52 protein-coding genes and 2 riboswitches (1 of these 54 running past the window's edge) are annotated in these 57,671 nt (G+C 44.2%); of the genes, 7 read left to right on the top strand and 45 right to left on the bottom strand.

Annotated elements, in window-relative coordinates:
* Together Q7J41_RS05035 and Q7J41_RS05030 are read right to left on the bottom strand one after the other, a co-directional pair.
* On the bottom strand, positions 1-476 hold the 5' portion of the coding sequence (locus tag Q7J41_RS05035) for an ABC transporter permease (protein ID WP_304885834.1). It extends 277 nt beyond the left edge of the window; only the first 476 of its 753 coding nucleotides appear in the window; the start codon lies at positions 474-476; its stop codon lies beyond the left edge, outside the window.
* Positions 473-1,387: an ABC transporter ATP-binding protein gene (locus Q7J41_RS05030; protein WP_304885832.1), complete on the bottom strand. Its 915-nt coding sequence runs from the start codon at positions 1,385-1,387 to the stop codon at positions 473-475. Before Q7J41_RS05030 ends, Q7J41_RS05035 begins: the two co-directional genes overlap by 4 nt.
* Positions 1,388-1,535: 148 nt before the next feature.
* Here Q7J41_RS05030 and Q7J41_RS05025 point away from each other — a divergent pair, with 148 nt between their 5' ends.
* Complete coding sequence (locus Q7J41_RS05025; RefSeq protein WP_304885831.1) at positions 1,536-2,255, top strand: response regulator transcription factor; 720 nt, start codon at positions 1,536-1,538, stop codon at positions 2,253-2,255.
* Positions 2,252-3,610: a sensor histidine kinase KdpD gene (locus Q7J41_RS05020; protein WP_304885830.1), complete on the top strand. Its 1,359-nt coding sequence runs from the start codon at positions 2,252-2,254 to the stop codon at positions 3,608-3,610. The genes Q7J41_RS05025 and Q7J41_RS05020 overlap by 4 nt, the downstream gene beginning before the upstream one ends.
* A 52-nt stretch (positions 3,611-3,662) precedes the next feature.
* On the opposite strand, the gene Q7J41_RS05015 is transcribed toward Q7J41_RS05020, so the two are convergent.
* The 13 genes from Q7J41_RS05015 to Q7J41_RS04955 form a co-directional block, all read right to left on the bottom strand.
* Entirely contained in the window at positions 3,663-4,247 is a 585-nt protein-coding gene (locus Q7J41_RS05015) for a biotin transporter BioY (protein ID WP_304885829.1), read from the bottom strand.
* 10 nt (positions 4,248-4,257) lie between these two features.
* Positions 4,258-5,238, bottom strand: a complete 981-nt coding sequence (locus tag Q7J41_RS05010) for a biotin--[acetyl-CoA-carboxylase] ligase (protein WP_304885827.1) — start codon at positions 5,236-5,238, stop codon at positions 4,258-4,260.
* A 116-nt stretch (positions 5,239-5,354) separates the two neighbouring features.
* A complete protein-coding gene (locus tag Q7J41_RS05005) occupies positions 5,355-6,842 on the bottom strand; it encodes a hypothetical protein (RefSeq protein WP_304885825.1) in 1,488 nt (495 codons plus the stop codon).
* Positions 6,843-7,781 (bottom strand): glycosyltransferase family 2 protein, encoded by a 939-nt coding sequence (locus Q7J41_RS05000; RefSeq protein WP_304885824.1) that lies wholly within the window; start codon positions 7,779-7,781, stop codon positions 6,843-6,845. It lies immediately after the preceding gene.
* 337 nt (positions 7,782-8,118) lie between these two features.
* Entirely contained in the window at positions 8,119-9,042 is a 924-nt protein-coding gene (locus tag Q7J41_RS04995; protein ID WP_304885822.1) for an ATP-binding cassette domain-containing protein, read from the bottom strand.
* Complete coding sequence (locus tag Q7J41_RS04990) at positions 9,039-10,058, bottom strand: ABC transporter ATP-binding protein (protein ID WP_304885819.1); 1,020 nt, start codon at positions 10,056-10,058, stop codon at positions 9,039-9,041. The genes Q7J41_RS04995 and Q7J41_RS04990 overlap by 4 nt, the downstream gene beginning before the upstream one ends.
* 93 nt (positions 10,059-10,151) lie before the next feature.
* Positions 10,152-11,738: an ABC transporter substrate-binding protein gene (locus Q7J41_RS04985; RefSeq protein WP_304885818.1), complete on the bottom strand. Its 1,587-nt coding sequence runs from the start codon at positions 11,736-11,738 to the stop codon at positions 10,152-10,154.
* 42 nt (positions 11,739-11,780) lie between these two features.
* Entirely contained in the window at positions 11,781-12,686 is a 906-nt protein-coding gene (locus tag Q7J41_RS04980; protein ID WP_304885816.1) for an ABC transporter permease, read from the bottom strand.
* Entirely contained in the window at positions 12,653-13,672 is a 1,020-nt protein-coding gene (locus tag Q7J41_RS04975; protein ID WP_304885815.1) for an ABC transporter permease, read from the bottom strand. The genes Q7J41_RS04980 and Q7J41_RS04975 overlap by 34 nt, the downstream gene beginning before the upstream one ends.
* A 37-nt stretch (positions 13,673-13,709) precedes the next feature.
* Positions 13,710-14,396, bottom strand: a complete 687-nt coding sequence (locus Q7J41_RS04970; RefSeq protein ID WP_304885812.1) for a class I SAM-dependent methyltransferase — start codon at positions 14,394-14,396, stop codon at positions 13,710-13,712.
* Between the two features lie 315 nt (positions 14,397-14,711).
* On the bottom strand, positions 14,712-16,016 hold the full coding sequence (locus Q7J41_RS04965) for a Sapep family Mn(2+)-dependent dipeptidase (RefSeq protein WP_304885811.1): 1,305 nt from the start codon (positions 16,014-16,016) through the stop codon (positions 14,712-14,714).
* Between the two features lie 16 nt (positions 16,017-16,032).
* Positions 16,033-17,298 (bottom strand): Sapep family Mn(2+)-dependent dipeptidase, encoded by a 1,266-nt coding sequence (locus Q7J41_RS04960; RefSeq protein ID WP_304885809.1) that lies wholly within the window; start codon positions 17,296-17,298, stop codon positions 16,033-16,035.
* Positions 17,288-17,533 carry a DUF1653 domain-containing protein gene (locus Q7J41_RS04955; RefSeq protein WP_304885808.1) on the bottom strand — a complete coding sequence of 82 codons (246 nt, stop codon included), beginning with the start codon at positions 17,531-17,533 and terminating at the stop codon, positions 17,288-17,290. Before Q7J41_RS04955 ends, Q7J41_RS04960 begins: the two co-directional genes overlap by 11 nt.
* Before the next feature lie 137 nt (positions 17,534-17,670).
* Here Q7J41_RS04955 and Q7J41_RS04950 point away from each other — a divergent pair, with 137 nt between their 5' ends.
* Positions 17,671-18,045, top strand: coding sequence for an LIM domain-containing protein (locus tag Q7J41_RS04950; RefSeq protein WP_304885806.1), 375 nt, complete (start codon positions 17,671-17,673; stop codon positions 18,043-18,045).
* Positions 18,046-18,129: 84 nt separating this feature from the next.
* On the top strand, positions 18,130-18,759 hold the full coding sequence (locus tag Q7J41_RS04945) for a DUF975 family protein (RefSeq protein WP_304885805.1): 630 nt from the start codon (positions 18,130-18,132) through the stop codon (positions 18,757-18,759).
* A 46-nt stretch (positions 18,760-18,805) separates the two neighbouring features.
* On the opposite strand, the gene ribE is transcribed toward Q7J41_RS04945, so the two are convergent.
* The 4 genes from ribE to ribD are packed head-to-tail and all read right to left on the bottom strand — an operon-like array spanning position 18,806 to position 22,313.
* Positions 18,806-19,273, bottom strand: coding sequence for a 6,7-dimethyl-8-ribityllumazine synthase (gene ribE, locus Q7J41_RS04940; protein WP_304885804.1), 468 nt, complete (start codon positions 19,271-19,273; stop codon positions 18,806-18,808).
* A 13-nt stretch (positions 19,274-19,286) separates the two neighbouring features.
* Positions 19,287-20,489, bottom strand: coding sequence for a bifunctional 3,4-dihydroxy-2-butanone-4-phosphate synthase/GTP cyclohydrolase II (locus Q7J41_RS04935; protein WP_304885802.1), 1,203 nt, complete (start codon positions 20,487-20,489; stop codon positions 19,287-19,289).
* Positions 20,490-20,515: 26 nt separating this feature from the next.
* Complete coding sequence (locus Q7J41_RS04930; RefSeq protein ID WP_304885800.1) at positions 20,516-21,178, bottom strand: riboflavin synthase; 663 nt, start codon at positions 21,176-21,178, stop codon at positions 20,516-20,518.
* Positions 21,179-21,182: 4 nt separating this feature from the next.
* On the bottom strand, positions 21,183-22,313 hold the full coding sequence (ribD, locus tag Q7J41_RS04925) for a bifunctional diaminohydroxyphosphoribosylaminopyrimidine deaminase/5-amino-6-(5-phosphoribosylamino)uracil reductase RibD (protein WP_370650982.1): 1,131 nt from the start codon (positions 22,311-22,313) through the stop codon (positions 21,183-21,185).
* Between the two features lie 136 nt (positions 22,314-22,449).
* Positions 22,450-22,565, bottom strand: a riboswitch (FMN riboswitch).
* A 163-nt stretch (positions 22,566-22,728) separates the two neighbouring features.
* Here ribD and Q7J41_RS04920 point away from each other — a divergent pair.
* Both Q7J41_RS04920 and Q7J41_RS04915 read left to right on the top strand, forming a co-directional pair.
* Positions 22,729-25,569 carry an EAL domain-containing protein gene (locus Q7J41_RS04920; RefSeq protein ID WP_304885798.1) on the top strand — a complete coding sequence of 947 codons (2,841 nt, stop codon included), beginning with the start codon at positions 22,729-22,731 and terminating at the stop codon, positions 25,567-25,569.
* Between the two features lie 127 nt (positions 25,570-25,696).
* A complete protein-coding gene (locus Q7J41_RS04915) occupies positions 25,697-28,537 on the top strand; it encodes an EAL domain-containing protein (protein ID WP_304885796.1) in 2,841 nt (946 codons plus the stop codon).
* On the opposite strand, the gene Q7J41_RS04910 is transcribed toward Q7J41_RS04915, so the two are convergent.
* The 5 genes from Q7J41_RS04910 to Q7J41_RS04890 all read right to left on the bottom strand — a co-directional run bounded on the left by Q7J41_RS04910 (position 28,534) and on the right by Q7J41_RS04890 (position 31,851).
* A complete protein-coding gene (locus Q7J41_RS04910; RefSeq protein ID WP_304885795.1) occupies positions 28,534-29,130 on the bottom strand; it encodes a thiamine phosphate synthase in 597 nt (198 codons plus the stop codon). The two genes, Q7J41_RS04915 and Q7J41_RS04910, sit on opposite strands and share 4 nt — an antisense overlap.
* Positions 29,131-29,202: 72 nt before the next feature.
* The gene (gene thiH, locus Q7J41_RS04905; RefSeq protein ID WP_304885793.1) at positions 29,203-30,357 is read right to left on the bottom strand and encodes a 2-iminoacetate synthase ThiH; all 1,155 of its coding nucleotides are present in this window, start codon (positions 30,355-30,357) and stop codon (positions 29,203-29,205) included.
* 1 nt (position 30,358) lies between these two features.
* Positions 30,359-31,123 (bottom strand): thiazole synthase, encoded by a 765-nt coding sequence (locus Q7J41_RS04900; RefSeq protein ID WP_304885792.1) that lies wholly within the window; start codon positions 31,121-31,123, stop codon positions 30,359-30,361.
* A gap of 86 nt (positions 31,124-31,209) precedes the next feature.
* Positions 31,210-31,404 carry a sulfur carrier protein ThiS gene (thiS, locus tag Q7J41_RS04895; protein ID WP_304885790.1) on the bottom strand — a complete coding sequence of 65 codons (195 nt, stop codon included), beginning with the start codon at positions 31,402-31,404 and terminating at the stop codon, positions 31,210-31,212.
* Positions 31,405-31,566: 162 nt separating this feature from the next.
* On the bottom strand, positions 31,567-31,851 hold the full coding sequence (locus Q7J41_RS04890; protein WP_304885788.1) for a hypothetical protein: 285 nt from the start codon (positions 31,849-31,851) through the stop codon (positions 31,567-31,569).
* A 231-nt stretch (positions 31,852-32,082) separates the two neighbouring features.
* Between Q7J41_RS04890 and Q7J41_RS04885 the strand changes: the two genes are divergently transcribed.
* On the top strand, positions 32,083-32,886 hold the full coding sequence (locus Q7J41_RS04885) for an HAD-IIA family hydrolase (protein ID WP_304885786.1): 804 nt from the start codon (positions 32,083-32,085) through the stop codon (positions 32,884-32,886).
* Between the two features lie 66 nt (positions 32,887-32,952).
* Here the strand turns inward: Q7J41_RS04885 and Q7J41_RS04880 are convergent, their stop codons facing one another.
* From Q7J41_RS04880 to Q7J41_RS04780, 21 genes are all read right to left on the bottom strand, one after another.
* On the bottom strand, positions 32,953-33,708 hold the full coding sequence (locus Q7J41_RS04880) for a TMEM165/GDT1 family protein (RefSeq protein WP_304885784.1): 756 nt from the start codon (positions 33,706-33,708) through the stop codon (positions 32,953-32,955).
* 287 nt (positions 33,709-33,995) lie between these two features.
* Positions 33,996-34,769, bottom strand: a complete 774-nt coding sequence (locus Q7J41_RS04875; RefSeq protein ID WP_304885782.1) for an ABC transporter ATP-binding protein — start codon at positions 34,767-34,769, stop codon at positions 33,996-33,998.
* 1 nt (position 34,770) lies between these two features.
* Positions 34,771-35,862 (bottom strand): iron ABC transporter permease, encoded by a 1,092-nt coding sequence (locus Q7J41_RS04870; protein ID WP_304885779.1) that lies wholly within the window; start codon positions 35,860-35,862, stop codon positions 34,771-34,773.
* A 46-nt stretch (positions 35,863-35,908) separates the two neighbouring features.
* Positions 35,909-36,988, bottom strand: coding sequence for an ABC transporter substrate-binding protein (locus tag Q7J41_RS04865; RefSeq protein ID WP_304885776.1), 1,080 nt, complete (start codon positions 36,986-36,988; stop codon positions 35,909-35,911).
* Positions 36,989-37,007: 19 nt separating this feature from the next.
* Positions 37,008-40,844: a cobaltochelatase subunit CobN gene (gene cobN / locus Q7J41_RS04860; protein WP_304885774.1), complete on the bottom strand. Its 3,837-nt coding sequence runs from the start codon at positions 40,842-40,844 to the stop codon at positions 37,008-37,010.
* A 2-nt stretch (positions 40,845-40,846) separates the two neighbouring features.
* Complete coding sequence (locus Q7J41_RS04855; protein ID WP_304885772.1) at positions 40,847-41,920, bottom strand: ATP-binding protein; 1,074 nt, start codon at positions 41,918-41,920, stop codon at positions 40,847-40,849.
* Positions 41,917-43,812 (bottom strand): VWA domain-containing protein, encoded by a 1,896-nt coding sequence (locus Q7J41_RS04850; RefSeq protein WP_304885771.1) that lies wholly within the window; start codon positions 43,810-43,812, stop codon positions 41,917-41,919. Before Q7J41_RS04850 ends, Q7J41_RS04855 begins: the two co-directional genes overlap by 4 nt.
* A 19-nt stretch (positions 43,813-43,831) precedes the next feature.
* Complete coding sequence (locus Q7J41_RS04845; RefSeq protein WP_304885769.1) at positions 43,832-44,569, bottom strand: ABC transporter permease; 738 nt, start codon at positions 44,567-44,569, stop codon at positions 43,832-43,834.
* Positions 44,570-45,406 (bottom strand): ABC transporter ATP-binding protein, encoded by an 837-nt coding sequence (locus Q7J41_RS04840; RefSeq protein ID WP_304885767.1) that lies wholly within the window; start codon positions 45,404-45,406, stop codon positions 44,570-44,572.
* A 259-nt stretch (positions 45,407-45,665) separates the two neighbouring features.
* Entirely contained in the window at positions 45,666-46,421 is a 756-nt protein-coding gene (locus tag Q7J41_RS04835) for an ABC transporter ATP-binding protein (protein WP_304885764.1), read from the bottom strand.
* A 4-nt stretch (positions 46,422-46,425) separates the two neighbouring features.
* Complete coding sequence (locus Q7J41_RS04830) at positions 46,426-47,208, bottom strand: ABC transporter ATP-binding protein (RefSeq protein ID WP_304885762.1); 783 nt, start codon at positions 47,206-47,208, stop codon at positions 46,426-46,428.
* A 71-nt stretch (positions 47,209-47,279) separates the two neighbouring features.
* Positions 47,280-48,833 (bottom strand): ABC transporter substrate-binding protein, encoded by a 1,554-nt coding sequence (locus Q7J41_RS04825; RefSeq protein WP_304885760.1) that lies wholly within the window; start codon positions 48,831-48,833, stop codon positions 47,280-47,282.
* Entirely contained in the window at positions 48,830-49,723 is an 894-nt protein-coding gene (gene nikC, locus Q7J41_RS04820) for a nickel transporter permease (protein WP_304885758.1), read from the bottom strand. The genes Q7J41_RS04825 and nikC overlap by 4 nt, the downstream gene beginning before the upstream one ends.
* Before the next feature lie 2 nt (positions 49,724-49,725).
* Positions 49,726-50,661, bottom strand: coding sequence for a nickel ABC transporter permease (gene nikB, locus Q7J41_RS04815; RefSeq protein WP_304885756.1), 936 nt, complete (start codon positions 50,659-50,661; stop codon positions 49,726-49,728).
* 215 nt (positions 50,662-50,876) lie between these two features.
* Positions 50,877-51,076: riboswitch (cobalamin riboswitch) on the bottom strand.
* 199 nt (positions 51,077-51,275) lie between these two features.
* Positions 51,276-52,190, bottom strand: coding sequence for a LysR family transcriptional regulator (locus Q7J41_RS04810; protein WP_304885754.1), 915 nt, complete (start codon positions 52,188-52,190; stop codon positions 51,276-51,278).
* A 153-nt stretch (positions 52,191-52,343) separates the two neighbouring features.
* Positions 52,344-53,300 (bottom strand): M14 family metallopeptidase, encoded by a 957-nt coding sequence (locus tag Q7J41_RS04805; RefSeq protein ID WP_304885753.1) that lies wholly within the window; start codon positions 53,298-53,300, stop codon positions 52,344-52,346.
* Positions 53,301-53,330: 30 nt separating this feature from the next.
* Positions 53,331-53,672 carry a metal-sensing transcriptional repressor gene (locus Q7J41_RS04800; protein WP_304885751.1) on the bottom strand — a complete coding sequence of 114 codons (342 nt, stop codon included), beginning with the start codon at positions 53,670-53,672 and terminating at the stop codon, positions 53,331-53,333.
* Between the two features lie 234 nt (positions 53,673-53,906).
* On the bottom strand, positions 53,907-55,283 hold the full coding sequence (locus tag Q7J41_RS04795) for a hypothetical protein (protein WP_304885749.1): 1,377 nt from the start codon (positions 55,281-55,283) through the stop codon (positions 53,907-53,909).
* A 144-nt stretch (positions 55,284-55,427) separates the two neighbouring features.
* Complete coding sequence (locus tag Q7J41_RS04790) at positions 55,428-56,186, bottom strand: class I SAM-dependent methyltransferase (RefSeq protein ID WP_304885747.1); 759 nt, start codon at positions 56,184-56,186, stop codon at positions 55,428-55,430.
* 229 nt (positions 56,187-56,415) lie between these two features.
* Positions 56,416-57,165 (bottom strand): class I SAM-dependent methyltransferase, encoded by a 750-nt coding sequence (locus tag Q7J41_RS04785; RefSeq protein ID WP_304885744.1) that lies wholly within the window; start codon positions 57,163-57,165, stop codon positions 56,416-56,418.
* A gap of 2 nt (positions 57,166-57,167) precedes the next feature.
* Positions 57,168-57,671, bottom strand: a 504-nt coding sequence (locus Q7J41_RS04780) for an ABC transporter ATP-binding protein (RefSeq protein ID WP_304885742.1), incomplete at its 5' end; no start/stop codon positions are given.

The following is a 57,671-nucleotide window of genomic DNA, read 5'->3' as shown; positions in this document are numbered from 1 at the left end:
GAGACCCCCTGCTGGAAGATATATATGGTCAGACTCACCACCAGGGTAAAAAACAGATAACTCGCCAGCGCGCCCCAGGGCACCGGTCCACCAAAATGCAGAACAAAACCCATGCCGATCATAATGGCCAGCTGTCCCAGGGCGGCGCCAAGCATATAGATACTGCCCCAGATAAACTTGGCAGCAAAGATCCGCTGCGCCGGAATAATGGTTTCCAGCAACTTAAAGGTTTGACCCTTATGCTCCACATCACTCAGACGCGAAGCGACTACTGCGGCGATTACCGGCATGATGATGCAATTGAGCATCGGAAACTGGTAGAGAAAAAACATCCAGCCCTGGACCAGATCATTGGCATCCTTGTTGGAAATAGCCCAACCGGCCCAGAGCAGCTGAACCGCCATCATCACCGCCACCACCAGCCAGATCTTGCGACCCTTTGTTTTTAAGACCTCCATCCCGATTGCGGCGCTCATAAACTCACCGCCGTTCCCGTCAGCTCCAGGAAAATATCCTCCAGGCTTTTTTTTCGTTCTTCAATCCGAACCAGGCCAATATTATTCTGTCCCAGCGCCTTACTGATTTCGGCTATCATCGTATCTTTCATCTGCGGGATAATCAGATAATCATCCTCAGCTTCCCAGGCCACGCCGTTTCGACTAAGGAATGATTTGGTCACCTCATTATTCATGGTTCGCACCGCCAGATGCTGTTTACTGTACTGATGCAGCTTGGTCAGGCTGTCCTGGTAAACCAGTTCTCCTTCGCGAATGATCCCCACCCGAGTGGCCAGCTGATCAATTTCGCTTAAGAGGTGGCTGGAGACCACCACGGTCATGCCAAATTTTTGCGGCAGCGACTGAATCAGTTCCCTCATTTCCGAAATCCCGGCCGGATCCAGCCCATTGGTGGGTTCATCCAAAATCAGCAGCTTGGGATAGCCCAACAACGCACTGGCCAGCCCCAACCGCTGTTTCATCCCCAGCGAATACTGGCTGACTTTTTTGTTCTGCTGATTCTCCAGCCGGACAATTTTTAGAACTTCGGCAATGTTTTGTTTGGATACCCCCCGCAGCGTTTGAAAGATCCGCAGATTTTCCTCTCCGGTTAGATGCCCGTAATAGCTGGGAGACTCAATCAGAGAACCAACATTTTTAAGATTTTCCAGACGGTTTTTGCTGTTGACCCGTTTTCCAAAAACCGTGATCTCCCCTTCTGTGGGCTTTGCCAACCCCAGAATCATCTTCAGTGTCGTCGATTTTCCGGCGCCGTTGGGCCCCAGAAATCCATAAATCGCCCCTTCCGGCACCGACAGATCGACATCCTTGACCCGATAAACATTTCCATATTGTTTGCTGAGACCCTCAGTCTCGATAATATTGCTCATAATCATGCACTCCTTCTTTTTTCGATACCTTTATGATAGCCGACGAACCTTACGGCGGGTTGTCACCGGCCTTACTTTTACCTTAATTTTGATCGCTTATGCTAACACCAACAATTTTTTCGGGTATAATAACTTGGGGGTGATTCGAATGAAAACAATTTTCGAAGCAAAGCTTCTGGTTGTCGATGACGAACCGGAAATTATCAATTTATTAAAAACAATCCTTCACCAGGCAGGTTTTGCTCAGATTATAAGCGCCGAAAACTGTCGGCAGGCGCGGGCGCTTTTTGCTTTAGAAAAGCCCGATGGGGTAATTTTTGATGTAACGCTGCCGGATGGCGACGGGTTTTCGCTGATGCAGGAACTGCGGCAGCAGTCAAATGTGCCAATGCTGTTTTTGTCGGCTCGGGATGAGGATGAGAACCGGCTCCTGGGACTGGGGCTGGGTGCCGATGACTACATTACCAAACCCTTTCTGCCCCGGGAGCTGGTGCTGCGTTTAAGCGGAATCCTGCGGCGGGTTTACCAGCCGCTGCTGACTCAGCCGCTACCTGACGAAACGCTGGTGCTGGGGGCGGTGACCGTCAATTTTAAAAGCGGCATCGTTAAGACTGGTGATGGTGAAAAAAACCTGACTGCCAAGGAGCACGCCCTGCTGAAAAAGCTCTGGGAAAACCAAGGCAATATCGTCACCGCCGACAGCCTCTGTCGCAGCGCCTGGGATGATGATCTCTATGGCTATGAAAACACCCTGATGGTCCACATCCGGCGGCTCCGAGAAAAAATCGAGGTGGATCCCTCCCAACCCCAATATCTGCTGACCATCCGGGGTATGGGTTATAAACTGGCCAAGGAAACCAAGCAATGAAAAGTCTGCGAAAAATCATCACCCGTTCGATTCTGCTGACAGCCGCAATTGCACTCTTGTTAGTCACCATCAATATGGCGTTCACCACCAACTGGATGTTTAAATATTCTGGAAGTCAGCCCCTTAAATATGCCATTGCCGATATTTCCGATGGACTAACCAACACCGAGGGGACTTATGCACTTAATCCCTCTGCCGCTGCGATGATGGAAGAACAATATGTTTGGGCGATGCTGATTGACCGGGATGGTCAGGTGATCTGGAACAAAAACCTGCCTGGGGATATTCCCCGGCAATACACCCTTACTGATGTGGCCTCCTTCAGCCGTTGGTATCTCAACGACTATCCGGTCTCGGTTTGGGAACATCCCGACGGTTTACTGGTTCTAGGCGACCCTAAAAGTAGCATCTGGAAATACAATATTACCTCCACCGAAGATACCATTTCCCATGTCCCCGGTTTACTGCTCGGTTTTTTGATCTTGAACGTACTGTCGGCTCTGGTGCTGGCCTTGTTTCTGGGACTCTGGCTCTACCGCAAGCTGAAGCCCCTGTATAACGGCATTACCACGCTACCCAAAAAAGAACCCCTGGCACTGCCCACCGGAGGTGTTACCGGGGAAGTGGCAAGGATTCTTAATGAAACATCGGTGATTCTTTTCCAGCAGGAACAACAACTGGCTCACCGGGATCAGGCTCGGACGGAATGGATTGCCGGGGTTTCCCACGATATCCGTACCCCGCTATCGATGGTGATGGGTTACGCCAGCGAACTGGAAAACAACCCTAGACTGCCCGCCACCGAACAAAATCAGGCTCGGATTATCCGTCAACAGAGTCAACGAATCAAGTCCCTGATCAGCGATTTAAACCTGGCTTCCAAACTGGAGTACAATGCCCAACCGATGGAGCTGGCTCGGGTTTCGCCCGCCGCCTTAATCCGGGGCGTAGCGGTCGATTTTATCAATGATGGTCTCACTACCCCCTATTCACTCGCTGTCGATGTGACCGAAGAAACCAACAGCCCCATTTTACTTTGCGACCAGGCCTTGCTTCGTCGGGCACTGACCAACCTGATTGAAAACAGCATCCGGCACAATCCCCGGGGCTGTGATATTAAACTATCGGTAACTAAATCGACGGTCGGCCTGGAGATTAAAGTCAGTGATGATGGCAAAGGCTATCCCCCTGAACTGCTAGAAAATTCAGGGGGACTGGATGAATCGCTATTACTCGGAAACCACGGCTTGGGACTGATTATTGTTCGTCGGATCATGAAAATCCATGGCGGGAGCGTTGTTTTTGAAAATCTGCCCCACCAGGGCTGTGCGGCTGCACTTGTTTTTAACGCTTAATACGTATCCTATCTTTATAGCTATACTACTTCATCCAGCGGCTTTCACAAAATTATTTTGCGAGCATCCCTCGCCCGATCATCGGTGCCAGTCGTTTGGCCAACAGTACGCTGAGGGCAATCTTGATTATCCCCCCCGGTAGAGTCATCACAAATCCCGACATCATTACCGTTGCCGCTCCCACTGGCGTATTCAGATAATAATTGAGGATCACATAATACCAAGGTAATCCCACGGCGTAGATGACGGCGGTTCCAGCCACCGCTGCGATAATCATCTGCCTAGTTGAGTTATTAGGGTTTCTTTCCGCCAACCATCCGGTGACATAGGCGCCCAGTGCAAAACCAATAATATAGCCGAAGGTTGGTTTAAAGACATACATTAATCCGCCGCCACCGGTAAACACCGGCAAACCCACCAGACCCATAAAGATATACACTAAGACCGCAATCAGACCGCCTCGGGAACCCAGCAACAGCCCTGCCAGAAGTACAAACATCGTCTGGAGGGTTAAAGGTATTCCCGGTAGCGGCACTTTAATCATCGCCCCCACCACGATCAATGCGGAAAACAGACCGCACAGCACCAGCATTCTTATATTGAGGGTATTTTTATTGATTCTGTTTTTTTCGATCATTTCTTCCATCCTATTCTAATTTTCTAATACTGATTTCTCCTGAATTCAGGGTTTCCGTCTGTCCAAATTGATTTTTGATAATTAAACCACCTTCGTCACTGATGTCCAGGGCGGTTGCCACTTCCCATTCATTGTTCCGAAAAACCTTAATCTGTTTTCCTAAAACCATCGAGTGGGTTTTGTATTCCTCTAAAAAATTCCGATTAGTCAGATCGTCACAGATAGTTAAGACCTCGTTGATAATTTCTGCCGCCAGCCGATTACGGGTCAGGGCATCCGGTTTTTCATCAAATAGCGTCCCGACAATGTCTTCCAGCTCTTTCGGTAAAGCCGCTTCCGACTGTTTAAAATTCACCCCGATGCCGATGATCACAAACTCGAACTGTCCGTTCTCAAAGTTAGTCACCGCCTCGGTGAGAATCCCGACAATTTTCCGGTCGCCCCGATAAATATCATTGACCCATTTGATCTGGGTATCAATACCCGTCACTTTTTTGATGGCCCGGCAAACCCCCACCGATGCGCCGGTGGTTAACAGCACCGCATCCCGGGCGGCCACATCGGGTCGCAGCACCAGACTTAAATAAATCCCGCTTTTGGGCGGTGAATAAAAGGAACGGCCCATTCGGCCCCGTCCCTGGGTTTGCTCTTCAGCGATAATAACAGTTCCCGTTTTTGCCCCTTCCAGTGCCAATTTCTTGGCTTCCTGATTAGTAGAGCCAACGGTTTGATAGACAATCAGTTCAAGCTCCTGATTGGTCGGGGACAGCCAGGGATGTATTCCTTCCGCCGACATCAGATCCGATTCGCTTTTTAACCGGTAGCCTTTGTTGGTGGTGGACTCTATTTCATAACCTGCTTCTTTTAGTGTTTTGATGGCCTTCCAGATGGCTGACCGCGAGACAGCCATGGTGCTGGCCAGCACTTCTCCGGAGAGATAGGTATCGCGATTTTCTTCCAAGGTTTGTAATAATTTTTGTTTTGTCGACATTTCATCACCTCTTGTTGCTATTCTAACCAAAAGAAAAGCGATTGTCAACCATTTTAGTTTAAATGGTCGACAATCGCTTTTCATCCCGGTTACCGGGTTTTATTTACTCATTTTATTTATTCACTTTTGAGATGGTATAAAGAAATGACCGTATCCTTGGTGATTAATTCATATTTCTTCCCCAGAACAGCATAGAGCGTCTGGTTTTGTTGGGGATCATTATTTAAAACGATCCATTTAGGCGGATCATTTTCCAGTAGCTTATTGGTATCAATAAGCACCTGCGGATCGTAGCGACCCCACCATTCCTGCATCGTAAAATATTTATAACAGGGTGTGATATCCGCCTTTAGAAACCATCCGGCGGGAACCGAATAACCCAAAACGCTGTCTAAATCGTCAGCCGGGATTAAATTTTTGATGGTCTGGGCATCTTCATAATAGCTGTTATTCGGTTGTTCGGCAACAATTTCCCGAACCGTCTGATCTGCAAAGTTCAGGTAGCTGCCCACCGTTATCAGCAGCAGTGCCAATACTCCGACTAGCACCACGCGATAATTTTCTTGGATCAGCATTTTCCCATTTATTACATAGAGCTCAATCAGTAAAATAATGGCCAAAACAAAGCATGGCGTCGTTAAGATAAAATAATGGTAGAAAACCCCGCCGAGTAGCAGCGAAAAAAAGGTTGTCAGGGATCCGGTGATTAATAACCAGCCGATTTCTTTACTTACTTTTTTCAGCAAATAATAAACGCCCATACTAAAAGAAAAAATCACTGGAGTAATGCCATAACCAAATTTCACAAACTCCTCTGGTGTTGATATCCCTGACATCCCCCCAGCATATTTGAGATTAAACAGAAAGGTTCCATAAATCATATCACCCAAAGCATGATTTGCCAAAAAATAAATAGCTACCAGTAAACAGACAAAAATCGAACCACTAAGAAATGTCAGGACATTATCAAAAAAATTGCGAAACGACTGATTGGCCAGCAATTGGATCATCACGACTAAGACGATCGCACCAATAAACACGCTGTTGTTTAAGCGGATAAAGATGATCAGCGTAAAGCAGATCCCATACACCAGCGCATAGAGTGGCGGATGCTTGGCCTTTCCCAGCGGCTCTAACTTAAAATATTTTGTGGCCAGGTATAGCGGTAAAAATAGAAACGGCAAACTATATTCCTCGGTTAAGTTTCCGCCTTCAAAGGTGGCGGCCAGAATCAACAAAAAGAAAACAACCGGAATCCAACACCACTTTTTTGCTAAAAACAATCGCCCCATTTTAAAAATCAGCACCAGGTTTGCGGCCATAAAAAGCCATTGCACCAAAAAGTTGCCAAAACGATTGGGACTGATCCACCAGCCAAAGGCTTCGATAAAAAACATGACTGGCCCCTTATGATCAAATAAGTCCACATAGGGAATGTAACCAGCGGTTAGGCCCTTACCAATCAGTAAAAATATCGCCGAATCGGAGATACCAAAATTATCGATAAACAGGGGGCTGGTTCCATAAGCAAATACCAGTAGAAAAAGAACCGCGATTAACGCCAGAATTCCATAGTCCAGAAGCGAATTTTTGGATGTCTTCATTTAATTGCGTTCCTTAACAATGAAAATCGGTCGTTTTTTTGTTTCCAGATAAGTTTTGGCCAGGTATTGACCCAAAATCCCGATGCTGAATAACTGAATCCCACTGATCAGAAAAATCAAACACACCAGCGAAGCCCACCCATAGGCGGAACCATGCCATAATATTTCCCGAATAATGATCACGACAATGGCCACAAAGGATAGTCCACAAAAAAGCAGCCCCGTGGCGGAGGCAAAGGCCAACGGTGCGGTTGAAAAACCGATGATCCCTTCCATTGAATAAAGGCATAATTCCCAAAAAGACCACTTTGTTTTTCCGGCTGCTCGCTTAGCATCCTGATAGGGCAGCCATTTTGTCTTGAAACCAACCCATTCAAAAATACCCTTTGAAAAGCGATTATACTCACCGACCGCCAAAACAGCTTCGACCACAAAACGCTTCATCAGTCTAAAATCTCGTGCCCCTTCGACAATTTCCATGCCCGTCATCCGATTGATCAGCTTGTAAAAGCGTTTTGCAAAAAAAGAACGAATGCGCGATTCTTTGGCGCGGCTTTCACGACAGGCTGCCACACAGTCAACATCCTCATTAATTAGAGCCTCATACATGGGCATGATTAAGGCCGGCGGATCCTGCAAATCAACATCCATAATCCCGATGTAGTTCCCGGTGGCATAGTTTAACCCGGCATAAATGGCCGCTTCTTTACCAAAATTCCGGGAAAAGGATATGTACTTGATGCGACGATCTTTTTTATTGAGATCTTTTATGATCGTCAGGGTCTTATCTTTAGAACCATCATCAATAAACAGAATCTCAAAATCTACCGTTGGCATCTGAGAAATAACCTCATTCACCAGTGTATCATAAAAAAGGGGAATGACCTCTTCTTCACAATAACAAGGAATCACCATACTTATTGTTTGTTTCTCCATCATTCTTCACCTTAAACATTATTTTAATCCGCCTCAAAAACACAACAAATCTCTTAAAACATAAAAATCTCTAAAACACAAAATACCTTTGTAAAAAAATAAATCCTGTCTTTGATTTTCCATTGGGTTTCAAGACAGGATTTTACTGCTAATATTTTTTATTATACCACGTATCGTCTTATCGAATCAAAAAAGCCCGCAGTTTCTAGATTTTCTTCTAAAGTCTTAATAATTGTTTTGGCGAGATTTCTTAGCACTGTCCGGATTCTAACTAAAAAAATGATTATCGGCCTTTTAAAAATAACGGTCGATAATCGTTTTTGAAACTGACCCTAGTCAGTTAATATAATTTTTGGAACACCAGGCTGGGAAAATTATTAAAAACACGGTGTTTTGGTGATAATTCCACCATTTCAGCTTCTTCTATCGCACTTCTTGCATCATAATCAATTAATATTTTATTTCGTTCATAAATTGGATCTGGCACCGGCACTGCTGATAATAAGGACTGCGTATAGGGATGAGCCGGTCTTGTGAAAATTTCTTCGGTTGGCCCAATTTCCATAATCTTTCCATGGAGCATCACTGCCACCTTGTCACAGATAAATTTAATTATTGAAAGATCATGGGCAATCAAAAGAAACGAAAACCCATGCTCCCGTTGCAACCGCTGAAATAAGGTGATTATTTGAGCCTGTATGGAAACATCCAGTGATGCAATCGGTTCGTCAGCAATGATTAAATCCGGACTTGTGCTCAAACACCGGGCAATCGCAACACGTTGTCGCTGACCACCCGATATTTCGGTTGGGTATTTCTTTTTAAAGGTGTGATCTAGTCCCACTTCCATTAAAAGGGTGTCCAATTTTTCCTGAATTTTATTTTTGTCTTGCAGCAATTTATTTACAACAATTGGCTCCGTTATAATTTCTTCAATTGTCATTCTGGGGTTAAGTGCTGCTGCTGAATCCTGAAAGATAATCTGCATATTTTTGTTAATATCGCCTTTGTTTTTTCGATACACCCCCTTGTCCGAAATCAGATTTCCTTTAAAATAGACTTCGCCCGCTGTTGCCGGATAAATACCCATGATGGTTCGGGCAACTGTCGATTTACCCGATCCCGTTTCACCAACTAAACCAACCACTTCGCCTTTTTTAACCTCAAAATCGACGCCATTGACGGCTTTAATTGTTAAATCTTTATTGATTTTAAAATGCTGCTGCAGATTTGACACACTTAAAATTGGCTCTGAGTTCATCATTCTTTTTCCATCCTTTTCAATGAAATTGGTGGTTTAATTTTGGGTGCTTTTTCATCCATCAGCCATGTTGCCGCATAATGGGTGGGTGAGACTTCATACATCGGGGGCATTTCTTCATAATCAATGGCGAGAGCATATCGATTTCGTATCGCAAACGCATCGCCTGGGGGTGGGTTTAGCATAATCGGTGGGGTTCCGGGAATGGTGGCCAACGACTCACCCGCCTTAGTCAGTGCCGGCAAAGCCGACATCAGTCCCCATACATAGGGATGTCTGGGGTTATAAAATATATCTTCTGCGGTTCCAATCTCCACAATTTTTCCGGCATACATTACTGCCACGCGATCGGCAATTCTGGCAACAACACCCAGATCATGCGAAATAAACACAATGGAAATCCCGGTTTTATTACGGATATCTAACAGTAAGTCTAATATTTTTGCCTGAACCGTTACATCAAGCGCGGTGGTCGCTTCATCAGCAAACAAAATTTGGGGATTTGATGCCAGGGCGATTGCCAGTACACAACGCTGTCTCATTCCGCCGGAAAAAAAGTGTGGCTGCAACGAAAACATCTCTTCCTCTCTGTTAATCCCCACCAAATTGAGCATTTCGATTCCCCGTTTCTTTGCCTCGTCCTTACTGACTTTATTGTGTTTAACAATAGCCTCTGTTATCTGTTTACCAATCGGAATTGTCGGGTTGAGGGTGGTCATTGGATCCTGAAAAACCATCGACATAACACCACCTCGCAGTTTTCTCATTTCCTTTTCCTTATAGTCGGTAATGTCTTCGCCATCGACAATGATTTGCCCTTGTTTGATTCTTGAAGTTTTCGGTAGCAGTTTTAGAACGGCTTGGCTCATCACCGTTTTTCCACAGCCGGATTCCCCGACAATGGCTAATATTTCACCTTTTTTCAGTGTCAGACTGACATCTCTGACCGCTTCAACCTCACCATTTTTAGTATCAAAACTCACTGATAAGTTTTTCAATTGCAAAATCGGTTCCACCATCTATTGCCCTCCCTATTCTATCGATAGATGCCGGATGCTCAACTGAACATCCGGCAAACAAAGAATGCTTACAGCCTTTTATTTTGCGCTTAATTATTTATTAAGCGTCCAATCTTCAATATTCCACATAACACCAACGGCATGATGTCCAAGAACACGATCGGTATTGAGTCCTTCAAGCCCACTGATACCGACATAATTTCCATCCAGATAGGCAATCAGTACTGAAGCTGGCTGTTTTGCGAACGCTACTTCAAATTGGCCATATAAGTCTTTTCTGGCCGTGACATCTTTCTCATGTCTGGCCTTTGTCAATAAATCATCCACGACAGGGTTTGAGTATTTCATAGTGTTAGAACTGCCATCGGTGGTAAATTGGGCATAAAGTGCATCTGGATCAAATTCGACAGCGTAGCCTGATAAGAATCCATTGTATCCCGATTTCCAGTCAAATTTTGTAACCAGAACAATTTCCATATCCACACCGGCTTCTTTTAGCTGTTTTGAAACAATGTTGGCAATGTCAATTCGTTCTTCTTCGTAATCCCGAACCTGAATGGTAAAATGGAATCTTTCCCCATTTCGTTCATAAATGCCATCAGCTCCTTTTGTCCAACCCAATGCCTGCATTTCCTGGGCAAATTTGTTCAGATCAAATTTATAAATATCAGCGGCAGTATTTCCACCAAAGGCATTTAACTGAATCGGGCTGTATGCGGAGCTTCCCTGATTATTGAGCACACTCTTAACCACGGACTCTTTATCAATTGCATCGTTGAGAACCCCAACAGAATCTTTGTTTTTTATCCAGAAATCGGTTCGATTATCCACTGAAATCGCCCGATAGTCGGCGGTTGTAAAATCGATATTTTTATAACCATCTTTACCTCGGAATTTTTCTGCATAGTTTGCGTTCAGCCAGGCTAAATCGGCTTCACCGGATTCGAGCATCAATGCTTTAGTATTTTCCACCGCAACGGTTTTATAAACTACCCGATCAATATTTGGCACCTTATCGTAATAATCGACATTCTTTTCCAGGGTGATGGTTCCTCCGGTTTTATCCCACTCAACAAATTTGTAGCGGCCGGTTCCCACAGGCGCCTGATTAAAGGAGGCTGTGGTCAAATCCTGACCATCCAATAAATGTTTGGGAGCAATTCCAATGGTAAAATTATCCAGCATGGCGGCGTTGAATTGGGAAAGCGTAATCGCCACGGTGTTGTCATCAATTGCCGTCACGCTGGTAATGTCGGTATAGTTACTTAATACACTGGCCGATAAGGTGGTATCTTTTGTCAGCTTATCGTAGGTGAAAACGACATCCTGTGCTGTTAACGGTTGGCCATCATGCCATTTCACCCCTTTCCGCAATTTAAAGGTATATGTTAATGAACCCTCATCATAGGTATAACTTTCAGCCAAATCGATGATTGGCTTGCCTGATGCATCATACTTCATCAAACCTGAGAAAATGATCCCAGCCAATTCACTGCCCTCGTTAATAATCGGGTTAATGGAATCTGCGGTTTCCCCAGCGTATACCAGGGTGTTTGACAAATCCGACCCAGTCGATGATTTTTGGTCAGCTGATGCTGACGAGCACCCCGTAAAACTAACCATGGTGCTTAAACAAAGTAACCCAACTAACAATTTGACAATCTTTTTCTTTACATTCATAACTTTTTCTCCTCTAAAATTAACTAAACGCTATCTCAAAAATCAGAGATAACTTTCCCGCTTATTTGTTTCTTTTCTAAAATAGTATGCAATATTGGTAACACACACCAGGGTGGTAATCAGAAATACTCCCGGAAAGATAATGACCCACCATGAATTTGACAGCAACGCTTTGTTAGCCAGAGACAGCATACTGCCCCAGGAAACGACATCAACGGGCAGTCCCAAACCCAGAAAGCTGAGCGTAGACTCCATAGAGATGCTGAGTCCAATGCTGGAGACTACCACAAACATAATGGTGGAGATAAAATTGGGAATCAGGTGTTTTATCATTATATGAAAAAAGCCGCTCCCCATACATTGCGCCGCCAGGACATACTCACTACTGCGGATCTGTCTGACTTCACTCCGGACAATTCTCGCCAGACCGCACCATCCGGTTACCCCAATGACAAATGATATTTTTACAATATTCTGGGTTCCCATGACCGATGTCAGCAATAAAATCAATAGTAAGTTAGGAATACTGTTTATCAGCTCAGGAATTCGCATCATGATTGAATCGACCCGGGAATTCGCAGTTCCGCTGACACAGCCATAAATAACACCAATCACAGTGATAATCGCCATCCCCAATAAACCGATCAGAATGGATACCCGGCCGCCATACCAGATCATCGAATAAATATCTCTTCCCAGGGAATCAGTGCCAAAATAAAATTCTGAGTTTGGCGGTTGATTAAGATTTTGTAGATAAAAACCGGTCGGATCATGATTATAAACCTGTTCCGCAAAAATACAGCCCAGAATGATAATCCCAAGAATAACCATAGACAGGATCGGCATACTTTTTATTCGCTGCCAGAAGGAAATCTTTTTCTCTGCAGATTCGTATGTTTTGTAATTCGCCCCGACTAGGACAAAGGGGTCTGTGGCGTTTCCTTCCATGCGGTCACCTCCGTTAATTTCATTCTGGGATCAATGGCTTCATTGATAAACTGGGCAATAATACTACTGGAAACAACCATAACGCCGGTAATGAGAACAATCAACATCAATAAATTGTAATCATGATATTTGGCACTGGTAACCGACAGCGCTCCAATCCCTGGATAATTAAAGACGGCTTCAGCAATAAATGTCCCACTGAGAACATGGGGAATGGAAATAGCCATAATGCTGACAATGGTTGGTGCCACATTTCGAAAACAGTGTTTCAAAACGATCTCCGACTTCGTACATCCTTTTGATTTAGCCAGCAGCACATATTCTTTTCGGATTTCATCCAGCAGTTTATTTCGGATCATGTAGGCGTAATACCAGAGATGACTAAGTATCATTACCGTTAGGGGCAAGATCATATGCTGGATGCGGTTAAAAAGATCGTCCGATTTACCAATATCATAAGCGCCACTACTGGGAAGCCATCCCAGATTGATGCTAAAAATCAATACCAATACAACTCCCAGCCAGAATGACGGGATATAATAAGCCGCCGTTCCCACCTTACAGATAATCCGGTCAATCCAGGTGTCTTCATGCATGGCACAAAATAATGCCAGTATCGTTGCCAGCGCAAATACCAGGATATAGGCAACGCCCCCCAGAATCAGGGTGTTTCCGATTAACGGGGCAATCACATCCAATGCCGGCATTTTGTATTTTAACGACATCCCAAAATCACCTTGAGCAGCATTGCTGATCCATTTAACATATTGGAGTGCGATGGGACCATCCAATCCCAACCGTTCCCTTGCGGCATCCAATTCAGGGGATGTCATCGACTCGACTGCATCTCCATAATATGACTGTAGCGGATCACCTGGCGCCAGACGAGCAAAGTAGAAAACCACAATTGATAAAAGCAGCATCGAAAGTAAAAACCATAGGGTTCGTTTGACTATTTTCTCAATTAACATCGATTTGCTGTTCAATCCTCACACTCCCACCTTATGGATTTAATTGCGTTCTTCATGAAATCAACGCACTCGCTTCTGATACCTTTGTTCCCATCAGAACAAACCATGGATCATAATCATATCCCGGACGGGTCAAACCCGACAACTTCTGTATCTGCACTTCAACAAGACCATTTCTTTCCAAAAGCTCTTTCAGTTCTTCCATACGAGCGCCCTTTACTACCAGATGGTTATCCACTTCTTCATCTTCATAAATATTAACCTTGCCAATATTTAATCCAACACCCTCCTTCATCCGGTTAAAACACATAATTTTTCCCCCTGGTTTCAAAATTCGCAGCCATTCTCTGATTGCCAGATCCGGTTCAACCAGTGTCCAGATCAGCCGGGAATTGATAATAAAATCAATGGTCTCGTTCATAAAGGGCAGATCTAAAACGCTCCCTTCCATAAAAATGGCATCCGACGCTGCTGTTTTTGCATGCTTAACTGCATAATTCATCATCTCTCTTGATATATCAATCCCGATGGTTGAATGACCCAGCTTTGCCGTCATATTTGCCAGAAAACCGGTTCCGGTTCCCAGATCAAGAACATTTTTATTCTGATCCGTCCCTAAAAGATTGTTAAGCGCTTCCATCCATGCCTGTAAATCCTCCGTATCATGATCAGCATCAAACGAATCAGAACGCTTGTCCCAGTACGCTTCAATTTTTTTTATCACACCAACTACTTCCATTTTTAACCCCTTTCAAAAAAAACAAAGCCACGAAAATTGATTTCTATCTACGATAGAACACTCAACCTTCATGGCTAAATTAATTGATTAAATTTTAAAATAAGTTCTCAGACAAGTCTTTTAATATTTTTACATTTGGCAGTATATACCTGTAGATATGTTATTCCAGTGAAATCGATTTGTCAATCATTATTTTATAAAAAGTGAATTTAAATAATCACATCACACTTCATTTTATATTTTATCGCAACACTCGAAATCGTTCTTTTGAGTCATCTGATTCCCGCGATTCTCCTTTTGGGATTAAACTTACTTCTACTGAGCCAGCACTGCCAGTGCCTTCACAATAATGTCAAAATTCTTCGCCATGCTGTCAATGCTCCAGAATTCATCGGTCTGATGACAGGTATTGACCTCACCGGGAAAGACGCCGCCAAAAGCCACGGCATTCTCAAAGGCTCGGGCATAGGTTCCACCGCCCGAGACAATCGGACCGCTGGTATCGCCAGTGTAGTCGGCATATACTTTTTGCAATGAGGTGACCAGAAAACTGTCCTGATCCACATGCAGGGGCAGCGTTTCATGATCCATTTTCAGGGAAAAGCCGAGATCGCCAGTGGCTTTCTGGATCGCTGCGCAAATATCGCTGCTCTTTTTCGTCACCGGGTAGCGGATATCACATCGAAGCACGGCGATATTTTCATCCCCATAAGCAATCGCCGGATTGAGGGTCAGATCGCCGGACACCTGATCCGAAAGGTTAATCCCAAAACCTTCGGGGGTTGCCCGATCAAGCAGCTCCAGAATCGGATGCTGGATGCCCGCCGCCCGTAATTCGCTCGCCAGTTTAATCAGGGCATTGTCGCCCTTTTGCGGATCGGAAGCATGAGCGGATTTGCCCCTGCCTTCATAGGTCTGGCCGTTGTAATCAGCCCGGGCAACATCCGGAACCGAATTGATCTGTTTACCGCTGCTTAAGTTTAGCACCGGTACATTACCATCTAATTCTTTTTCAAAAATCACATTCATGATGCCCTTTTCGGCAAAAATAACCGGGTAACCGGAATCCGGTGAAAAGGAGTAGACTGGCGTCTCTTCGGTTTCTTTGTAGCGTTTCATACAGGCCCAGCTACCGCCTTCTTCATCACCACCGATAATCAGGCGAATCCGTTTATTAATCGGAATCTGGGCATCTTTCAGGGCTTTCAAGGCAAACAAAGCGACCATCGTGGGGCCTTTATCGTCCAGCACCCCACGGCCATAAATCGTATCGCCGTCAATGGTTAAATCAAAGGGCGGCACGGTCCAGTCGTCGCCCACTTCCACCGTATCAACATGGGTGATGGCCGCCACCATGTCCGGCCCTGTCCCGAATTCCACGTAACCACAATAACCGTCACAGTTTTTGGTAGTCAAACCAAAACTTTTGCCTAATCCCAGAACGTAATTGATGGCCTCATTGATCCCGGTTCCCAAGGGTGCTTCTTGGGTGACCGCTCCGGCATTGGCGTTCACTGACTTTATTTGCAACAGCCCTCGTAAGGCCGCTAAAACGGCTTGTTTATCAAAATGAATGGTCATGTTTTCCCCATTTCTATTGCTATGATTTTGGGTTACCACATGGCCACCCCTGCTATTATTGTACCAGACTTTCCAGCGCTTTGGTGATAATATCAAAATTCTTCTTCATGCTGATAATGCTCCAGTATTCATCGGTCTGATGGCAGGTGTTGGGTTCCTCGGGAAATCGTCCCCCAAAAGCCACGGCATTATCAAAGGCCCGGGCATAGGTTCCCCCGCCAATCGCCTTGGGTCCAGAAGTATCCCCAGTATAGTCTTCATATATTTTTTGCAGTGCATCAATGAGATAACTTTCTTTCTCAATATGGAGTGGTGGTAAGTCATAATTGATGTTAACCGTAAAACCCAGGGGAGTAACGGCTCTTTCAATGTGGTCGCGGATCTCCGTTCCTTTCATGGTTACCGGATAACGGATATCGCACTTTAGCACCGCCTTTTCCTGATTGACATTGGCAATCGATGGATTGATGGTGAGTTTGCCAGAAATTTCATCTTCAAAATCGATATTCAGTCCTTCAGAGGTGGCAATGTCGATGAGATCCAGAAAAGGGTGTTCCAAACCCAGCATTCTCAGCTCACTGGCCAATAAAAACATCGCATTAATCCCCTCATGGGGCTGAGATGCATGGGCTGGCTTACCGGTGCGTTCATACACGGCATCACTGACAATGGCCTTGGCATAATCAGGAACGGTATTGATCTGACTGCCGCTGAAAAAGCCCAGGTTGTGAATGGCGGGCTCTAGTTTCTTTTTGATGCAGACATTCAGAATGCCCTTTTCGGCAAAGATGGCCGGATACCCAGAATCCGGCGAAAAGGCATAGGTCGGGGCTTCTTCGGTGGCCTTGTAGCGGTTCATACAATGCCATTCCTCTCCTTCTTCATCGCCACCGATAATCAGCCGCACTCGTTTATTGATCGGGGCACCGCTATCTGCCAGTGCCTTCATGGCATAAAGCGCCACCAGGGTGGGACCCTTGTTGTCAATGGTTCCCCGGCCATAGGCCTTATCCCCGTCGATAGTCAGATCAAAGGGATTCACCGACCAGCCGTCGCCCACCGGAACGGTGTCCACATGGGTCAGAATGCCGATCATTTCTTCACCCTGACCCATTTCAATGTAACCGCAATAGCCGTCACAGTTTTTGGTTTTAAAACCAAAGCGCTCGCCCAGTTTCAGCACATAGTTGATGGCCTCATTAATGCCAATCCCCAGGGGCGCCTCCGGCATGGCCGGCCCCGCATCAGCATTGGTCGAATCAATTTGCAGCAGCCCCTTCAGGTTGTCTAGCAGGTCTTTTTCTCTAAGTTTATAGTTCATCTTTTTTTAATGATGCCTCTCCAATATATTCAAAACGTTTCATTGTGACTCCGTCTTTTGTAATGATTTCGTTCCACATCGTGGCGGGCCGAACCCAAAGCCCGCCTTCGCCATACAGGGGCCGGTAAACTACCATGGCCTCCAGGGTCTCACTGTGGCTGCCAACTCCGATTACTTCATATTCATTGCCCTTATAATGACGATAACGGCCGGGTTTAATTATCTCTTGTTTCACCACTAATCACTCAACTTTCGCTTTCTTCTTGCCGTAAGTCGTGATATTATATACAAAGATTCTTAAGAAATTACCAAACTTTTCTTAAGCCTATCGCTCAATTTTTATTATTATTTTTTTAGACAAAGGAGCTTCTTATGCAAAAATGTTTTTCCTGCGGTACTGAACTTGAAGACGATGATATCTATGAAGTAAAAGGCAAGATTTTTTGTGATGACTGTGCTTTAGGCCAGCATAAACTGGTTCAAACCTGTGATCCCAGTGCGGTTCACAGCGCCAAGCTCGATCGCCAGCGATCCGGCCACACCGGAACCCAGGGTCTGACCCCTCGTCAAAAAGAATTCTATGAATACATCGTCGCCAATAATGGGGTAACCGTTCCCCAGTTTGTTGAAAAATTTGGTCTGACCACTGAAGAAATCAGCGCTGAACTCAGTGTTTTAAGACATTCGGAACTGGGCAAAGGACAAAAAAGAGCCGACGGCGTTTATTTTGTTACCTGGGAATCCTGATTTTTTAATTCCAATAAAAGTGCCGTGCGAACTTTTAGCCGGCATTTTTATTGTTGATTATAAAATAAACAAAAAGGAGATTTTATGAAAACGAGACAAGAAATTAAAGCCATCGCCAAGCAGAGCTTTTCCGAGAATTACTGGATCTGTGTCGGTGCAACCGTATTGGCATTTGTTGTCATTGGTGCTGCTTCTGGGGTTACGTCGTTTTTAGGCGGTCTGGGTGGTCTGATTGTCTGGGCGCCGATGATGGTTGGCCTACAATTTTTCTCACTATGGATTTACCGTGCTGAACTCCCCGCCCCGACCATTGAAGACATGTTTAAAACCGGCTTTTCAGATTTTGGGCGAAAACTGGGGGGCATGCTGTGGATGGAATTATTTATTTTTCTCTGGTCCCTACTCTTTGTTATACCTGGCATTATTAAGTCCCTCGCCTATTGTTTTACCCCCTATATTTTGGCTGAATATCCCAATGTTCCGGCCACCGAAGCCGTCAAAATTTCGATGCGGATGACCGATGGCCACAAGGGTGAGATTTTTATGATGTCCCTCAGCTTCCTGGGGTGGTTTTTACTGAACGGTTTTACCTTTGGTATTCTTGGTATCTTCTATGTTAACCCCTACTTTTTTACCAGTATGGCTGGACAATACGAAGATCTCAAGGAACTGGCGCTTCAAAATGGCGTCGTCAGCCTTGACGAATTAGCTTAATTTTCACCCAAAAGAGGGGGCAGGAAATTCCTGTCCCCCTCTTTTTTTAGTTTGTTATTTCATTAATCAGATTGACCATTTCAATCGCCGTCAGGGCACAGTCATAACCTTTATTACCAGCCTTGGTTCCCGCCCGTTCAATAGCCTGTTCAATGTTTTCGGTGGTCAGCACCCCGAAGATCACCGGTATTTCTGACTGTAGGGAGACATGGGCGACGCCCTTTGAGACCTCGCTGCAGACATAATCATAATGGGTAGTGGAACCGCGGATTACTGCCCCCAGACAAATGATGGCATCATATTTTGCCAGTTTGGCCATTTTGGCAGCAATCAGCGGAATCTCAAAGGCTCCCGGTACCCAGGCCACATCAATATCGTCTTCCTTCACATCGTGACGCTTCAAACCATCAATCGCCCCGCCCAGCAACTTAGATCCAATAAACTCATTAAACCGTGCCACCACAATCCCCACTTTAATTCCCTTTGATACTAACTTACCTTCATATACATTCATTTCGATTCTCCTTTTAGTTATAATTTAAAATATGGCCCATTTTTTCCTGTTTGGTTTTCAAATAAAACAGATCGTGGCTGGATGCTTCCATTTGGATCGGAACCCGTTCCACCATTTCCAACCCGAATTCTGACAGGCCGTCCATTTTTTTGGGGTTATTGGTTAGCAGCCGCAGTTTTTTTATCCCCAGGTCGCTTAAAATCTGGGCGCCGATATAGTATTCCCGCAGGTCTTCCGGGAATCCCAGTTCAATATTAGCCTGGACCGTATCCATCCCCATATCCTGAAGGGCATAAGCTTTTAATTTATTGATCAGACCAATCCCCCGGCCTTCCTGACGCATGTACAGCAGCACCCCTCGACCTTCTTTTTCGATAGCAGTCATCGCCGCCCCAAACTGGTCGCCGCAATCACAGCGGATCGAACCAAAGGCGTCGCCGGTTAAGCATTCGGAATGAACCCGACACAGTACCGGGCTAGCTCCGCTCACATCGCCCTTAACCAGAGCCACATGGTGTTCGCCGTTAAGCTTATTGACATAACCATAGGCCATAAACTCACCGTATTTGGTGGGCATTTTGGTGATCGTTACACAATCCACCAGTTTTTCATTTTGTTTGCGATAGTTCTGCAGATCCTTGATGGTGATGAATTTCATCTGATGAGTCTGAGCAAACTCGATCAATTCGGGGGTCCGCATCATGGTACCGTCTGCCCGCATAATTTCACAACACAGACCGCATTCTTTCAGTCCGGCCAGCTTGACCAGATCGACGGTGGCCTCGGTATGGCCGTTTCTTTCCAGAACCCCGTTTTCCCGGGCGACCAGCGGAAACATATGACCAGGGCGGCGGAAATCCTCTGGTCTGGCATTCTCGTCGACGCACTTGATGGCGGTAACCGAACGTTCCTCAGCGGAAATGCCGGTGGTGGTATCGACATGGTCGATGGACACGGTAAAGGCGGTGCAGTGATTATCGGTGTTATCCGTCACCATTTGAGGGACGGCTAATTTTTTAACCAATTTTTCGCTCATCGGCATACAAATTAGCCCTTTTCCGTAGACAGCCATAAAGTTGACGTTTTCGGTGGTGGCAAATTCAGCGGCACAAACAAAGTCGCCTTCATTTTCGCGGTCATCATCATCGGTCACGATAATAATTTTGCCGGCTCGCAAATCTTCCAGTGCTTCTTCAATGGTATTAAATTTAAACATAGTAACCTCTCTTAATTTTATTAGTTTTAAAATCCGGCCTCAGTCAGAAAATCAATGGTTAAACCAGCGGATTTTTCCTGGTTGCGGTCTGTTTTGGGGGCTGGATTCAACAACAGCTTTTCAATATATTTTCCGACCAGGTCATTTTCCAGGTTGACCAGATCCCCAGGTTTCTTGATTCCCAGGATTGTCTGCTTAACGGTATGGGGAATGATGGACACCTTAAAGCTGTCGGCTGCTATTTCGATTACTGTTAAGCTGATACCATCGATGGCAATGGAGCCTTTTTCGATGATGTAGCGCCGTATTTTCGGCGGTGCCTTAATCTCAAAGATCACCGCATTATCATCTTTTGTGATTTGAACAATGTGACCGGTTCCGTCAATATGGCCGGCCACCATATGTCCCCCGAAACGGCCATTGGCGGGCATCGCCCGTTCCAGATTGACGGCTGAGCCGCCTTTTAGATCACCCAGGTTGCTGCGATTCAGGGTTTCACTCATGACGTCGGCCATCCACTTATTGCCACGGAGCTGAGATACCGTCAGGCACACCCCATTCACCGCCACGCTGTCGCCCAGTTTTAAATCGTCGATGATGACTGCTCCCTGAACCCATAGCTGGGAAGACCGCTGACCCTTGATGACAGCAGTGATTTTGCCAACTTCTTCGATAATTCCTGTAAACATGTCCTTACCTCTTCACATATTCGAGGCAGATATCTTCCCCGAAAATCTTTATTTTTCTGTCCGTAAATTGGAAGGCCTCAGAAGGCAGTTCCACGCCCAAACCTTCCACCGGAGTTTTGGCAGCGGCACCACCAAATATTTTAGGCGCCAGATAAACCTGAAACTTATTAACGATGTCACTTTTTAAGGCACTGAAATTCAGGGTGCCGCCGCCTTCCAGCAGAATACTGTCGATCCCTGCTGCGCCCAATTTTCTCATCAACTCATTGAGATTAAGATGATCCCCAGCTTTTGAAACTTCTAAAATTTTACAGCCCATAATTTCAAACCGTTTTATTTTGCGCTGATCCCGAGAGCAGGTAGCCAGATAGGTCGGTATTTTCCGAGCCGATGCCACGACCTGTGCTGTCAGCGGGGTGCGCAAATGGGTATCGCAGATAATCCGGCTGGGGTTTCTGCCGCCCTCGATCCGGCAGGTCAGCAGGGGATCGTCCTGTAAAATTGTATTAACCCCGACCATAATTCCAGTATATTCATTGCGGGTCTGATGGACAGCTGCCCTGGCCTCTGCCCCGGTAATCCACTGGGATTTCCCAGTACGTGTGGCAATTTTACCATCCAGGGTCATGGCGTATTTCATCAACACATAGGGAGTTCTGTTTTTGATGTAGTGGAAAAATACGGCGTTCATTTCCTGACAGGCCGTTTCCCTAACTCCGGTTATCACCGTGATCCCCTGCTGTCTGAGGATCTCAATCCCCCTGCCACTGACTTGCGGATTGGGATCGGTAGACCCAATGACCACCCGACTGATCTTATTTTCAATAATCGCCTCAGTGCATGGTGGCGTTTTGCCATAATGACAGCAGGGTTCCAGCGTCACATAGAGGGTTGCTCCGACCACCGACTGGGTACAAGCTGCCAGCGCCTGGCGTTCGGCATGAAGCCCGCCATACTGTTCATGATAACCGCTGCCGATGATCACATCATTCTTGACAATCACTGCTCCCACCAGGGGATTGGGATTTACCTGGCCGCGACCTTTTTGGGCCAGGTCGATGGCCAGATCCATATATTTTTGATGATTTTCCACACGTTCTCCTCTCTCAAAAAAGAAAAAATACCCTGATGTCATTCAGGGCAATCGTTTTTTTGCAAGCTTATGTCTTTTTGGGATAATGAATCTTTGTATAAAAAAAGCTCTGAAATGATTACCATTTCAGAGCTAAATAAACAAAGATCATCAACATGCAAAACAACATGCAAAGCTTTATTATCTTCTTTCATCCAGACTTTAACTGTCGGCCTCGGAATTACACCGAATCATACCTTGCGGCTCGTGGGCTATACCACCGGTAGGGAAACTATCCCTGCCCTGAAGACTTCATATTTAATTGACTACACTTTAACATAATAAATATATTCCTGTCAATACATTAAAAATTAATTTTCTTTATGATCTTTTTCGTTTATAATAGGAACATGAAAAAGCAAGTTGAAACTAACAGTTATGATATTGACTGAAACTTCAAAGAAAGGATGGAACGCCCGTGCAGTGGTTTAAAAAAAGCCTGATCCGCCGGATTGGCACAATTGTTATCGGATTTATTATTGTTGCCTTTGCCGTTTATGGAATCATATCCATCCAAATGTTGAGTGATTTTTTTGTGGCCAACAGTAAGAAAGACATATCCAACGATGCTCAACAGATTGCCACCGAAATTGACAAATTTATTGAAAAAAATGTTGTTATCGTCGAACAGATGAAAACCAACCAGGATTATCAGGCCATTACTGAAGCCCTCAATATCCGGGAGGAAAAACGTCAGCACCCGCTATTCAATGTGGTGACCCAGGAACTCCTGGCGATTAAAGCCTCGGACCCCAATATTTCACTGGCTTACATCGGCGTAACAAAGTCCAATGATCTGATTTCTTCGACCCCCGATTTTGATCCCAAACCAGATTATGATCTGAATAAGCGGCTCTGGTATATTGAAACCTTAAAATCCCGGGGCATAACGGTCACCAGCCCTTATATTGATATAGTCACCGAAAAAATGGTGGTTTCCATCACCACCCCGCTCCTAAAAAATAACAGCGTGATCGGCGCCATGGGCATTGACTTACAGGTATCTGATATTTCGAAACTGATGGACACCTACAAGGTTGGCAGCAACGGTTATACCCTATTGATTAATAAAGACGGGACGCTCTTTTATTACCCCACTGATCTCAAGATTTTTTCTGCCGAAGGAGCCAATCCTTTTTCCTATCTCGACCCCTATATGACCCAGATCACCTCAGGAAACAGCGGCGTCATTGAACACAGCCTGGGGAATAATGCCAAATATATTGCCTATGTGCCCACCCAGTCATCCAACTGGATTGTGGCCACCGTCATCCCCCGCTCTGAAGTTCTGGCCCCGCTGAACCAGTTTATTTTCAGCCTTTTCTTTATTTCACTGGCGCTGCTTCTTTTGATTGCCCTGTTTATCAAACGGATGACCCGGCTTATTTCCGAACCGATTGTGACCATTTCGGACTCCGTTGAAACCTTCAGCCAGGGTGATCAGGAAATCAATCTGCCAGCTGCGCTTTATCGTCGCGAGGATGAGATCGGTATTTTATCCCGAGGACTTAATCTGATGAGTCACCGGATTACCCAATATATTGAAGAAGTCCAAACCAATAATGAAGCTTTGAATGAAGAAATTGACAAACGCCGGGTTGTGCAATCCCAGCTAGAAATGATTCTGGAATTACTGTCCGGTACTGACGAAGGCATTTTTATCCTGAATGATGGATTTTTCTGTATCTACCACAATGCCGCCTTTTCCAGAATGATCGGGATTCCGGAAGCAGAAATCCCGGCGCTGAACTTATCAGACCACAATATCCTCATCGATCAGCCTTTGATTGACAGCCTGCAAATGAATCCAGTCTGGTCTGGTGAAATTGAATATACTCAGAATTCAAATGAGACCCTGTTTCTTTTTTTGCGGATCAGTAAGGTGCAAAATGGAGGTACTGATTATTATATCGGTAATATCACCAATCTCACGGCCCATAAGCAAATCGAAAAAGATATTTACTATCTGAAATATTTTGATCATCTGACCAAACTCAACAACAAGGTATTTTTGGATGAATCGGGTGTGGAACTCATCAGCGCGGACACCGACAATGTCGGCAGCCATGCTTTGATCTTGATCAATATCGATAATTTCAGAATTATCAATGAAGCAAAAGGCTTTGATTTCGGTAATAAGGTTCTGATTGCTCTAGCCAATCGTCTTAAAAACTTGATCAGCGACCAGGATGTGCTGGCCCGTTTGGGTAATGACGAGTTTGGCATCCTGAAAGCCCATGTTTCTTCCAATGAAGATTTATATGAGTATATTCTGTGTTTGAGCAAGGAACTGGAAAGACAAATCGCCATCAATGATGAAGAGCTCATCATTGACGTCAGTATCGGGATCAGTCTCTACCCCAGTGATGCCAACCATTATCCTAAACTTCTAAAAACCGCCGCTTCAGCCCTGAACAATGTCAAAGCCAATAAGAGCCGCCGTTTTGAATTTTATGACAAGGATATCAACAGCCTCTCGATTCAAAAATACGAGCTGCAGAATAAACTGCGTAATGCCCTGAACAACCAGGAATTTATTCTCCACTACCAGCCCCAGGTCGATATGGCCACCAATCAGATCATCGGTCTGGAGGCGTTAATCCGCTGGAACAGCCCCGATGGCATGGTTCCTCCGGGAAGCTTTATTGCCATTGCCGAAGAATCAAATCTGATTATCCCGATTGGCGAATGGGTGCTAGAAAACGCCTGCGAATTTGGAAATAAATTGTCAGCCCTGGGTTATCAAACTCCGATCGCTGTTAATCTGTCGATGCTTCAGTTCAAGGCCCCGTATATCGGGGAACTGATCCAGTCCATTTTGACCCGCACCCAGCTCCCGCCGGAGCTGCTGGAGCTGGAAATTACTGAAGGGATCCTGATGGACAATGAGGATGAATGTGAATCGATCATCAGTGAATTCCACGGGATGGGGATTCAGATCTCCATTGACGATTTTGGAACTGGTTACTCCTCCCTGAGTTACTTGAAAAAATTTGCCGTCGATAAGATCAAAATCGACCGCTCCTTTATTAAAGGGATTCCCCATCTTGATAACGGCGCCATTGCCAAGGTTATCATTGAACTGGCTGGCAATTTTAATCTTCAGGTCATTGCCGAAGGGGTGGAAACCCCAGAACAAATTGACTTTTTACTCAAAAATAATTGCCATATCGCCCAGGGCTTTTATTACTCCCAGCCTCTGCCCGAGGAAGAGATCATTGCTTTTATCCAAAAATTCAAGAAGGATCCTGGGGTTTAACCATGATCCTTCTTTGAAATGTTTTTAAGTTGCTATCATTTTGTTGTTTTGTTTCGCTATTTGGGTATATATTCTTGAACTAACATGAGTTTTTCGATAAATCTATTAACGAAAAGGGTGAGTTCAGATGGAATGGTTTAAAAAAAGCTTAATCCGACGTATTGGTATGTTTCTGACTGTTTTTATTATTGGTGTATTTCTAATTTATGGCTTTATCTCCATCCAACTGATGAGTAATTTTTTTGAAGAAAAAAGCAAAACCGAACTGCAGCAAACTGCACATCTCATCGCAACTGAAATCGATAAGTATTTTGCTGAAAATATTGTCATCGTGGATCAAATGAAAACCAACCAGGACTACTTTACCGTAATCTCAGAAATCAAATCACAAGCTGAAAAACGCCAACACCCGTTATTTAATACCGTTACCCAGGAGCTTCAGGCTATCCAGGCTTCCGAGGAAAATATTTCCTTGGCCTACATCGCAATTGTTCAGGCCAATGATTTAATTACCTCTGACGCTAATTTTGATTCAGCAGTCGATTATCAGATGAATCAACGAGACTGGTACAAAGAAACCGTCAATGCCGGTAAAACCACCATCACTAAGCCTTATATTGATCTTGTTACGCTGAAGATGGTTGTTTCTATTACAACACCCATTATCAAAAACAACGAAACTCTGGGAGCTTTCGGAATTGATTTATTGGTTGAGGATATTTATGATTTGATGCAATCCTATCAAATCGGAAAAAATGGCTACACGCTGTTACTCAATCAAGATGGCAGTGTCTTTTACAGCCCCAGCCAAAACCCTGATATGCAATCAAATGCCAGCGATATTAATGGCTATCTTGATGCCTTTCAAGATGAAATTTTTTCTGGAAATAGTGGTATCGTCAAATATACTAATGGAAACGATCCCCTCTATATCGCTTATGTACCGACGGAAACCAAAAACTGGATTGTGGCTACGGTCATTCCGAGCTCTGAAGTAATGGCACCGCTATATCAATTATTAATGATAAATATATTAATCTTTATGTTCTCACTTTTTATCATTATTATTTTTATTAAAAGTCTGACCAATCTCATCTCAAAACCGCTAGTCATCATATCCGAATCGATTGATTCTTTTAGTCGGCAGGACGAAGAAATCAATCTACCAAAAGAGTATTATTCCCGGGAAGATGAAATTGGTGTTTTATCCAGCTGTTTACATTTAACAAGTCAGCGTATTACCCGATATATCGACGAAATGGAACTCCATAATAACGCCCTCAATCTGGAAATAGACAATCGAAAACAAATTCAATCTCAGCTTGAATTAATTTTGGAATTACTGGCCGGGACTGAAGAAGGTATTTTTATCCTTGACCATAAATTTCATTGCCTCTATAACAATTCGGCCTTTTCGATCATGATCGGATTCTCTGAATCGACGATTCAAGAGCTGGATTTATTAGAAAGCAATATTCTAATTAATCAGGAAATTATCGAAAAACTCAATAATGATACGGTCTTTTCCGGAGAAATTGAATATACTCATGCCAGTACAAAACCCTTGTTTCTGTTCTTGAAAATAAGCAAGTTGAGAAACATGGAGAATGACTATTATATTGGTAATATCACCGATTTGACAGTTCAAAAACAAATCAAAAAAGACCTGCACTATTTGAAATATTTTGATAATACCACCAGACTTAATAATAAACTTTTTCTTGATGAATATGCTACTACTTTAATCAATGCCGATACTAACCACCTTAGCAATCATGCTTTGATTCTCATTAATATTGATAATTTCAGAATTATTAACGAGGCCAAGGGCTTTGACTTTGGCAGCAAGTTGATCCGTGCTTTTGCCGAAAGACTAGAAAAGATCGTTGACGATCAGGATCTTATCGCCCGATTGGGAAATGATGAATTCGGGATCTTTAGAACAAGCGTTCACTCGAATGAAAGTCTATATGTCGATATTATGGAATTGTACAAGGAATTGACTCATATGTTTTTTATCGATGAAGAAGAAGTTGTCATTGATATAAATATTGGTATCAGTCTCTATCCAAATGACGCAACCAATTACCCCAGGCTTTTAAAGACAGCTTCTTCCGCTCTAAACAACGTTATTGAAAATAAACTCAGTTCCTTTGAGTTTTATGACAAAAACATCAACAGCCTTTCCATCTATAGATATGAAATGCAGAATAAGCTGCGAATCGCCCTTAATAAACATGAATTTCTAATTTTTTATCAACCCCAGTTTGATATGATAAATAATCAGATTATCGGAATGGAAGCCCTGATCCGCTGGCAAAGCCCATCAGGGATGATCCCCCCAAATAACTTTATTCCCATTGCCGAAGAATCTCATCTGATTATTCCGATTGGCGAATGGGTGCTTCAAAATGCCTGTGAATTTGGAAACAAGCTTCATCAGATGGGCTATTCCATTCCCATTGCCGTCAATCTTTCCAAATTACAATTTAAACTACCCTATATCTGCGAACTGATTCAATCCGTCCTGGATAAAACAAACCTACCGCCACACCTTTTGGAGTTGGAAATAACTGAAGGAATTTTAATGGACAATGAAGATGAGTGTGAATCGATATTAAGAAATTTTAATGCCATGAATATTCAGGTCGCTATTGATGATTTCGGTACCGGATATTCTTCCCTTTCTTATTTGAACAAATTCACTGTTGATAAAATAAAAATCGACCGATCATTTGTTAAAGGGATTCCTGAACATGATAATGGTACGATTGCCAAGGTCATTATCGAACTCGCTGATAACTTTAATCTTCAGGTCCTTGCTGAAGGGGTGGAAACAACCGCACAAATTGACTTCTTGCTTAAAAACGAATGTCACATTGCCCAAGGCTTTTATTATGCCAAGCCGATGTCCGAGGTAGATCTTATGGCTTTTGTGAAAAAATATAAAAGGGATAATGGTGATTAACCATTATCCCTGAAAACAAAGCGCTGAGCAAGGGTTTCCGGATTGGAGCAGGTCATTGCTTCACTCATAATACAGACCCCCTGGGCGCCGGTTATTAAAACAATTTTATAATTGCTTTCGCTGATGCCGCCAATGGCATAAACCGGGATGCTGACGGAATCGCATACTTCTTTGAGAAAACGCAGTCCCCGGGCCGGCAGGCCTTTTTTACAAGCGGTGGGGAAAACATGACCAGCGATTAAATAAGCCGCTCCCCATGCGTCGGCTTCGCGAGCCTGTTCCACCGAGTGAACCGATACCCCAACCTGATCAAAATTTTTGATTGCTTCGCCCTTTTTCCGAATATCATCAATCGACACCTGAACAGCGCCCAGCTTTAATCGTTTGGCCGTCTCGAGATTATGATTGATGATCAGCTTCACCTGCTGCCGCTCACAAATTTCTTTCACTTTGATGGCCAGCTCTTGATAGTCTGGTTCATCCAGTTCTTTTTCTCTTAACATAATGGCATCGGGTTTCCCACTGGCAATTTCATTAATGCGATTGAGAAAATCGTCCCGGCACAATTTCTGGTTAGTTATACAAATCAGCATAATAGGCTCCTTCATTTTTCTTGCTTATAGTCTATCATATTTGGAGAAAAAGAAAACGTCAATTAGTAAGCTTTATACCCGGATATAGTCACGATAAACCGGCTGGAGCCCCCGGTTTAAAATCATCTGATGCACCTCAGATACACTTCGGGGATCGGAAATCTCAAACTGTTCATCGCCTTTTTCTTCCTGTTCATGACCACCCACTCCGACCCTGACACCGGCGGAAATTTTTGTCGCCACCATCCCGATGACATGATCCCGAAAGCCGGCTCGTTCCCGAGTTGAAATGGTGATCCCGGCAAAGGGCATCAGTAAGCGGTAGGCCAGCATCACCTGCAGCAGTTGTTGCTCATGGACGTCATTGGGGTTGTTATCAGCATTGTTAATAAAGGGCCTGAGCCGAGGGGTGGAAAAGCCGATTTCGGCATGGGGGTATTTCTGCTGAATAAAAGAAGCATGCAGTCCGGTGGCAAAGGCGTCTTTTCTGAAGTCACCCAAGCCCAGCAGCGCCCCGAAGGATACCCCTCGCATGCCCCCCATCAAGGCTCGCTCCTGGGAATCAAACCGATAGGGAAAGACCCGCTTGGGCCCACTTAAATGAACCTGTTGATATTTGTCGAGATTATAGGTTTCCTGATAGACTGAAACAAAATCGGCGCCGCATTTTTTAAGATAGGCGTATTCATCAGCATTCAGGGGATAGATTTCAATCCCCACGGTAGCAAAATATTCTGCCGCCAGCTTAACCGCTGCCCCGATATATTCGACCCCGGAATGATGCCGGGATTCGCCGGTTAAAATCAATATCTCTTTTAAACCAGTTTTGGCAATAGCTTCCAGTTCTCGCTCCATTTCTGCCAGACTAAGCTTACCTCGACGGATTTTATTTTTACAATTAAATCCACAGTATACACAGTTGTTTTCACAATAATTGGCAATATAGAGAGGCGTAAACAGACCGATGCTGTTGCCAAAGTGTCTTCTGGTTTCAATAACGGCTTTTTTTGCCATTTCTTCTAAATATGGTGTCGCTGCCGGTGATAATAAGGCTCCATAATCTTTCATCGATAAATGATCTTTTTTCAGAGCCTCTTCCACATCCCGAGCTGAAATCTTGGAATAGTCATAGTTATCCACATTTTTCAAGACCTTATCCAGAATTTCCGAAGTAATTATCGCCATCCCCGGTTGATAGGCCAGCGGATCCGTTCGTTTCACTGCCATCCTAATCCTCCAAAAATCCAGTTAAGGGACTGGATGCTTCCGCCTGGTTTAAGACCCGACCGAGGCCAGCCAGATAGGCATTTCGACCCGACTCAATCGCCTGACCAAAGGCCCTGGCCATCAATGGAATGTTTTTGGCCGTCGCCACCGCTGTATTGCACATCACTGCATCGACCCCCATTTCCATCGCCTCACAGGCCTGGGATGGCCGCCCAATGCCAGCATCAACAATAATCGGAACCGGGATTTCATTGACCAGAATCTCAATAAAATCCCGGGTGCTCAAACCCTTGTTGCTGCCAATCGGCGAAGCCAGCGGCATTACCGCCGCTGCCCCGGCACTGACTAAATCCCGGGCGACATTTAAATCCGGGTACATATAGGGCATCACCACAAAGCCGTCTCTGGCCAGGATTTCCGTGGCTTTAATGGTTTCATAGTTATCGGGAAACAGATATTTGGAATCCTTGATGACTTCCACCTTGATAAAATTCCCGCAATTGATTTCCCGCGCCAGCCGGGCGATTTTAACCGCTTCTTCAGCCGTTCTGGCTCCAGAGGTATTAGGCAGCAGGGTAACATTTGGGGGAATATAATCCAGAATATTTTCTTCGCCCCCTTGATTCGCCCGCCGCAGCGCCAGGGTTACTATTTCTGCGCCGCCATTCTCAACCACCGCCTTCACAATTTCCAGTGAAAACTTTCCCGACCCCAGAATAAACCGGGAATTAAAAGGGTGTCCGCCAATTACTAATTGATCTGTCATTTTGTCTCCTTTTTGACTTTATTATTGGTATTTATAAAACGTCTTGTTTGAATAATTATTGCCTGTGTTCAGTTGCGTAATGACGATCAGCCACCACCCACAAAGCGAACCACTTCGAGGATATCCTCCTCGCCAAGCGTCACCGTCTCATAGGTCACTTTTGGAACGATTTCACCATTTCTGGCCACCGCCAGAGTAGCCACATCAAACTGATTGACTTCCAAAAACTGCAATAGATTTTGATTGTTACCCAGGGTCATTTCTTTTCCATTAACTTTCATTTTGATTTTTCTCCTTCACTGTTTTAAACGCAAAAAAAGCACAAAACGCGATTACACCCTTTCGGTGGTGTACCCCATTTCGTGCTACTATTTATCTTTTACTGTTCTAATATTATTACATCACATCGCTAAAGTCAAGCCCCGATTTTAATCCGGATTCTGCTATTGACGAGTGTAGGCATTGAAGGCCGCCATTTTACTCTTATCTTCTTCAATTTCCTGGATTTCTTTTTTTAAGGCTTGCAGTCGGGTTGTCAAGGCGCCAACTTCCTCTTCATCTACCGAACGATTGGTCACTTCTTTTTTAATCCCCAGTGCCAAAAGCTGATCGTCTTTTTCCTCATATTCTTTGCGAAGCAGTTCCAGCGTTGATTCACAATTAATCAGCTGTTTTTTAATCATCCGCATCACACGCATATCATCATAATTTTTTAAGATTGTCTCCATTTGGGTTCCTTTGCCTTCCTGAAATAATATTTTTCCTGTTTTTTGAGTTTATCACAGTTACCCCTGCAAATACTTATGCGAAGACGAAAAATTTTTGTCAATCCTGTTTTAAATCAAATTTTTACATTTATTTACATATTTTTACATAAATTAACCCTATTTTTAAGATGAAACCTGCTCAAATAGGGTATAATAATGTAAATAACTGAAAATGTATTGGAGGAACAACAAATGAATGAAGAATTATTAGCACTGATTAAACATAAAAAGGGCTTTATTTGCGATATGGACGGTGTTATCTACCACGGCAATCGGCTACTGCCGGGAGTCAAGGAATTTGTCAACTGGCTCTATGCCGAGGATAAAAATTTCCTCTTTCTGACCAATTCCAGTGAACGTTCACCCATTGAACTAAAGGAAAAACTGGCGCGTCTGGGTCTGGAAATTGATGAAAGTCATTTTTATACCAGCGCCCTGGCGACCGCTAAATTTTTAAAGGATCAATCCCCTGGTTGTTCGGCTTATGTCATTGGTGAACCGGGACTGGTCAATGCCCTTTATGACGTCGAGATTACCATGAATGATGTGGATCCGGACTACGTTGTTTTTGGTGAAACCCGCTCTTATAATTATGACTCTGTGCTCCGCGCCGTGAAGCTGATTCAAAAAGGCGCTAAACTGATTGCCACCAACCCAGATTTAACCGGCCCCACCGAAGACGGCATTGTGCCGGCCTGTCGGGCCTTCGTCGCTCCGATCGAACTGGCTACCGGCAAGGAAGCCTATTACGTTGGCAAACCGAACCCACTGATGATGCGTACCGGCATTAAACGTCTGGGGGTTCATAGCGATGATGCCCTGATTATCGGCGACCGCATGGATACTGATATTATTGCCGGGATCGAATCTGGATTAACCACTTTTCTGGTTCTCAGTGGTGTGTCCACCCGGGAAACGGTTAAAGATTTTCCCTACCGCCCTAACTATATCCTCACCGGCATTGATGAGATTGTCGCCGGTCTGGGACTGCAATAAAAATCGCTTAACAGCAAAAAGAACTGCTCTGTTTCTTCTGTAAACAGATCAGTTCTTTTTTTATTGCTACTTATTCTTATTCTCTTTGTTGTCCCCTGCATCAATTTTACAATCACATGATGGATCGCTTTCTTTTTTTGCTTCTTCCCGATCTTTTTTAATCAGATAATAGGATGCCCCTCCGGTTACAATTAATAACGCAATCATCAGAAGCATAATTGTTCCCATCCCCAGATTGAGTTGCTGTGAAGCCACCTGATAGGTGCCAATAAATCCAAATAACATAAAGGCCCCGGCCGATACCAGCTTAACTGTCCGCTCGGGTATCTTTTTACATAGTACCACCCCGATGATAATCCCGATGGCATCGGCAATCAGCATCCCGGTGGTCGTTCCCACCAAAACGCCAATGGCATTCTCCGGAAACTTGGTGGCCAGCGCAATCGTCGCCAGCTGGGTTTTATCCCCCATTTCAGCGATAAAAAAGGCGATCGTAACGGTGATAATCGGACCAAACCGGGTGGTTCGGTTCTCTTCTCCGTCGAGTTTATCCCCTCTGATGGTCCATAATCCAAAGAAAATAAAAGACAACGAAGCGATCCCCTGAATCCAGATTTGGGCACCATCAAACCGGGTGATATAGTTTCCCACTGCCACCGCCAGGGCATGATTAAAAACCGTGGCAATAAAAACCCCGATCATAACCTTGGAGGCCTTATACTTGGTGGCAAAAGCCATTGCCAACAGTTGGGTCTTATCCCCCATTTCAGCCAGAACAACCGCCCCGACAGCAACTAAAAAAGCGACAAAATTCAAATACATTTTTCTTTCCTTCCAACCGTATTTAGGCAGCACAACCTTTTCCCAAATAAAAAGACTCTTAGCATAATCCACCCGCAAATGGACTACGCTAAAAGTCTCGTTACCAGAATTGGCTACAAAGCCAGGTGACGAATCACCAGCATGTTGACTTTGTATAACAACTACTCCCTCTTAACATTGCTATTTTACAACAGCTATATAAACTTTGTCAAGTTCGAAGTCCAATTTCCAATTTTAAAAAAACCACCAACGCCTTTTACCCTTTCTATTTTGTGCTTTTCATTCCATTATGCCGATACTTCTCGTCCATAGGTGGGTGTTATGAATTGACCCTCTATGATTCTCGTATCAACGCCATACACCTCTTTTATATGCTTTTGATTTAAAACTGATTTTGGCAGACCTGCTGCTTCTACCGCACCGGATTTTAGTAAAATGACCTGGTCTGAATAACGCATCGCCATGTTTAAGTCATGAACCACCATAATGACAGCCTTGTTTTCCTTATCAACCATGTTTCTGGCCAGTTCCATAATATCAATCTGATTTTTGATGTCCAGAAAGCTGATCGGTTCATCAAAGAGATAGAGATCCGGCTTTTGAACCAAGGCTCGGGCAATTAAAATCTTCTGTTTCTGTCCACCGGATAATTCCTGGAATTGTTCGTGAGCCAATTCCTCAAGCTCCAGATCTTTTAACACCGCCAGCACAATTTCTACATCCGCATCAGAAACCCGCCATTTGATATAGGGTCGTCTGCCCATCATCACCACATCCATAACTGATCCACTTAAATAACTGTTCGTGAACTGCGGCACATAGGCAATCCTCCTGGCCATTTCCCTTGCCGTCATCTTCTTTACATCCTTACCATCAAGTGCAATATTTCCGCTCGTTGGGGTTAGGATTTTATTAAGACATTTTACAATGGTCGTTTTACCAGAACCATTAGGCCCAATAAGTGAGATAAGCTGACCGGGTTGGGCTGAAAAACTGATACCTTTGACCACTAACGTTTTTTTTGTGTAACCAAATTTCAGATCATTTACTGACAGTTCCAATTTACTTGCCTCGCTTTCTTACAATTAAATACAAAAAGAAGGGAACTCCAATCATCGATGTAACAATTCCGACTGGTAATTGAGTTGGAGCAATAATATTTCTGCCGATGGTATCGGCTGTCAACAGCAGCAGCGCTCCAACCAGAGCTGATCCCGGAACCGCATAGCGAAAATCGTTGCCAATCAACATCTTCGTCACATGCGGGGCAACTAACCCAATAAACCCGATGACCCCTGTAAAGGCAACCGCTACCGCTGTCAATAAGGTTGAAATTCCAAAAGACATCATTTTGATTTTTTTATAATCCACGCCGAGACTGATGGCCGTTTCCTCACCCGCTGACATAATATTGAGATCCCAAGCAAACCACATCATCAAAATCATTGTCACGGTAATAGCAACCAGCATGATAATAATGCCTGCCATCGGTACCCCCGAAAGGCTTCCCATCATCCAGAAAACAAGTTCTGGCAGATCTTTGACATCACTAAGGTATTTTACCAGCGAAACCAGCGCCGAAAACAGATACCCAATCGCCACCCCTGCCAGGATTAGCGTGCTTGAAGAATCACTGGCGGCCTTCGCCACCCCGTAAACCATCAGCATGGTCAGCACCGCAAAGCCAAAGGCAAAAACCGGGATCAGAAACTGACCAAAATTAAGAAATGAAAAACTCGCGCCAAAAATAATCGCCAGTGATGCGCCAAAGGCAGCACCATTAGAAACCCCTAAGGTATAAGGGCTTACCAGAGGATTTTGAAAAATCCCCTGCATCAGCAACCCGGCATTGGATAGTGCCATACCAACCAGAATAGCAGTAATAATGCGTGGTAAACGAATCTTGAAAACAATATCCCGTTGAATGTCAGTGATGGCATCATTTCGGGCAAAAACATCCCCAATTACCTGAAGCACTGTTTGAAGATCCACCGAAGAGGCTCCCATCGTAATCGAAATGACGGCTGTCATAACCAGGGCAATACTCAAAAACAGAACGAATAGGATCTTTCGGGATCGTTTATTCATATAATTCAGTTTTGCCTGATCAATGTTTTGCTCCATGTTTTTCTTCTCATTTTTTGTCATTTTCATTTATAAGATACCATTACCTTTTTTAACCTCTAACGTATGTTTGATTTTACTTTTTGGTGGGGTAGGCAAATATTCCAACTAAATCATCCCCATATAAGGTTGTCTGTAATTCCTGATGAACCTTATTGACATCAACATCCTTAAATTGTTCCGGGTACATGGTTTTAGCCAGATATAACTCGCCGATAATACTACCCAAAGCCGTTGTTCCCACATCACTGCTCAATAAAATGACCTTGCCATCTTTTACTGCCGCTAAATTAGACCAACTGGGTCTTGCAATCAAGGTATCGAAAAACGCCTTGACCGGTGCTTCATCGGTCAGATCAAAGCCCATGATTTTCTTCGTACTGCTGACCAGTTTGACAATCGCATCCGGATTTCTTTCCAGTACCCACTCATCACTAATTTCCGGATATTTTGCGGTTTCGGCGGCAGCAATGTTGATTCCACCAGCGGCAGCAATCAGAGCCTGTCCTCCAGCATCCTTGTTGACGGATTTATAGTCAGTATAGCCTTCGTAATAGATGCTCGCCTTATCTTCTTCTTTCACATTTTTTAATTTTTTTTCAATCAATTCCGCATATTTATCATGGAATTTAACAAACTCTGCGGCCTTTTCTTCATTTCCAAACAGGGCTCCCAAAGCAGTAACCTCTTCGGTTGCTTTGGACACATCGGTTAACTCAAGATAGATACATTTGATTCCGGCCGATTCCAGGAGTTGTTCGTTTTCCGGGGTCATATTGGCGGCGTAGGTGAATACGGCTTCTGGTTTCAGTTCCATAATCGCTTCAATATTCGGCTCATTCCATTTTCCAACCGTGGGAACGTCGACACTGGGGTCGGGATTGGGAACGGAGTCGCCGCGACCGATCACTGTGCCTTCAGCGCCAAACATCACCAATACATCGGTTAGCCCAGAGTTATAAGTGACGATTTTTTCCAGTGGTTTTTCAATAGCAATCTCTCTTCCCATCGTATCGGTAACGGTAATACCATCTTTGGAGTCCGCCGCCTTGGTCTCTCCCTGACTGGCGCTACATCCTCCAAAACTCAACACCATGGCTCCCAATAAAACCATACAAGACATCCACTTCAACATTCTTTTTTGATTGTTTTTCATTTTCAAGCTGCTCCTCTTTCTATTTTCTTTTTTTTGCGCCATGAAGTTGAGACATTGTTTTTCTAAATTCTTCAAATTCATCGGCTTTTATTATTTCAATGGCTGAACCCTGAAATTCACCAGTATCGGAACCCATATCCTCTTCCAGAAAACCTTCCAGTTCCAGATAGGAGTCCTGTATCTCTTCGATCATCCCATCCTCAGGCTGCCACAACCCTCTCTGATATGCTTCCAAAAGCCGCCGCGACATTTCTTCCAGCGCCCAAGGATTATTATCTCTAAAAAAAGCTCTATTTTCAGCATCGATAATAAACGTTTTGGTGATTTCATCAAAGATCCAGTCATCCACCTCTTCGGTGGTTGCTTCCCAACCATAAACCCGGCCAACCCGCTTACTGATATCGCCGGCACCCTTGTAGCCATGTCGTTTCTGTCCTTCAATCCATTTAGGGTTGAGTAGTTTTCCTCTGACCACCCGGTTGATCTCTTCAGACAGGGTTCGGACTTCCACGTTGGTCACTTCCCGGGTATCACCGTAATAGGTTTTAATATCTTTGTTGGATAATTCTCTAGCGGCGGCGGTCATCCCGCCATAATTCCCAAAATAACAACAGCAACCCAACAGATCGTGTTCATCAGTCATCACCTTGTCATAGGTGATATCCACCGTTTTTAAGCTATTTTGAAGTTCGGTATAAGCCCGTTTTCCGTAGCTCTCCCGCCCATACGAATAGCCATTGTAATAGGTAAACAAATCGGTAATATCGGTTTGATCTTCCCAGGCCGAGGCATACACCATCAGGTTAACACCGGACATAAAGGTACCTGGCTGTACCCCGAAAATTCTGGCGGTCGCTTCTTCCCAGGTGGTTTCCGGATTTTCAGCGGTTATTTCCAGGGCATGTTTTCTGACATAATTTGCTTCCCGATCTTCATCCAGGCTGGCAACGGCCTGGATCGCATCGTCGAGCAGACTGACACAATTCTGAAAATTGTCCCGGAGAATTCCCGATATCTTCGCGGTCACATCGATCCTTGGCCGTCCCAGTTCGTTTAAGGGAATCACTTCAATTCCTTTTACCTTACCATTGGGTAGCCATTTGGGTTTGACCCCCAGCATATAGAACAGCTGCGCCATTCCTTCACCATCACCCCACATCACATCCGCCGCCATCCAATATATGGCCATATTCTCAGGATAACGCCCTTCTTCATCAAAAAATTTCTGAATAACCGAATCCGCCAGTCGCTTGCCAATTTCCCAGGCCGCTTTTGTGGGTACGGTTTCCGGATCCAGGGTATAAAAATTCCTCCCGGTGGGCAAAATATCATCCCTTCCCCTGGTAATAATCCCGGCCGGGCCCGGAGACACGTATTCCCCATTCATGGCGGCGATCAGGGAATCAATCTCTTGTGAAGCTTCAATGCGGCTGTCAATATCAATAATCCGTAACTTAAAGTAATTAATCTGATCCAGTGCGGCCGGATTCTTAATCACATAGGGTTCCGGCAACAAATAATCTGCCGTGATATCGATGCCGTTTAAAAAGCTTGCAATGATCGCCTTGCCGATGATATCCAGATCAAAAAGGATTTCGCCATTGTTCTTGCCCATGATTTCAGAAAAGACTTCGGGCTTACTAAGAAGGCTTTTCAGTTCCAGACCGATCAGCTGACAAACGGCACTGCGGAGGGATGCTTGTTCAACTCCCTCGTGCCGGACAATGGCATTAAGCATTTCCACCCGAGCCTCTCCGGTGGGCAACTGGCCGAAAATATGCATGCCATCCTGAACCTGGGTATTTTTAACGGTTGTCAGTATTTTATGGGCGGATTCCACCACCTGATCAAAATTGTTGTGGTAATCTTCCAGATTGATTTCTTTTTCCAGATTGTTTTTCTGAATCTCCTCAATCACCAGATGCTCCAACAAATGCGCCTGGGTTTTATCGGCCAGCCGAACCTTGTCATACTGTTTTAAGAGGTTGTCCAATTCTTCCAGATCATCATAAAGACCGCCCTGCGCCATCACCGTCTGCATATGATCAATGATGGTAGCTAAGGCCCGCCGCTTGGCAATCGTCCCTTCGGGTGGATTATCGGCGTTGTAAATATAGAGGTTGGGCATGTTTCCGATACAGATATCGGGAAAACAGCTATCCGAAAGACCCGCACCTTTGCCTGGAAGAAACTCCAGATTACCGTGGGTTCCCACATGAATAATCACGTCTGCTCCGTAAATGCGCTCAAAATATCGGTAGCTGGCCAGGTATTGATGAGTTGGTGCAATATGGGGATCGTGAAGGATTTTGCAGACCTTACCGTCACACTTGGATCCGCTACAGCCTCTTTTGGGTTGAACACAAACCAGCGCATGCTTATAACTGACTCCTGTAACCAGCATCTTATCTTCATAAACCATAGCCGGCGGCAGGCCCTCTTCAGTTTCGCCAAAAGGCTCACCCCAGCCTTTAATCATATTGCCTCTGGCTTCCTCGGTGATCTCTTCAAACCATTGTCGATACTGTTCTCTGGAGACAAAATCAATAACACCGCCTTTTTGAACCATTTCCTTAACAGTTGTCCAGCGGAATTCTGAAATCGCCTTTCGCTCCATGATGGTTTTAATGAGGGTATCGCCATCTTCAGGAATATCTTCCAGATCGTAGCCCTGATCCTTCATGGTTTTTAAAATCCGAGCCACACTTTCCAGAGTATCCAGATTGGCCCCACCCCCCACTGATGCTTCGGTGGAGGTACAAGGATTGTTATTTAAAATAAAGACAACTTTTTTATCCTTGTTTTCTTTCTTTTTCAGCTCAATCCATTTGATCATCCGGCTAACCAGTTTTTCGCAACGCTTGCCCAATGGGATTCTCATATCAACCGCGGTACTTCTGTCTTCTGCACCAATAAAAATGGGCTCAATCACCCCTTCCAGTTCAGGAAGGGCAATGCTCCAGGGCAGATCGGCAATGGTTCCGTCCTTGCTCGCTTCCCATTCTTCAATCGACATGGAGGTCGAGCAAATCGGCTTGGCAATCGGACAGTTCAAGCGCTTCATAATGGAACTGGGCTTACTTTGCTTACCGTCATTGTTGGATTGTAGAAAAAAACCACTCATCCGGATCATGGCATCGATCACTGGTTTTCCGGCATGATCAAAGCAGAACTGCGCCACCGCAAATTCCACTCCTTTAGCGCCGATTTCAGCATCCGGCCAGGAATAGGTATAGATCGGTAATGCCGAGTAACCCTTAGCTTCAATGATCCGAATCAGTTCTTTTTCGACCGCAATATCCTCATTGAGCCAGGTCGTTCTGGAGGCGATCACGGCGATCACGCCTTTAGGCGATTTTCCCCGACTAGCAAAATAGTCCTGTGAACTCTGAAAAACTTCCTCCGTGTCGGGATGAAAAATCCCTTCCCAGGGAATAAATAGTGGCTCTTTATAGCTATAACTTTCTCCCAGAACCTCGGTGACCATATACAGAATCATATTAACCAGATTTTCTTTACCGCTATAATGGTAATATTGATTGCAGTAAGCCGAATACTTCAGGGATTCTTTGTTTTTTACATGGCTCATGGCTTCCCCGCCGACATAGACAATCGGTGTGGTTTTTGCTGCAGCATACTCTTCAATCTCACTCCATACCGAATCGGACACGGTGACATTAAACAAAAATCCGTCAGCTTTGTCCATTTCCCGATATAAGGCATCAAGGTCTGCCCTGCCGTCACCCAGTTCAGCAGCGGAATAAATTTTCAAATTCACCCGGTCTCTTAAATAGGGGGTGATCATGCGGAGTCGGTTGGCTGATTTATGCCATAGAATTGCAATAATGGTTTTCATTTTCAGCCTGCCTTTTCCTGATTTAATAACACCGCCTCTTCATCAATGATCGAATTGACCAGATTGATGTTAAAATTCTTTGTTTTTTCAAACGGCAGCGACTTCAGTCGATGAAGGAATACCATTTCAACTACTGCCCGAATGTCTTCTTGGTCAACTGGCTGATGCCCTTTAAAGGCCGCCATGGCCCGTGCCGCTTTCATCAGGGTCAAGTCACCACGGTGACCATCAACTTCCAGCGCAATGGCGATTTTTGCATTGGTCAGCAGCAGTTCATCTCCGATGGTCACCTGTGGTAGCAACCCTCGGGCTTTACCAATCTGATCGCTGAGCGCTGTTTCCTGCGCCTGATAACGATGCAGAAATTCATGGGGATCCGCTTCAAAAGCGCCTCGTCTTTTAACGATGTCAATTCGCTGCGCCGGATCTTTGATTCCTTTAATATCCACAGAAAAACCAAAACGATCCAAAAGCTGCGGCCGCAGTTCACCCTCTTCCGGGTTCATGGTTCCGACCAGAATAAATTGAGCCGGGTGTGAAAATGAAATGCCTTCCCGTTCCACCGTATTCACCCCCATGGCTGCTGAGTCCAGCAGCAAATCGACAATGTGATCATCTAAAAGATTGATCTCATCGACATAGAGAATGCCCCGGTTGGCCTGCGCCAGTACCCCCAGATCAAACTTTTTCTTGCCATGCTGGATGGCTTCTTCAATATCCAGAGATCCCACCACCCGATCTTCAGTGGCCGAAACCGGGAGATCAACCACCCGCATCTTATCTTTGACAACTTCCAGGGTTTCGCCATTTTTCACCCTGGTGCGGCAATTTTCACACAATGATCCGTGATCATGGGGATCACATCGGAACGGACAATCCTTGACCACGTCAATTTCCGGAAGCAGATTGGCAATGGCTCGAACCGCAGTCGATTTCCCGGTTCCTTTTTCACCAAAAACCAATACCCCGCCGATTTTTGGATCGATAACATTTAAGATCAACCCCAATTTCATTGCTTCCTGCCCGATGATGGCGGTAAACGGATAGGTCATGTTTTTCTTCATATAATGTGTCATGCTGTTCCCCTTATGCTTTCTACCATAGTTAAAATTTTGTCACTATTTAGTTCATCCATTGCCCGGTATTCCGAGTTCATCATTCCTGCCAGTTCTTTGGCGATACCGAAACGCATCATTCCCTGTTTTTCGATATCGATAACCATCGTATTAATCTGCTTGAATTCTCTAATTTTCTCGCCGATTTCAAACAGTTCCGCTTTTGGTTTCTTGTCATCCGCAAGACTGACATTACCCTTTCCATCGGTGATGACAATCATCATCGGCATCAGTTCCGGTGCCTTTTTCAGCTCACTCTTAATCACCTGAATGCCTTTGGTCAAGCCTGCATTTAAGGGGGTCTTGCCACCGATTTCCATGTTTTCCAGCAGTTTATAACCCCGTTCCACACTACGTGTGGGCGGAAGCAGAACCTGCGCCTCTTCGCCACGAAAAGCCACTAGGCAGATTTTATCCCGTTTGACGTAAGCATCTTTAAGCAGCGACATAATGGCTCCCTTGGTCTCCACCATTCGCTGGTTGGCACCCATGGAACCGCTGGCATCGACCACAAAGACCAGCAGATTAGCAATCTTCTTTTGTCTCACCTTTTCCCGAATATCCTCTTCCCGGATATTAATCGCCATTCCATTAGACTTTCGTTGCCCCTGAAAAGGAGCGGCGGCACGAATGGTGGCATCCAGTGCCAGATCATTGTTTTTCCGCTGCATAGTCGTAAAGATATAGCGTCCGGATTTGGAGGCACTGCGACTATTTGTCCGTTTGCCCTGTCCTCGTCTGACTCTTCGATCTGATCGATGTCCGAAATCTTTCAGTTTAAAGTCCTGTCCGATTTCAAAATTCTCGGTCTGCGGTTTACCCGGTTTCGGCTGTTCCTTGTTATTGTCATCTTTTTCTGACTGCTTTTCTTCATCCTGCTCCGGATGCGGGTTCTCCTCTTCCGAAGGGGCATCATCATCTTCCAGTTCTGGTTGATTCTCTCGCTGTTCCGGTTCCTCTTCTGGTTCCTGAGAATCAGTATTTTCCTCTTCCTGTTGCTGCGGTGACCGCTCTTTTTGCCGATGCATTAAGGCAAAAAAAGCCGCTTCCTCAATGTCCTGATCGTTTATCTCAATGCGACCATTTAAGGCCGCAATTGCTTTGGCGGTCTGTTCCATTACCAAATCAGCCCGGTGACCCATCACGTTGGCCTGTAGACAAAGCGAAATAATTTTTTGCAGATTTTCTTCGGTCACGATTATCTGCTTCATCCGCTCTTTGGCTTCTGAAATCAGACCTTTAAATTTTGTTTCCTGATCCCTAAAAGACTGACAAAAAACCTGACGATTTTCTTCATATGCATGTCTATTTTTTAATATTTCAACCCGTACCCGAGGATCTTTCTCCCCCTGGATATTCACATAAAGCCCGAACCGATCGAGAAAATGAGGCCGCAATTCGCCTTCTTCACGATTCATGGTACCGACCAGAATAAAATCACTTTGGTGGGAAAAGGAAACCCCTTCCCGCTCAATTCGGTTCATCCCGTTGGCACTGACATCGAGTAGAATATCAATGATATAGTCCTGGAGCAAATTAACCTCATCGACATATAAGATATTTTGATCCGCCTTTTTCAGCACGCCTTCTTCAAAGTAAACTGAACCACCTTCCAGGGTTTTTTCCATATCAATAGAACCCACCAGACGGTCTTCCGAAATTGATAATGGCATTTCTACAATCTTTTTATCAATCAGTGGTGACAAAGCCCGGACTGCCGTGGATTTCGCCGTTCCTTTTTCCCCATTAATCAGGACGCCGCCGATTTTAGGATTCACCACATTAAGCAGTAATGCTTTTTTCATGGCTTCCTGTCCGATGATGGCGCTAAAGGGGTAATAATTTTGATTCATATCTGAGCCTCCTTTCCTGCTATAAGTTTTTACTCTTATTAATTTTAATCAACGCAATGACCATAAAAAAAATGGTATAGACGATCAGGATGCAAAAACTGGTCAAACTGGCCGGTTCGCCATAGGAAATCTGCCTCAGCAAACCACTTGAATGGGTTAATGGTAGTATTTGCACCGCGCCCTTTAACAGTGGGGGCATATTGGCCACTGGAAAAAAGGTATTACAGATAAATGTCATCGGCAAAATCACAAAGGTTGAAAAGCGGCTGATATCTGCGTGGGTTTTTGAAACGATTGCCGCCATCACACCCAGAGCCGAAAATGCCATCCCATTAAGCAACATCACCAGAAAAAAGAGCAGGTTTACCTGAATCGGTGCTCCAAAAATAAAGGTAATGCCCAGAATCAGGCTTCCGGCATATATTCCCCTTAAACTGCCGCCAACCATCTGGCCGATGATATACTGTCCCAAAGGCGTGGGTGATGCCAACACATTATCAAAGGATTTTTCATATAGCCGCTGAACGTTTAAAGACATGCCAATCGCATTAAAGCTGGCATTCATGGTGGTTAGTGCGATAATCCCGGGAATTAAGAAAGCCATATAGGTATGACCGTCCACCATTTTGTCCATGCCCAGACCCAAACCAAAGGTCAGCAAATATAAAATGGGGCTGATCATTGCCGTCACCGTGATTTTTTGCCACTCATGTTTAAATTCGATCCATTTTTCCCATAAGACGGTTAGTATCGCCACCTAATCAATCCCCCTTCCTAAACGCTTAATAAACACATCTTCAAGGTTTGTTTCCCGCAGGGTAAAGGGATCACTTAAATTTTTAGCATAATCCAACGCCCGTTCTCTGTTTTTAAAATATTTTTGTTGAATCCCCACCGGCGTCACCACATTAATGGCAATGTTTCCCAACTGGTTAATCAGTTCTTGCGGCGGTGCTATTTCCAGAAGCTGCCCCTGATCGATCAGGGCAATTCGTTGGCAGAGCATCTGGGCTTCTTCCATATAATGGGTGGTGAGAATAAAGGTCATCCCCTGTTGATTCAAGCCACTGATCAAATCCCATATCTGCCGCCGGGAAAATGGATCAAGCCCTACAGTTGGTTCATCCAGAAGCACCAGTTCCGGTTTGGGCAACAATGCCCGACACAGCATCAGTTTTCGTTTCATCCCACCTGACAGTTCCCGAACTCTTTTTTTTCGATGTTCCATTAGCCCGCAGAATTCCAGCAAATTTTTCGAATCTTTCTTTCGTTGTTCCCGGGGCAGCTGATAAAGCCTCCCCTGATATTCCATAATTTCATCGACATCCATATCCCCGCGTAAGGTGTATTCCTGGGTTACGGTAGTGATTTTCTTTTTTATCTGCACATTATTTCGGGTTATTTCTTTTCCATCCAGCAGAATTTTTCCATCAGAAGGCAACAATAGCGTGGAAATGAGTTTGATCATGGTCGTTTTACCGGCGCCATTAGAGCCAAGCAAACCAAAGAATTCCCCTTTATTCACGATAAAATTAATATTATCCAATACCTTCTTGTTATCAAATTTTTTTTCAATCGCGATGATTTCCAGCATCTTACTCCCTTTTCAAAAGAACGCATTTTATTCTTTTACTTTTGATATTATTGTTAAACCCTATTTCAGGCATAAAAAAAAGACATGAAGAATGAAACGGTTTCCGAACCGCAAACAAGCCTTCATGACTTTGTATATACAAGTATTCATTTCTTATATTTTTACACAGATCACTATTTTTGTCAACCAAAACTACTTACTCACCATTTCTATCAATGAAAAAAGCTGAAAGGGTTTGCCCTTCCAGCTTTTCCGGCTTCTAAAAAATCGATTCGATAAGTTTTTGGGTGTATGCTTCCCGGGGATGCATAATGATCTGATCCGGAGTTCCTTCTTCCACCACCCGACCGTTATGCATAACCAGTACCCGGTCACAGACTTCCTGAACCAGAGCCAGATCGTGACAGATCATCAGCTGAGCCATTCCTGATTTTTTCTTGAATTGAGCCAGCAGCTTAACAATTTGAGCCTGAACAGTCACATCCAAAGCACTGGTTGCTTCATCACAAATCAGTAACTGGGGGTTAATGGCAATAGCTCTGGCAATCGACGCCCGCTGGCACTCGCCGCCGCTGACCTGGTAGGGATAGCGGTCGGCAAACTCCGGGCTTAATCCGCATATTTTCAGATACTCCTGAGCTCTTGTTTTAGCTTCATTTCGCGCTACCCCCTGATTGATCATACTTTCCATAATCCCCTCTCCCAGTTTAATCCGGGGATTGAAGGAATCCGCCGGCATCTGAAAGACCATTTGAATATCCCGGTAAACCGCCCGCTGGGCTTTTCCGTTAAGACCAGTGATGGTTTTTCCATTGAGCAGAATGTCTCCCTGGTCAGCCGGTTCCAAACCGGTGATCATTTTTGCCAACGTGCTTTTTCCACTGCCGCTTTCGCCAACCAGACCCAGACACTCCCCTTTTTGAACTTCAAAACTGATGTCTTCAACCGCATTGATAAGATTTTTTCCTTTTTTATATGTTTTCTTCAGATGTCGGACTTCTAAAACTGCATCCATTACTTCACCTTCTCCTGATTCGCGGGACTGCCTGTATCAATTGTCTGGTGTAGGCTTCCTGAGGATCATCAATGACATCCCGGGTATTACCATACTCAACCAGCTTTCCCTTGCACATCACTGCAACCTGATCGGCCATATGCGAAACCACCCCGATATTATGGGTAACGATGGCAATCCCAGTTCCGAATTCATCTCGTAGCGCCATCATTTCCCGCACCACCTGAGCCTGAACTGTTACATCCAGAGCCGAGGTGGGTTCGTCGGCAAAGAGCAGATCCGGTTCCAGAATCATCGCCATCACAATCCCCACCCGCTGATTCATTCCGCCGGACAGTTCAAACGGGTAACTGTCTAAAATCCGGTCACAATCTTTGAGATTAATCTTATTAAACAGGATTTCGGCCCGGCTCTTTACTGCTTCACGGTCTTTATACCCATGCTGTTCCATGGTTTCATATAGCTGATCGCCGATGGTTCTGATCGGGCACAGGGCACTGCCGCAGTTCTGAAAAATCATCCCCATTTCCGGCCCCCGCATGGTTCGGAGCTGCTCATCACCAAGTTCCAGGACATTCTGACCCTTGTAGAAGATGTCGCCCTTATTAACCGAACCGCAAGCGTCCAGCAGACCCATAGCCGCTTTGATCAAGGTGCTTTTTCCGCTGCCGGATTCCCCTACAATGCCCAGAATCTCGCCCGGGTTCATCGTCAGGCTGACATTTGTGACCATCGGTTCTCCGTCATAGGATATTTCGATATTTTGAAGTTTCAATAATGGCTGCATGTTTTCTTCCTTTTGATTGCAATTTGATTATTTATTTTAATTACTCATTGATATCCAGATCGATTTAATTATTAATTGATATCCAGGTTGGCGGTGATTTCATAATAATCCGATGGGTGAGCGGTAAATCCGGTCACGCCTTTTTTCATGACGAAGGACATTTTTAAATGGGATGCATAAATATAGGCATTGTCATTTAAAACCTGTTGGCTAATTTGAACCGCCAGATCACTGCGTTTTTCGGTATCAAATTCATTTCGGAGCTGGGCAACTAAGGTTTCGACTTTGTCGTTGTGATAATGTCCCCGGTTATAATCGGAGCCGTCAACCACATGAGTGGTAAAATAATATTGCGGGTCGCCGGTAGGTGCGGTGACAAAGGCATTGGCAAAGACATCGTAGTCGCCCGCTTTCAAGAAATCTTTATAACTGTCAGTGGCATTGACTTGAACGTCAATTCCAACTAGTTTATAGGAGGCCTGAACCGATTCGGCTAACAGCGGCAGTTCTTGTCGGGAGGTGTAGGTCAGCCATTTAATTGACAGCTTCTGGCCGTCTTTTTCCCGGATCCCGTCGCCGTCTGTATCAACCCATCCGGCTGCCTCCAACACTTTTTTAGCCCCTTCAATATCGTAGCTGGTATCTTTAACTGCATCACCACCAAAGGTAAAGTTAGCAGGGAATGGGCCAATCGCCGGGGTTCCGTTCCCCTGTAATAAAACAGTGGTAAACCCATCTTTGTCCATACTCATAGCCATGGCTTTGCGGACAGCATCATCCTTGATCGCAGCTGAATTATAATTCAAAGCTGCCTGATAGACTCGGGAGGTATTAGTGGAACTGATGGTATAGTCATCATTGCTCTGGAACAGTTCCAGGCTGGCATAGGGCAGCCCCTGAGCCGCATCAATTTCGCCGCTTTGCAGTGCCATGGTCAGGGTATCGCCATCGGTAATACTCTTCACATTAACGGTGCCCACCTTTGGTTTGCCACCCCAGTAGTCCATATTGGCTACCAGATTAATTTCTTTATCGGTGATTGTTTTGGCCACATAGGGACCAGTTCCGACCACGTTTTTATCGGCAGTAACTCCGGCTTCCATATCGATGATGCATCCATAAGGATCACATAGGTAGTTGACCAATGACGGGGACTTGATCTCCGTTGTGATCGTAATGCTTTGACCATCGGCGGTAATCGATTTGATCTGTAAATCTTTAGGGGCACGGTCATGCACAGCGATCAGGTCATCCAAACAAGCCTTGACGGCTTCGCCCGTCATTTTTTTACCGTTGGAAAATTTAACATCGTCTCTCAGATTAATTTTCACGGTATACTCATCAATCTGTTCATAGTCTTTTGCCAGCCAGGGTTCCAGTTCCATCTTTTCATTAAATTTAAATAGGGTTTCACCCACCCCATAACGCAGGGTTGACCAGCCGATATATGATTCATGGGGATTCATTCCCACATTTGAATTGCCCGTACTATAGGCCATGGTGCCATAATTAAACACCTTTTCCTCCGCACTTTTTGTGCTGCCAGCCGTTCCACAACCGGATAACATCCCGGCAACCAACACCCCTGTTAACACTAAGGTTAACACCTTGCTTTTCTTTTTCATTTTCTCCTCCAAGTAAATTTCTCTTTTTTTGTTTTGGGATCCAGCACATCTCTAACTGTATCCCCCAGTAAGTTAAATAACATTACTGCTATAAAAATAGCACAACCTGGTGCTAGAATTACCCATGGTGCGGTCTGTAACATACTCCGTCCATCACTCATCATTGATCCCCATTCGGCAATGGGCGGCATGGCTCCCAGCCCTAAAAAGGATAAGCCGGCCAGCTCCATCATCATGGTACCAATATCCAGGGTCGCAGTAACCAGAATCGGGCCGGTTATATTGGGCAGAATATGCTTAAAGACAATTTTTGTGGGTCGAGAACCACTGAGTTTGGCCGCGGATATATAGGGCATATTTTTAATGGCTAAAACCTGCCCTCTGGCCAGCCTGGCAAACTTTGGCCAGGAAATACAGGCCAGTGCCACCACCGCATTGATGATGCCGCCGCCTAAAACACCGGCCACAGCAATGGCAAAAACCATACCGGGAAAGGCCAGAAAAATATCGGATACCCGCATGATGAATGAATCAATTTTGCCGCCCTTATAACCGCAAAATAACCCCACCAGGGTACCAAAAGTGGTGATCACCCCCACCAGCAGCAAGGCTGAGTAAATGGTGGTTTGGCCGCCCATAATCACCCGGGATAACATATCCCGACCATAGCGGTCGGTTCCAAAAGGATGCGCCTGACTGGGTGCCTGTAATGCAATTGTCAGATCCTGAGCGTAAGGATCGTATGGTACCAGCTGTGCTGCAAACGCAGCTATAAAAAGCAGCAATATCACCAGAGCCATAAAAATAACTAACTTGATCATAATCCGGTCTTGCTGTTTTTTATGGGCTCTGATCTTAATTGTCGTCGCTTTAACGGTTGTCAATTCCATGTCTATGCCTCCTGTTCCAGTCGAATTCGGGGATCAAGATAATGATACATCAGATCGGTAATCAGGTTGACCAGCACATAAATAAGTGCCATCCAGATCACATAGGCCTGAATCATCGGGTAGTCCCGCATCATAATCGAATCCACTGCCAGTTTACCCACGCCATCCCACATGAAAATCGATTCAACAATGGCAGTCCCCCCCAACAGTGATCCAATCGATAGCGCCAGCAGGGTGATAATCGTCAGCATTGACGATTTTAGCACACTGGCATAAAGCACCACCGGCTCCTTTACCCCTCTGGCCCGGGCTCCCAGAACATAATCTTTATCCAGTTCTTCTAACACTGTGGTGCGAACCTGTCTGGTATATTTGGACGCCATGGCGAACGCCAGCGTCAGCGTCGGCAGGACAATGCTCTTCCAGCCGCCGCTCCCCATCACCGGAAACAGTTTGAGTTTTAAGGCAAAAAAATAAATAAGCAGCAGTGAAACAAAGAAACCAGGCAGGGAATTTCCAATAAAACTGAAAAAACGAATCAGGTAGTCGGTGAATCGATTGTGGCGGACTGCCGCTAAAATTCCAAAGGGGATGGAAATCAGAACGGTAAGCAGAATCGAAGTAAGAGTCAAGAAGATCGTTGCTGGTAGTTTTGAAACAAAGGTATCGAAGACCGGTTTATTAGAAATATAGGAAACCCCCATATCCCCGGTGACCACACCGCCCAGCCAGGTCGTATATTGAATTAAAAAAGGCTTGTCCAATCCCAGCTCTTCCCGTTTTTCTGCTTTGACAGCTTCGGACACGCCCCCGCTATTGTCATATAGCGCATCCACCGCATCTCCCGCAGCAGTCTGCATCAGGGTGAATGATAAAAGCGTAATCCCCAGAATGATGGGAATCAACTGAAACAAACGTTTCCCGATATATTTTTTCATTTTCTGTTATACCTTTCTTGCATAGCTGATGTTTTCTCTTTCTATTTATTAATCCCGCCCTTCATAAAAAGATCACGGATCATTTTTTTAGTCTTATATAAATTGGCTTAAAAAAACTCCTTATCTCGAAAAAGATAAGGAGTCATCGGCACAATAAGGCAGAATTCACCATTATAAGCGTTTAACATCCATCTACCTATCCTTCTCGTAGGTCAACAACGAATCTCATTATAAGCAGGTCTTCTGGCTTGCGGGTCATCATCTTGATTTCGCCTTCCCAGTATCTATACGGATACCAGTGACATCATGAAATCAGACTCCTCGCTTACAGCTGCGGGACAGCATGGGATTTCAACCCATTTTCCTATTCTCTATTGAATTTCTATTCAACAGCACTCATAACAACTTATTCAATTTTCTTATACGACATTATTTCAATAAAATCGTGATACTTATTTAAAATATGATTAATTTCTTACGGTTATTCATACCTTCTGTTTGCTATTCTAACATTGAAGTTTTTGCTTTACAACCCCCCGCAGGGGTCTTTAGCTATTCCAATTTTGCATACTTAAACATTCCTTCAGCTTATTGGGATTTCCTTGTCTTTGCTTTTACGACTCCAGATTGCTGATGATGAATTCAATAAATTTGTTTCCCCAGTTACTGAGATCTTCATTGGATCTTTTAATATAGCCAAACATCACCATATTTTCCTTTTCATACAGGGGTATCCCATTGAGTTCTTTTTCATCAATCTGATCGGTGATATATCCACTGCTGATATTGGCAAGATCGGTGGTTTGTAGCAACTGCTGCATCACGCAGTCACTGTTGGTTACCACAACACTTTCTAGTGTGGGCACATCCTTTCCCTGGGGATTAGTTATTTTCCAGTAGTTATTGAGATCAAATTCGTCCTCATAACACTGAACTAGTTTCAGTTTTTTTAATTCCTCTTCACTGATTTCTTTAGCCGTATAAAGCGGATGTTCTTGTCCAATATAAAGTACCACCTGGGTTTTTTTGAGTTCGACAAATTCCAGATGATTTCGGGATAATACGTATTGAAAGGCGGTATTCTGATTGCTCATCACATAGACAAAGCCGATTTCGTCCTGGTAACTAGCCACCCGTTTAATAATATCCTCCACCGAAGCGGAATACAGTTGAAAATGAAGTCTCTCCACATGAAAATGATTGTAAAAATCCGCAAAAACATTGGCTATCCAGGAACTGGGATTACTGGAGATCTGCAATTGTTCAATGCGATCTGTTTGTGAAAAAGAAGACAACATTTCAATGTTTTCAATGGCTTTGCAGGCATACTCATAGACGTGCTTACCCCTAGTGGAAAGCAAAATTCCGCGGCTTTTCCGGTGAAATAGATCAAAGCCCAGATGCTCTTCCAGGGCTTTAATGGCTTTACTGACGTTGGGTTGAGTGGTATATAATATTTCTGCCGCCTTACTAAAAGAACCCACATCGGCACAAACAACAAAATATTTTAATTGTTTTAATTCAATCATATCACAAACCTTCTTAAATCGATTGTCTTTCATCGTCTGGTTACTTCTCTTTCTAATGCTAAACAACTGGTTGTCCGATGGTTACACTAACACGTTAGCGCTAGCGCTAGCCTATGTATAAGTATACTGATTTGTCTTACTGATTTATCTTATCTAAACCGCTACTTTTCCATAAGTGATCAGGATATCATTTTCAATGACACAAAGAGAGCTAACCTGATAAAGCACCACACCATCGTACTCCGCTTCACTAATCGCCAGAACGTTGCCGAAATAATCTTTGATCACACCCAGAGTCGCGCCCTTTTTTACAAATTCGCCCGGTTTCTGATTGGGATACCAACAACCGGTTACCCGTGCTGTTTCATAAATAACATCGACCACATCAACTGGCTTTTGGGCACTCTGATTAACCGCCCCATTTAATACTTTTAATGATCTCAGAACGTTTTTAACATCCGCCTTATAAAGATGAATTTCTGCTTTAGACCAACGCGCTTCGCCGCCCCGCTCAATCAAAATACCGGGAATCCCACAGGAACCGGCATAATTATAGGCGCCCCCAGTTGCCGTAAATGACTTGACCATATAGGGAACATTGATTTTTTCGGCCATGGCTTTTGATTGTTCCACCACCGCCGCCGCTGCGGCGCCCACATAATAAACATAAGGGGTCAATGTTTCGAAACCGTCCCCGGCATGGAGATCAATATAATAATCCGTCTGGCTCAAAAAGGCGGTTACAATAAAATGGGCGATTTTATCGCCCATCGTGCCATTGGCGTTACCAGGGAAAAGTCGGTTAAGATTTTTTCCATCTTCGGCAACTGCACTCATGGTGCGGTTTTCAAATCCGCTGATATTAACCGGATGGATCAGAATCAGACATCCGTTTACTTCATCCGGCTGTAATTCGGCGGCGAGTTCGATGGCCGTTTGAATCCCGGTGTACTCGGCATTATGAATACCACTGGTAATTAAGACTGTTTTTCCGACCTTTTCTCCATTAATGATAGTAACTGGCAGGCTTAGATCTGTTTGGGGAACCGGGATATAAGCACTTGTTTTATGCCCTTTTTCGACGCTTAAATTTTCGATTTTTATTTTCACTGTTATGCTCCTTACTATTCTTTGATTTTATTATTTCATAAACCGGTCGATGGCCTTGTTTAATTCCTCGATGGCCTGATCATCGCCTTCACGTACAGCACTGACAATGCAGTTTTCAATATGATCCTGGAGAATGATCTTACCGGTGTTATTAATGGCCGCCTTAACCGCTGCAAGTTGGATCAGCACTTCGGAACAGTCTCGCCCGGATTCAACCATCTTGCGAACCGATTCCAGATGGCCAATCGCTTTTGACAGACGGTTGATAACAGCTTTTGAATGGCTATGGGTATGGGGTTTTTGATCATGATCTGTCGTACTAATTTCTGGTGTGCTATCTTTTGCATGGGTGTGATTCTTAACCTGACTCATGCTTCCTCCTTAAGAATGTTTTCTGTTTATTTTGGGGTAATACATCATCGCAATTTACTGCAGTTAATATTTATTCAACTTTGTTACACAGTATAATTATTTTATAATAAAAAAAAGCATGAGAAACCAAACCGATCTTCTGATCGCACTTGGTCTTCATGACCTCATTCGTTCTATATTTTCATTTCTATGTTTGCGTCATTTTCTCATAAGCCTTGCTTCCTGTCAATTAAATTATCGGGATAGCCTTTCTGCCATTTGCTTATTATTCTTAGAGAATTTTATAATTCCAAATGCCGGTTCAAGCTCAACAAAGCGAAAATACTGTTTTAGTTTTTCATCAATGAGTCGCAGACACAAATCGCCCATATCCATCATCCCAATAATGTAGAGATTCTCCGGTATCCATAAATTCCGATCCCGCTTCGGTTTGTTTTTAGAATCCCTTGGCACCATCTTATCTCTTTTGAACAAGAGCAATAAGTCAACCAGAATGGTATTTAGATTTTCACGGTTTATTTCATCGATAATGAAATAGTAGTCGTTCCGATGATCAGTGATTGCTTTTTGACAAAATGCCATAAAACCAGATTCATCCAGCAAGGAGTCACACTTTTGATATCTGGGGATATTGTTTGAATTTTTTACGCAATCGCCACCCACTTGATTATGACTCAGCTTAAATAGTAGCACCCGTTCTTCATCTTTTTCTTGTAGTAGCGAATACGCCAGTCTTTTTGCCATAAACTTTTTACCAGCCCCTGGCACTCTTTTTATTATTAAACGTTTCTCTTCTTTAAGAGCGCTGCAAATCTCATCATATTTTTCCCCTTCCATCAATGTTTCAGCCAGAAACATATCTTTTGAGTAAGCTTGAACGGGTTTTTTTGACATTTCCCGAAGACCCCAAACCTCACTGGCGAATGATTTCCGGTAGAATAAATCATCACCATTAGCAAAGGATTTGGAATCGCTGCTTTGTTTTTGCAGAGTAAAGCGGATTTCTGCCCGCCAGTTGGGATTTTTTTCGATATCTTTTATTTTTTTTCTTTTGCGTATTTCTTCCTGGATGTAGGAGAGATGAGCTTCTCCATCCAACTGTTTTAAAACTGTGATAATTTCCTCCGTGTAGGTAACGTCTTTCATAAAACGCTTTTTCCAATAGGGTTCATTCCGGAAACGATTAATATCCTGAGGCATATTATTAAAGGTAAAATCAATGAGCTCTTTGGACATCCAATTCTTGGGGTTTGGTTTAATTTTCCAGATGCTTCTGATAAATGTAAAAAAGTACCACTCTTTTAATCTCTCAACCTTAGTCCAGTTAACCGCTATTTTTTTGCCATCATAATAATTTCTGGTCACGATCCCAATGGCCTTAATCTCCATGACTGAAACAATTTTTCCATTGGTATTGAAAGGGACTTTGTTTTTTTTGTTGTGGGTCGCTTTTAAGGCAATCCGATCGCCAATCTTAATCTCTTTGATCAGATCCCCGGATTTTTCCGAATAATAGTTTTCCCAAAAACCTTCTCTGATAAAACGTGATGTTTGTTCTTCGCCACCGTCATAACATACACTTACGAACCAGCTTGGTCTGTTATCCATCATTTCTCCTTTGTCGTTTTTGTAATCCTCGGTACATCAATTTAAATTTCAGGTTTAACTAAAAAAGTGAGGTAGAATTCTCTTCAGAGAATAACTACCTCACTGGCTTATTGTTTATTTTGTCTTTTAAATCCAATTCTACATAATTTACTTTTCAGCAAAAATCATAAACATTGGGGTGGAACCATAATTAACCTGTTCCTCTTTGTTCCACACCAACTCGCCAATTTCCTGCTCAACCAGCACCTTTTTAAAACCGGTATTGATCAGCACTGCGGTATCCCATTGGGGTCGCATGGTGCGGCTCAACGGCAGATTTTTGGCAATTTCTTCCATCGCCGTGGCATCGGTATGAATATAGTGATCATTGACACCCTCTTCCTTTGAGTTAATCCGATCTTGAAAATATTCCTCTCTTTTTTCTTCATCGAAGAGATGGAGATACCAGTTCGCATCAAAGTTCAGCATCCGTCCACCTGGTGCCAACACCCGATGCCATTCTCGATAGGCATCGTCCGGACGTTCCAGATTCCAGGTCAGGTTCCGGGTGATAATCAGATCGAAGCTATTGTCTTCAAAGCTAAGTTGATGGGCATCCATCTGCATGAAGTTAATTTGGGTCTGGTAATGACCAGCATTTTGTTTAGCCTTATGGAGCATGGCATCAGTATAATCCACCGCCGTCACATCATAACCGCAGGATGCCATGGTAATGGCAAAGAAACCCGGGCCGGTGCCAATATCCAAAACTTTCAGTTTACGACCAATTACCACTGGTTTATGACGATTGATCAGCTCTTTCCAGACATCCATTTTATAACTATTCAGCTCTGCCACATTGACCTCAGAATAACCTTCTGAGCGTTTATCCCAATATTGTTCCACTTTTTCCAGAATGTTTTCCATTATTTTTCCTCTTCTCATCTGTTACAATTAAAAAAAGCCACAAAGAAATAAGCTGATCTTCTGATCCGATTAAGTCTTCATGACTTTGTTATCTACTGTATTCTTTTTTAGTGTTCTTTTTGTTATTCTCTCATAATCAATGGCGCATGTCAACCGAAATCGATGAACAACGCAATCATCCTTTACGCGTCATCGTCAATTTTTTATGGCTCCTATCACTAATTAATTGCTATTTAATCCCCCATAGCATAAACATTGGCTGATATTTATAGAGCTTAAATCGTTGTTCATTATATACGTCTTTTGAAACATCTTGCCAGCCAAAATCCTTAAACTCAAGCTGATTCAGGATTTCTAAATCCCAATCTGGTCTTTTTTTATCCGCCAGGGGAAGATTGACTCTAAACCCGCGTGCTTTTTCGTAATCTTCAAAACTAACCTTGGGTTTACCATACAAATCAATATATTCTTTTCTATTTGCTTCGATTATAGTTTTAAGTGCCTCATCTCTGATATCTGCCAAATAGTCAGCATCAAATACGATCAGCTTTCCTTCTGGTTTTAACACCTTATGCCAATTACAATAAGCACTTAAAGGCTGATCCAGGGTCCATACCACATTTCGGCTGATAATGAGATCAAAGGTGTTTTCTGGAAACGTCAACTTCTGACTATCCATTTGCAAAAACAACGGTGCTACGCCTTCTTTATCCGCATTATTTTTGGCAAAATAGACCATCTCCTGGGTAACATCAATCCCTACAACCTGGTGTCCCAATTTTGATAAAATAATTGCAAAAAATCCGGGACCGGTGCCAACATCCAGTATTCTAAGCGGCTTCTCGCTTTTTGGCAACAGCTTTTTTAGCATCTTTGTCCAGAGAACCGCGTCATCTTTTATCAATTCATCATTAATAATGTCGCTATAGCCCTCTGCTGATATCTGCCAGCCTTCAACAACTCTTTCGTGTAATTCCATTTTTACCTCCATTCGTTACATTGACATACCGGAACAATATTGGTATAGCCATCACTGGTTCTAAATATTTCTGTTCTCATTTTATAAACATTCTTGAGTAATTCAATGGTCAGCACTTCTTCCGGTGTCCCTTGTTTGTAAACACTTCCTTCATCCAGTACAATCACACTATCCGCAAACCGTGACACTAAATTCAATTGATGCAAGGTAGTAATGGTTGTAAAACTTTCACTTACGGTCAAGTTCTTAATCATTTCAAGCATTTCAAACTGATAATATAAGTCAAGACTACTGGTTGGTTCATCCAAGATTAAAATTTCTGGTTCAGAAGCCAGGGCTTGAGCAATAAAAACACGTTGTCTTTGTCCGCCGCTGAGCTCGCCAATTCTACGGGAGCTCAATTTTCTGATATCCAGGCGTTCTAAGATGCCTTCGACTTTTTCTATCTCCTCATCAGAAACCCGATAATACAGATTTCCGATTCTGACCAAAAGCTCGACTTCAAA

The organism is Acetobacterium sp., from assembly GCF_030652775.1.
GTDB lineage: Bacteria > Bacillota > Clostridia > Eubacteriales > Eubacteriaceae > Acetobacterium.
The sequence above is the reverse complement of the archived record's forward strand: the minus strand, read 5'-3'. Positions and strand labels throughout refer to the sequence as shown.

Coding starts and splice junctions, on each gene's coding strand:
- Q7J41_RS05030 (WP_304885832.1), bottom strand. CDS start 1,387: ATGAGCAATATTATCGAGACTGAGGGTCTCAGCAAACAATATGGAAAT.
- Q7J41_RS05025 (WP_304885831.1), top strand. CDS start 1,536: ATGAAAACAATTTTCGAAGCAAAGCTTCTGGTTGTCGATGACGAACCG.
- Q7J41_RS05020 (WP_304885830.1), top strand. CDS start 2,252: ATGAAAAGTCTGCGAAAAATCATCACCCGTTCGATTCTGCTGACAGCC.
- Q7J41_RS05015 (WP_304885829.1), bottom strand. CDS start 4,247: ATGATCGAAAAAAACAGAATCAATAAAAATACCCTCAATATAAGAATG.
- Q7J41_RS05010 (WP_304885827.1), bottom strand. CDS start 5,238: ATGTCGACAAAACAAAAATTATTACAAACCTTGGAAGAAAATCGCGAT.
- Q7J41_RS05005 (WP_304885825.1), bottom strand. CDS start 6,842: ATGAAGACATCCAAAAATTCGCTTCTGGACTATGGAATTCTGGCGTTA.
- Q7J41_RS05000 (WP_304885824.1), bottom strand. CDS start 7,781: ATGATGGAGAAACAAACAATAAGTATGGTGATTCCTTGTTATTGTGAA.
- Q7J41_RS04995 (WP_304885822.1), bottom strand. CDS start 9,042: ATGATGAACTCAGAGCCAATTTTAAGTGTGTCAAATCTGCAGCAGCAT.
- Q7J41_RS04990 (WP_304885819.1), bottom strand. CDS start 10,058: ATGGTGGAACCGATTTTGCAATTGAAAAACTTATCAGTGAGTTTTGAT.
- Q7J41_RS04985 (WP_304885818.1), bottom strand. CDS start 11,738: ATGAATGTAAAGAAAAAGATTGTCAAATTGTTAGTTGGGTTACTTTGT.
- Q7J41_RS04980 (WP_304885816.1), bottom strand. CDS start 12,686: ATGGAAGGAAACGCCACAGACCCCTTTGTCCTAGTCGGGGCGAATTAC.
- Q7J41_RS04970 (WP_304885812.1), bottom strand. CDS start 14,396: ATGGAAGTAGTTGGTGTGATAAAAAAAATTGAAGCGTACTGGGACAAG.
- Q7J41_RS04960 (WP_304885809.1), bottom strand. CDS start 17,298: ATGAACTATAAACTTAGAGAAAAAGACCTGCTAGACAACCTGAAGGGG.
- Q7J41_RS04950 (WP_304885806.1), top strand. CDS start 17,671: ATGCAAAAATGTTTTTCCTGCGGTACTGAACTTGAAGACGATGATATC.
- Q7J41_RS04945 (WP_304885805.1), top strand. CDS start 18,130: ATGAAAACGAGACAAGAAATTAAAGCCATCGCCAAGCAGAGCTTTTCC.
- ribE (WP_304885804.1), bottom strand. CDS start 19,273: ATGAATGTATATGAAGGTAAGTTAGTATCAAAGGGAATTAAAGTGGGG.
- Q7J41_RS04935 (WP_304885802.1), bottom strand. CDS start 20,489: ATGTTTAAATTTAATACCATTGAAGAAGCACTGGAAGATTTGCGAGCC.
- Q7J41_RS04930 (WP_304885800.1), bottom strand. CDS start 21,178: ATGTTTACAGGAATTATCGAAGAAGTTGGCAAAATCACTGCTGTCATC.
- ribD (WP_370650982.1), bottom strand. CDS start 22,313: ATGACATCAGGGTATTTTTTCTTTTTTGAGAGAGGAGAACGTGTGGAA.
- Q7J41_RS04915 (WP_304885796.1), top strand. CDS start 25,697: ATGGAATGGTTTAAAAAAAGCTTAATCCGACGTATTGGTATGTTTCTG.
- Q7J41_RS04910 (WP_304885795.1), bottom strand. CDS start 29,130: ATGCTGATTTGTATAACTAACCAGAAATTGTGCCGGGACGATTTTCTC.
- thiH (WP_304885793.1), bottom strand. CDS start 30,357: ATGGCAGTGAAACGAACGGATCCGCTGGCCTATCAACCGGGGATGGCG.
- Q7J41_RS04900 (WP_304885792.1), bottom strand. CDS start 31,123: ATGACAGATCAATTAGTAATTGGCGGACACCCTTTTAATTCCCGGTTT.
- thiS (WP_304885790.1), bottom strand. CDS start 31,404: ATGAAAGTTAATGGAAAAGAAATGACCCTGGGTAACAATCAAAATCTA.
- Q7J41_RS04890 (WP_304885788.1), bottom strand. CDS start 31,851: ATGGAGACAATCTTAAAAAATTATGATGATATGCGTGTGATGCGGATG.
- Q7J41_RS04885 (WP_304885786.1), top strand. CDS start 32,083: ATGAATGAAGAATTATTAGCACTGATTAAACATAAAAAGGGCTTTATT.
- Q7J41_RS04880 (WP_304885784.1), bottom strand. CDS start 33,708: ATGTATTTGAATTTTGTCGCTTTTTTAGTTGCTGTCGGGGCGGTTGTT.
- Q7J41_RS04870 (WP_304885779.1), bottom strand. CDS start 35,862: ATGAAAATGACAAAAAATGAGAAGAAAAACATGGAGCAAAACATTGAT.
- Q7J41_RS04865 (WP_304885776.1), bottom strand. CDS start 36,988: ATGAAAAACAATCAAAAAAGAATGTTGAAGTGGATGTCTTGTATGGTT.
- cobN (WP_304885774.1), bottom strand. CDS start 40,844: ATGAAAACCATTATTGCAATTCTATGGCATAAATCAGCCAACCGACTC.
- Q7J41_RS04855 (WP_304885772.1), bottom strand. CDS start 41,920: ATGACACATTATATGAAGAAAAACATGACCTATCCGTTTACCGCCATC.
- Q7J41_RS04850 (WP_304885771.1), bottom strand. CDS start 43,812: ATGAATCAAAATTATTACCCCTTTAGCGCCATCATCGGACAGGAAGCC.
- Q7J41_RS04840 (WP_304885767.1), bottom strand. CDS start 45,406: ATGCTGGAAATCATCGCGATTGAAAAAAAATTTGATAACAAGAAGGTA.
- Q7J41_RS04835 (WP_304885764.1), bottom strand. CDS start 46,421: ATGGATGCAGTTTTAGAAGTCCGACATCTGAAGAAAACATATAAAAAA.
- Q7J41_RS04830 (WP_304885762.1), bottom strand. CDS start 47,208: ATGCAGCCATTATTGAAACTTCAAAATATCGAAATATCCTATGACGGA.
- Q7J41_RS04825 (WP_304885760.1), bottom strand. CDS start 48,833: ATGAAAAAGAAAAGCAAGGTGTTAACCTTAGTGTTAACAGGGGTGTTG.
- nikC (WP_304885758.1), bottom strand. CDS start 49,723: ATGGAATTGACAACCGTTAAAGCGACGACAATTAAGATCAGAGCCCAT.
- nikB (WP_304885756.1), bottom strand. CDS start 50,661: ATGAAAAAATATATCGGGAAACGTTTGTTTCAGTTGATTCCCATCATT.
- Q7J41_RS04810 (WP_304885754.1), bottom strand. CDS start 52,190: ATGATTGAATTAAAACAATTAAAATATTTTGTTGTTTGTGCCGATGTG.
- Q7J41_RS04800 (WP_304885751.1), bottom strand. CDS start 53,672: ATGAGTCAGGTTAAGAATCACACCCATGCAAAAGATAGCACACCAGAA.
- Q7J41_RS04795 (WP_304885749.1), bottom strand. CDS start 55,283: ATGATGGATAACAGACCAAGCTGGTTCGTAAGTGTATGTTATGACGGT.
- Q7J41_RS04790 (WP_304885747.1), bottom strand. CDS start 56,186: ATGGAAAACATTCTGGAAAAAGTGGAACAATATTGGGATAAACGCTCA.
- Q7J41_RS04785 (WP_304885744.1), bottom strand. CDS start 57,165: ATGGAATTACACGAAAGAGTTGTTGAAGGCTGGCAGATATCAGCAGAG.